This window comes from Exiguobacterium sp. BRG2 (assembly GCF_031844245.1).
In the GTDB taxonomy this organism is placed as follows: Bacteria; Bacillota; Bacilli; order Exiguobacteriales; family Exiguobacteriaceae; genus Exiguobacterium_A.
The window spans coordinates 230,687-280,157 of record NZ_JAUZUW010000004.1 but is presented as its reverse complement, the minus strand read 5'-3'; the positions used below and the strand labels follow the sequence as shown (position 1 = coordinate 280,157).

The 49,471-nt window shown below is 45.1% G+C and carries 54 protein-coding genes (1 of these 54 only partly in view); 31 read left to right on the top strand and 23 right to left on the bottom strand.

Annotated features, from left to right (window positions below; genetic code table 11):
* Nucleotides 1-9: 9 nt before the first annotated feature.
* The 4 genes from Q9R23_RS08015 to Q9R23_RS08000 form a co-directional block, all read right to left on the bottom strand.
* Complete coding sequence (locus tag Q9R23_RS08015) at nt 10-1,014, bottom strand: FecCD family ABC transporter permease (RefSeq protein ID WP_214853170.1); 1,005 nt, start codon at nt 1,012-1,014, stop codon at nt 10-12.
* On the bottom strand, nt 1,014-2,015 hold the full coding sequence (locus tag Q9R23_RS08010) for a FecCD family ABC transporter permease (protein ID WP_311246790.1): 1,002 nt from the start codon (nt 2,013-2,015) through the stop codon (nt 1,014-1,016). The genes Q9R23_RS08015 and Q9R23_RS08010 overlap by 1 nt, the downstream gene beginning before the upstream one ends.
* A gap of 78 nt (nt 2,016-2,093) precedes the next feature.
* Nucleotides 2,094-3,005 (bottom strand): iron-hydroxamate ABC transporter substrate-binding protein, encoded by a 912-nt coding sequence (locus tag Q9R23_RS08005; RefSeq protein ID WP_311246789.1) that lies wholly within the window; start codon nt 3,003-3,005, stop codon nt 2,094-2,096.
* A gap of 3 nt (nt 3,006-3,008) precedes the next feature.
* Nucleotides 3,009-3,800 carry an ABC transporter ATP-binding protein gene (locus tag Q9R23_RS08000; protein ID WP_214852023.1) on the bottom strand — a complete coding sequence of 264 codons (792 nt, stop codon included), beginning with the start codon at nt 3,798-3,800 and terminating at the stop codon, nt 3,009-3,011.
* A 185-nt stretch (nt 3,801-3,985) separates the two neighbouring features.
* On the opposite strand from Q9R23_RS08000, the gene Q9R23_RS07995 reads away from it, so the two are divergent.
* The 4 genes from Q9R23_RS07995 to Q9R23_RS07980 all read left to right on the top strand — a co-directional run bounded on the left by Q9R23_RS07995 (nt 3,986) and on the right by Q9R23_RS07980 (nt 7,304).
* Nucleotides 3,986-5,044 carry an NAD(P)/FAD-dependent oxidoreductase gene (locus tag Q9R23_RS07995; RefSeq protein WP_023469593.1) on the top strand — a complete coding sequence of 353 codons (1,059 nt, stop codon included), beginning with the start codon at nt 3,986-3,988 and terminating at the stop codon, nt 5,042-5,044.
* 180 nt (nt 5,045-5,224) lie between these two features.
* A complete protein-coding gene (locus tag Q9R23_RS07990; RefSeq protein ID WP_311246788.1) occupies nt 5,225-6,520 on the top strand; it encodes a cation:dicarboxylate symporter family transporter in 1,296 nt (431 codons plus the stop codon).
* 181 nt (nt 6,521-6,701) lie between these two features.
* Nucleotides 6,702-6,989 (top strand): hypothetical protein, encoded by a 288-nt coding sequence (locus Q9R23_RS07985; RefSeq protein WP_290756304.1) that lies wholly within the window; start codon nt 6,702-6,704, stop codon nt 6,987-6,989.
* Between the two features lie 18 nt (nt 6,990-7,007).
* The gene (locus tag Q9R23_RS07980) at nt 7,008-7,304 is read left to right on the top strand and encodes a DUF2089 family protein (RefSeq protein ID WP_214852030.1); all 297 of its coding nucleotides are present in this window, start codon (nt 7,008-7,010) and stop codon (nt 7,302-7,304) included.
* A gap of 41 nt (nt 7,305-7,345) precedes the next feature.
* Here Q9R23_RS07980 and Q9R23_RS07975 read toward each other — a convergent pair whose 3' ends face one another.
* Nucleotides 7,346-7,579, bottom strand: coding sequence for a DUF4305 domain-containing protein (locus tag Q9R23_RS07975; RefSeq protein WP_214852032.1), 234 nt, complete (start codon nt 7,577-7,579; stop codon nt 7,346-7,348).
* A 21-nt stretch (nt 7,580-7,600) separates the two neighbouring features.
* Nucleotides 7,601-8,293, bottom strand: coding sequence for a CPBP family intramembrane glutamic endopeptidase (locus Q9R23_RS07970; protein WP_058713945.1), 693 nt, complete (start codon nt 8,291-8,293; stop codon nt 7,601-7,603).
* A gap of 219 nt (nt 8,294-8,512) precedes the next feature.
* Between Q9R23_RS07970 and groES the strand changes: the two genes are divergently transcribed.
* From groES to Q9R23_RS07920, 10 genes are all read left to right on the top strand, one after another.
* Entirely contained in the window at nt 8,513-8,797 is a 285-nt protein-coding gene (gene groES, locus Q9R23_RS07965) for a co-chaperone GroES (protein WP_023469587.1), read from the top strand.
* Between the two features lie 33 nt (nt 8,798-8,830).
* Nucleotides 8,831-10,471 (top strand): chaperonin GroEL, encoded by a 1,641-nt coding sequence (gene groL / locus Q9R23_RS07960; RefSeq protein WP_023469586.1) that lies wholly within the window; start codon nt 8,831-8,833, stop codon nt 10,469-10,471.
* 588 nt (nt 10,472-11,059) lie between these two features.
* Nucleotides 11,060-11,689 carry a nucleotide-binding protein gene (locus Q9R23_RS07955; protein WP_311246787.1) on the top strand — a complete coding sequence of 210 codons (630 nt, stop codon included), beginning with the start codon at nt 11,060-11,062 and terminating at the stop codon, nt 11,687-11,689.
* Nucleotides 11,689-12,480 carry a hypothetical protein gene (locus Q9R23_RS07950; RefSeq protein WP_311246786.1) on the top strand — a complete coding sequence of 264 codons (792 nt, stop codon included), beginning with the start codon at nt 11,689-11,691 and terminating at the stop codon, nt 12,478-12,480. Before Q9R23_RS07955 ends, Q9R23_RS07950 begins: the two co-directional genes overlap by 1 nt.
* 5 nt (nt 12,481-12,485) lie before the next feature.
* Entirely contained in the window at nt 12,486-13,037 is a 552-nt protein-coding gene (locus Q9R23_RS07945; RefSeq protein WP_311246785.1) for a hypothetical protein, read from the top strand.
* A gap of 762 nt (nt 13,038-13,799) precedes the next feature.
* Complete coding sequence (locus Q9R23_RS07940; protein ID WP_311246784.1) at nt 13,800-14,780, top strand: SMEK domain-containing protein; 981 nt, start codon at nt 13,800-13,802, stop codon at nt 14,778-14,780.
* Nucleotides 14,758-15,003, top strand: a complete 246-nt coding sequence (locus tag Q9R23_RS07935; protein ID WP_311246783.1) for a hypothetical protein — start codon at nt 14,758-14,760, stop codon at nt 15,001-15,003. Before Q9R23_RS07940 ends, Q9R23_RS07935 begins: the two co-directional genes overlap by 23 nt.
* Entirely contained in the window at nt 14,979-16,736 is a 1,758-nt protein-coding gene (locus tag Q9R23_RS07930; RefSeq protein WP_311246782.1) for a DUF2326 domain-containing protein, read from the top strand. Before Q9R23_RS07935 ends, Q9R23_RS07930 begins: the two co-directional genes overlap by 25 nt.
* Before the next feature lie 191 nt (nt 16,737-16,927).
* Entirely contained in the window at nt 16,928-17,548 is a 621-nt protein-coding gene (locus Q9R23_RS07925; RefSeq protein ID WP_311246781.1) for a LysE/ArgO family amino acid transporter, read from the top strand.
* A gap of 190 nt (nt 17,549-17,738) precedes the next feature.
* Nucleotides 17,739-18,809, top strand: coding sequence for a type I restriction enzyme HsdR N-terminal domain-containing protein (locus tag Q9R23_RS07920; protein ID WP_311246780.1), 1,071 nt, complete (start codon nt 17,739-17,741; stop codon nt 18,807-18,809).
* 303 nt (nt 18,810-19,112) lie between these two features.
* On the opposite strand, the gene Q9R23_RS07915 is transcribed toward Q9R23_RS07920, so the two are convergent.
* On the bottom strand, nt 19,113-20,903 hold the full coding sequence (locus Q9R23_RS07915) for an LTA synthase family protein (RefSeq protein WP_311246779.1): 1,791 nt from the start codon (nt 20,901-20,903) through the stop codon (nt 19,113-19,115).
* Nucleotides 20,904-21,201: 298 nt separating this feature from the next.
* Between Q9R23_RS07915 and wrbA the strand changes: the two genes are divergently transcribed.
* Nucleotides 21,202-21,804, top strand: coding sequence for an NAD(P)H:quinone oxidoreductase (gene wrbA, locus Q9R23_RS07910; protein WP_035410786.1), 603 nt, complete (start codon nt 21,202-21,204; stop codon nt 21,802-21,804).
* 61 nt (nt 21,805-21,865) lie between these two features.
* On the opposite strand, the gene Q9R23_RS07905 is transcribed toward wrbA, so the two are convergent.
* Nucleotides 21,866-24,298, bottom strand: coding sequence for a HAMP domain-containing sensor histidine kinase (locus Q9R23_RS07905; RefSeq protein WP_311246778.1), 2,433 nt, complete (start codon nt 24,296-24,298; stop codon nt 21,866-21,868).
* Nucleotides 24,299-24,512: 214 nt separating this feature from the next.
* Nucleotides 24,513-25,526, bottom strand: coding sequence for a zinc-binding alcohol dehydrogenase family protein (locus Q9R23_RS07900; protein WP_214853173.1), 1,014 nt, complete (start codon nt 25,524-25,526; stop codon nt 24,513-24,515).
* A 189-nt stretch (nt 25,527-25,715) separates the two neighbouring features.
* Between Q9R23_RS07900 and Q9R23_RS07895 the strand changes: the two genes are divergently transcribed.
* Both Q9R23_RS07895 and Q9R23_RS07890 read left to right on the top strand, forming a co-directional pair.
* Nucleotides 25,716-26,156 (top strand): hypothetical protein, encoded by a 441-nt coding sequence (locus Q9R23_RS07895; RefSeq protein WP_214852056.1) that lies wholly within the window; start codon nt 25,716-25,718, stop codon nt 26,154-26,156.
* Nucleotides 26,153-26,521, top strand: a complete 369-nt coding sequence (locus Q9R23_RS07890; RefSeq protein ID WP_214852057.1) for a VOC family protein — start codon at nt 26,153-26,155, stop codon at nt 26,519-26,521. Before Q9R23_RS07895 ends, Q9R23_RS07890 begins: the two co-directional genes overlap by 4 nt.
* A 52-nt stretch (nt 26,522-26,573) precedes the next feature.
* On the opposite strand, the gene Q9R23_RS07885 is transcribed toward Q9R23_RS07890, so the two are convergent.
* The 4 genes from Q9R23_RS07885 to Q9R23_RS07870 all read right to left on the bottom strand — a co-directional run bounded on the left by Q9R23_RS07885 (nt 26,574) and on the right by Q9R23_RS07870 (nt 29,656).
* Nucleotides 26,574-27,086: a PCYCGC domain-containing protein gene (locus Q9R23_RS07885; RefSeq protein ID WP_214852058.1), complete on the bottom strand. Its 513-nt coding sequence runs from the start codon at nt 27,084-27,086 to the stop codon at nt 26,574-26,576.
* A 76-nt stretch (nt 27,087-27,162) separates the two neighbouring features.
* A complete protein-coding gene (locus Q9R23_RS07880) occupies nt 27,163-28,080 on the bottom strand; it encodes a metal ABC transporter substrate-binding protein (protein WP_214852059.1) in 918 nt (305 codons plus the stop codon).
* Nucleotides 28,077-28,922, bottom strand: a complete 846-nt coding sequence (locus tag Q9R23_RS07875; RefSeq protein WP_214852060.1) for a metal ABC transporter permease — start codon at nt 28,920-28,922, stop codon at nt 28,077-28,079. The genes Q9R23_RS07880 and Q9R23_RS07875 overlap by 4 nt, the downstream gene beginning before the upstream one ends.
* Nucleotides 28,919-29,656, bottom strand: coding sequence for a metal ABC transporter ATP-binding protein (locus tag Q9R23_RS07870; protein ID WP_214852061.1), 738 nt, complete (start codon nt 29,654-29,656; stop codon nt 28,919-28,921). The genes Q9R23_RS07875 and Q9R23_RS07870 overlap by 4 nt, the downstream gene beginning before the upstream one ends.
* Before the next feature lie 231 nt (nt 29,657-29,887).
* Here Q9R23_RS07870 and mgtE point away from each other — a divergent pair, with 231 nt between their 5' ends.
* Nucleotides 29,888-31,240, top strand: coding sequence for a magnesium transporter (gene mgtE, locus Q9R23_RS07865; protein ID WP_035410763.1), 1,353 nt, complete (start codon nt 29,888-29,890; stop codon nt 31,238-31,240).
* A gap of 56 nt (nt 31,241-31,296) precedes the next feature.
* Here the strand turns inward: mgtE and Q9R23_RS07860 are convergent, their stop codons facing one another.
* The 3 genes from Q9R23_RS07860 to Q9R23_RS07850 all read right to left on the bottom strand — a co-directional run bounded on the left by Q9R23_RS07860 (nt 31,297) and on the right by Q9R23_RS07850 (nt 33,505).
* The gene (locus Q9R23_RS07860) at nt 31,297-31,947 is read right to left on the bottom strand and encodes a hypothetical protein (protein ID WP_311246777.1); all 651 of its coding nucleotides are present in this window, start codon (nt 31,945-31,947) and stop codon (nt 31,297-31,299) included.
* 13 nt (nt 31,948-31,960) lie between these two features.
* Nucleotides 31,961-32,290, bottom strand: a complete 330-nt coding sequence (locus Q9R23_RS07855) for a potassium channel family protein (RefSeq protein WP_214852064.1) — start codon at nt 32,288-32,290, stop codon at nt 31,961-31,963.
* 381 nt (nt 32,291-32,671) lie between these two features.
* Nucleotides 32,672-33,505, bottom strand: a complete 834-nt coding sequence (locus Q9R23_RS07850) for an SDR family oxidoreductase (protein WP_311246776.1) — start codon at nt 33,503-33,505, stop codon at nt 32,672-32,674.
* A gap of 127 nt (nt 33,506-33,632) precedes the next feature.
* Between Q9R23_RS07850 and Q9R23_RS07845 the strand changes: the two genes are divergently transcribed.
* The 4 genes from Q9R23_RS07845 (at nt 33,633) to Q9R23_RS07830 (ending at nt 36,231) form a co-directional block, all read left to right on the top strand.
* The gene (locus Q9R23_RS07845; protein ID WP_311246775.1) at nt 33,633-34,388 is read left to right on the top strand and encodes a DeoR/GlpR family DNA-binding transcription regulator; all 756 of its coding nucleotides are present in this window, start codon (nt 33,633-33,635) and stop codon (nt 34,386-34,388) included.
* Nucleotides 34,385-35,434, top strand: coding sequence for a Gfo/Idh/MocA family oxidoreductase (locus tag Q9R23_RS07840; RefSeq protein ID WP_311246774.1), 1,050 nt, complete (start codon nt 34,385-34,387; stop codon nt 35,432-35,434). Before Q9R23_RS07845 ends, Q9R23_RS07840 begins: the two co-directional genes overlap by 4 nt.
* Nucleotides 35,422-35,892, top strand: a complete 471-nt coding sequence (locus Q9R23_RS07835; protein WP_035410746.1) for a heme-degrading domain-containing protein — start codon at nt 35,422-35,424, stop codon at nt 35,890-35,892. The genes Q9R23_RS07840 and Q9R23_RS07835 overlap by 13 nt, the downstream gene beginning before the upstream one ends.
* Nucleotides 35,893-35,988: 96 nt before the next feature.
* Nucleotides 35,989-36,231, top strand: a complete 243-nt coding sequence (locus Q9R23_RS07830; protein WP_311246773.1) for a DUF6440 family protein — start codon at nt 35,989-35,991, stop codon at nt 36,229-36,231.
* A gap of 254 nt (nt 36,232-36,485) precedes the next feature.
* On the opposite strand, the gene Q9R23_RS07825 is transcribed toward Q9R23_RS07830, so the two are convergent.
* From Q9R23_RS07825 to Q9R23_RS07810, 4 genes are all read right to left on the bottom strand, one after another.
* Nucleotides 36,486-36,965: a DMT family transporter gene (locus Q9R23_RS07825; RefSeq protein WP_311246772.1), complete on the bottom strand. Its 480-nt coding sequence runs from the start codon at nt 36,963-36,965 to the stop codon at nt 36,486-36,488.
* 12 nt (nt 36,966-36,977) lie between these two features.
* Complete coding sequence (locus tag Q9R23_RS07820; RefSeq protein ID WP_035410744.1) at nt 36,978-37,406, bottom strand: DMT family transporter; 429 nt, start codon at nt 37,404-37,406, stop codon at nt 36,978-36,980.
* A 65-nt stretch (nt 37,407-37,471) separates the two neighbouring features.
* Entirely contained in the window at nt 37,472-37,789 is a 318-nt protein-coding gene (locus Q9R23_RS07815; RefSeq protein WP_035410742.1) for an ArsR/SmtB family transcription factor, read from the bottom strand.
* A gap of 45 nt (nt 37,790-37,834) precedes the next feature.
* Entirely contained in the window at nt 37,835-38,278 is a 444-nt protein-coding gene (locus tag Q9R23_RS07810; RefSeq protein WP_056064132.1) for a GNAT family N-acetyltransferase, read from the bottom strand.
* A gap of 170 nt (nt 38,279-38,448) precedes the next feature.
* Between Q9R23_RS07810 and rpoE the strand changes: the two genes are divergently transcribed.
* Together rpoE and Q9R23_RS07800 are read left to right on the top strand one after the other, a co-directional pair.
* Nucleotides 38,449-38,973, top strand: a complete 525-nt coding sequence (gene rpoE / locus Q9R23_RS07805; RefSeq protein ID WP_023469562.1) for a DNA-directed RNA polymerase subunit delta — start codon at nt 38,449-38,451, stop codon at nt 38,971-38,973.
* Between the two features lie 268 nt (nt 38,974-39,241).
* Complete coding sequence (locus Q9R23_RS07800; RefSeq protein WP_047394418.1) at nt 39,242-40,837, top strand: CTP synthase; 1,596 nt, start codon at nt 39,242-39,244, stop codon at nt 40,835-40,837.
* Between the two features lie 104 nt (nt 40,838-40,941).
* Here Q9R23_RS07800 and Q9R23_RS07795 read toward each other — a convergent pair whose 3' ends face one another.
* Nucleotides 40,942-41,448 carry a DUF2529 family protein gene (locus Q9R23_RS07795; RefSeq protein WP_251137775.1) on the bottom strand — a complete coding sequence of 169 codons (507 nt, stop codon included), beginning with the start codon at nt 41,446-41,448 and terminating at the stop codon, nt 40,942-40,944.
* Nucleotides 41,449-41,545: 97 nt separating this feature from the next.
* On the opposite strand from Q9R23_RS07795, the gene Q9R23_RS07790 reads away from it, so the two are divergent.
* The 5 genes from Q9R23_RS07790 to glpX all read left to right on the top strand — a co-directional run bounded on the left by Q9R23_RS07790 (nt 41,546) and on the right by glpX (nt 45,983).
* Nucleotides 41,546-41,920: a response regulator gene (locus Q9R23_RS07790; protein ID WP_214852070.1), complete on the top strand. Its 375-nt coding sequence runs from the start codon at nt 41,546-41,548 to the stop codon at nt 41,918-41,920.
* A gap of 132 nt (nt 41,921-42,052) precedes the next feature.
* Entirely contained in the window at nt 42,053-42,907 is an 855-nt protein-coding gene (gene fba, locus Q9R23_RS07785) for a class II fructose-1,6-bisphosphate aldolase (RefSeq protein WP_058704156.1), read from the top strand.
* A gap of 154 nt (nt 42,908-43,061) precedes the next feature.
* The gene (fsa, locus tag Q9R23_RS07780) at nt 43,062-43,709 is read left to right on the top strand and encodes a fructose-6-phosphate aldolase (RefSeq protein ID WP_023469552.1); all 648 of its coding nucleotides are present in this window, start codon (nt 43,062-43,064) and stop codon (nt 43,707-43,709) included.
* Nucleotides 43,710-43,737: 28 nt separating this feature from the next.
* Complete coding sequence (gene murA / locus Q9R23_RS07775) at nt 43,738-44,985, top strand: UDP-N-acetylglucosamine 1-carboxyvinyltransferase (RefSeq protein ID WP_214852073.1); 1,248 nt, start codon at nt 43,738-43,740, stop codon at nt 44,983-44,985.
* 32 nt (nt 44,986-45,017) lie between these two features.
* The gene (gene glpX / locus Q9R23_RS07770; RefSeq protein WP_035410722.1) at nt 45,018-45,983 is read left to right on the top strand and encodes a class II fructose-bisphosphatase; all 966 of its coding nucleotides are present in this window, start codon (nt 45,018-45,020) and stop codon (nt 45,981-45,983) included.
* Between the two features lie 702 nt (nt 45,984-46,685).
* Here glpX and Q9R23_RS07765 read toward each other — a convergent pair.
* Nucleotides 46,686-47,363: a C40 family peptidase gene (locus Q9R23_RS07765; protein WP_214728403.1), complete on the bottom strand. Its 678-nt coding sequence runs from the start codon at nt 47,361-47,363 to the stop codon at nt 46,686-46,688.
* Between the two features lie 355 nt (nt 47,364-47,718).
* Between Q9R23_RS07765 and rho the strand changes: the two genes are divergently transcribed.
* Both rho and Q9R23_RS07755 read left to right on the top strand, forming a co-directional pair.
* Entirely contained in the window at nt 47,719-49,092 is a 1,374-nt protein-coding gene (gene rho, locus Q9R23_RS07760) for a transcription termination factor Rho (RefSeq protein WP_056064138.1), read from the top strand.
* Between the two features lie 91 nt (nt 49,093-49,183).
* Nucleotides 49,184-49,429, top strand: a complete 246-nt coding sequence (locus Q9R23_RS07755) for a type B 50S ribosomal protein L31 (RefSeq protein ID WP_023469546.1) — start codon at nt 49,184-49,186, stop codon at nt 49,427-49,429.
* 35 nt (nt 49,430-49,464) lie between these two features.
* Here Q9R23_RS07755 and Q9R23_RS07750 read toward each other — a convergent pair whose 3' ends face one another.
* Nucleotides 49,465-49,471, bottom strand: the 3' end of a protein-coding gene (locus Q9R23_RS07750) for a DedA family protein (protein WP_311246771.1). The gene runs 644 nt beyond the window's last position; only the last 7 of its 651 coding nucleotides appear in the window; its start codon lies beyond the right edge, outside the window — the gene reads right to left on this strand; it ends in the stop codon at nt 49,465-49,467.

Below are 49,471 nucleotides of genomic sequence, written 5' to 3'. Positions count from 1 at the left end.
GATTTTTGATTATTTCTTCAACAAGAGATAGATAAAATAAGGTGCTCCGATCAAGGCGACGACGATCCCAGCTGGCACGCCGTCCGGTCCCGCAATGTTGCGTCCGATCGTATCAGCGAACGCAAGCAACCATCCGCCGAGCAAGAGGGCAATCGGCAAGAAGAACTGATGCCGTGGTCCAACGAGCGCGCGGGCGATATGTGGCGCCATCAGACCGATGAAGGAAATCCCACCCGTGACGGAGACGGCAGCAGCGGCGAGTGCGACGGCTGTCAACAAGAGTTGGATCCGTTCTTTTTCAAGCGCGATGCCAACACCGATTGCGACCGGTTCATTCAAGGCAAGGAGATTGAGTTTATTCGCCTTATAGAACGTCAGCGGAATCAAGACGAGTAACCACGGTAAGAGTGAGTAGACGAAGATCCAGTCCGTCCCCCAGATGTTACCAGCGAGCCACTTAGCGATGAAGTCGACCTTTTCACGACGCGTCGACGAAATCAGGATGACCATGATTCCGGAGAGCGCCATCGAGAAGCCAACACCAGTCAAAATCAAGCGAATCGGTTGCAGTCCTTGCACACGGTCGTATGAGAATAGATAAATCGCCGTCGCGGTCACGAGCGCACCGAGGAAGGCGGCAATCGGTAACAAGTAAATGAACGATCCGACATCGACCGGGAAATACAGGAAAAACAAGGCGACGGCGACACCAGCTCCGGTATTGATGCCGATGATACCAGGATCAGCGAGTTCATTGCGCGTGATCCCTTGGAGGATCGAACCGGATAAAGCGAGTGCCATTCCTGCCATGACGGTGATGAGCAGTCGTGGTAAGCGGAGCGAATAGAGGACGAACTCCTCTTTGAATGAGCCGTTTCCAAGTAACGTCGGCAACAAACGATCATAGGATAGGGAAGCAGGTCCGAGACCGATGCTGACGACGAGTGTTGCGATCAATAGTGCCAGTAACGTCCAAAACGTCAGTTGCTGGCGGCGACGTAAACGAGATTCCATCATGAGAAAGCACACCCTCCTTTCCGAACGATCAAGAGGAAGAATGGTAGCCCGAGCATTGAGACGATCGCGATGACCGGCGTCTCATACGGTGCGTATAGTGTCCGACCGATCGTATCGGCAAGTAACATGAACGTCGCACCAAAGATCGCGGTCATCGGCAGAATGAACCGATAGTCCGTTCCGACGATCGCGCGGACGATATGTGGAATCATCAGCCCGATGAACGCCATGTTACCGACGAGTGCAACAGCAGCACCTGCAAGCAGAATGACGACAACATAAAGTACTGCTTTGATCCGCTGGATGTTTTGCCCGAGTCCGAGCGCGACTTCTTCCGATAGACTGAGAATCGTCAATTGTCGGGAGAAGATGAAGGCAATCACAATCCCGATCGCGATGACCGGAGTGATGACTTGCAGTTGTCCCCATGTCGACCCGACGAGTCCACCGGACGTCCATTGTGAGACATCTTGAGCGATCTTGAAGTAGATGCCGATGCCTTCCGCAATCGCATACAGAAAGGCTGAGATCGCGGAACCGGCAAGGACAATCCGGAGTGGCGAAAAACCACCTTTTTTCGAAGCACCGATTCCAAAGACAAGTGCTGCCCCAAGTGCTGCACCGACGAAACACGCAATCATGATACCGAAGTACTCAATTTTCGGAAACAGGACGATGACGAGTGCAAGTGCTGCGTTCGCACCCGCCGTCAGACCAAGTAGACCAGGATCGGCGAGGGGATTGCGTGTCATCGCCTGCATGATGGCACCAGAGACACCGAGTGCCGCTCCGACGAGGATTGCTGCTAATTCCCGTGGCAGGCGGATTTCCTGGACAATTTTTGCTTTTTCATTCAACGGTCCGAACGTCAAGGCGTTCCAGACTTCGCGGATCGTCGTATCGGCAGCGCCGAACGTCATCGCGATCCAGAACATCCCGAAAAAGAGGACAAGACCGAGTGTGATTTTTATGCCGAACGGAATTCGACCAGCTGACATGAATGTCGCCTCCATTTCTGATTCAGGGAGTGAGCCGCAAAAAAAGGAAGGGATCCCGCAGGTTCCCTCCCTTATTTATTATGCACCAAGGAAACTTTTCTTGAAGAACTCGAGTTGACGTTCGAGTGTGAGAGGATCATTGAAGTAAAATTCCTTCGAATCGACTTCGAAGACATGATCGTTTTTGACGGCTGGAATGTTTTTAAACGTATCCGTTTTCGTGAATGAGTTGTCCGCTTCTGCGCTCTTGCTGAAGACGAGGTAGTCGCCTGCATATTCAGGGAGGACTTCTGGTGACAACGCATAGTAACCATCTTTTAATGCCATCTTCGTGACTTTATCCGGCATTTTTAATTTCATTTCTTGATAGAGAATCTCTGTTCCACGACCCCAGTTGTTGCCGAAGACGTAGAGTTGTTTATCGAAACTTTCGATGACAGAAACAGTAGCATCTTCACCGATTTTTGCTTTGATGTCTTTACCGGCAGCAGCGGCACGTGTTTTGAAGTCTTTGACCCAATCGCGTGCTTCCTGTTCTTTGTTGAGCAATTTACCGATTTCGATATGTTGCGTCAAGTAGTCGACTTTTCCGTATGTGTACGTGACCGTCGGAGCGATTTTTTTGATTTTGTCGAGGTTTTTCGTTGTCGAGTAGCCGATGATCAAGTCAGGATCGAGTTCGATGATTTTTTCAACGTTCTCTTCCGAAACTTCCGTGACATCTTTTAGTTTATCGAACTTCGGATTCGCTTTTGACCACGAATCAACACCAACGACAGGAACGCCGAGTGCCATGACGTTGCCGGCAAAACCAGCGAGGACGACGACTCGTTTTGGATGAGCTGGAACTTTAATGTTTCCATTTTCTGATTTATATGTGATCGTTTCGTTTTTCGAACTAGATGCTGCGTCGTCTTTTTTCTCTGTATTGCCACACGCTGCGATGACGAGCGTGAGAATGAGTAGAACCGGTACAAGTAGTTTCTTCATGATTTAATCTCCCTTGATTAAGTTGTAGGTGATACACATCGGCTTGTTCGTCCGCGGATCGCGTCCGATTTCAGCATCGATATGGAATACTTCTTGTAAGACATCTTTTGCGATGACTTCCTCACACGTTCCGGCTTTGACGACTTCGCCGTTTTTCATGGCGATAATATAGTCGGCGAAGCGTGCCGCTTGATTCAAGTCATGCAGGACCATGACGATCGTCCGTCCTTCGGTCCGGTTGAGATATTCGAGCAGTTCGAGCACCTCGAGTTGGTGGGCGAGATCAAGATAAGTCGTCGGTTCATCGAGAAAGATGATATCTGTCTCTTGAGCGAGTGCCATCGCAATCCAGACCCGTTGACGTTGACCACCGGACAGCGCATCGACTGGACGATGTTTGAACGCCATCGTGTCCGTTGCTTCGAGTGCCCAATCGATGATCTCATAATCGTGTTTCGTCAAGCGTCCGAATCCTTTTTGGTACGGGAAACGACCGTATGAGACGAGCTCTGCGACCGTCAGACCACTTGCGCTCTCTGGAGTTTGTGGCAGAATAGCCATTTTCCGGGCAAGCAGCTTCGTGCTTTCCTTGGCGATATCGAGACCATCGAGCAACGCACGTCCCGATTGATGGGGAATGATCCGTGTCATCGCTTTCAGCAAAGTTGATTTGCCGCATCCGTTCGCCCCAATGATCGTTGTGATTTGACGATCGGGAATTTGGACGGACAAATCTTTGACGATGGGACGATCACCGTAGCCGATATTGATTTCTTCTGTTGCTAGACGTACCATACGCGACGACTCCTTCGTTGTTCTCTCCATTTTTCAATGATAATGATTATCACTATCGTCTCATTAACCATACCAGTCTCATAAAAACGCTGTCAACATTTTTTCTTGTGTTCAAGAGATGTTCACGTTATCATGAGAGAGTGAGAATGATAATCAATAACAATCAAGGATGAGGAGTGAGTGAGATGAGGGAACAGGAGTTGTTCGACGTAACGATCATCGGTGGAGGACCAGCAGGGTTATATTCGACGTTCTATAGTGGTCTTCGAGGTATGAAGACGAAATTGATCGAGTATCAAGCAGAACTCGGAGGAAAATTGCACGTCTATCCGGAAAAGATGATCTGGGACGTCGGCGGACAGCCACCGATCACTGGTGAAAAACTCATGGCTCAACTCGTCGAACAAGGACTGACATTTCAACCGACCGTTCAATTGAATGAAAAGATCATCTCGATCGCAAAAGACGTCTTCGGCAACTTCGTCTTAGAAGCAGAATCGGGTCGGATCCATTATTCGAAGACGGTCATCGTCGCGGTAGGCGGCGGCATCCTCAATCCACAAAAATTAAAAGTCGAAGGTGCAGAACGCTTTGAAGTGTCGAACTTGAACTATACGGTCAAATCGATTGAACGCTTTAAAGGAAAGACCGTCATCGTCTCAGGTGGTGGAAACTCGGCGATCGACTGGGCGAACGAGCTCGAACCGGTCGCAAAAAAAGTCTACGTCACGTATCGCCGGGATTGTTTCTCGGGGCACGAGGCGCAAGTCGACCAGCTCGTCAAAAGTTCTGCTGTCTGTCTCCTTAATACGACGATTCACAAGCTGATCGCAAGTCCTGATCATCAACGGATCGCATCGGTCGAATTGATCGACTGTCAAACAGAGGAAATCGTTGAGATTCCAATTGATGAAGTCATCATCAATCACGGCTACGAGCAGGACGCGGCACTGCTTGACGCCTGTGATCTCGATATCGCACGGGTCGATGACTTCTATATCGCGGGGAACGCGGCGAGCGAGTCGAGTGTACCGGGACTATATGCTGCCGGAGATATTCTTTCACACGACGGGAAGGTCCATTTGATCTCAGGTGCCTTTCAAGATGCGGCGAATGCCGTCAACCGGGCAAAACGCTTCATTGAGCCGGAAGCGCCAAAAGTGGCGATGGTCTCGTCACATAACGAAGTCTTTAAAAAACGCAATCGTGCGTTGATTGAGGAACGCGTCAATCAACAATCTTGAATAATGTTTAAACGTCCAAAATGCTTGGAAACAAGCGGATTTTGGACGTTTTTTTGTATGAATTTCATTTTTGTGCTATAACAGAACGATTTGACAACGTACTGTATTTAGGACAAAATTCTACTTATGTTCCACTACATGTAGGATACAAGTAAGACGGATGTAATAAGGAGGAAGGGTATGACAACTACGAAACGTAAGCCAATTGGCCTTGCCTGGCAAATTTTAATCGGCTTGATTCTCGGGATCACAGTCGGTGGTGTATTTTATGGGAATCCCCATGTCGCGGAGTGGCTTAAGCCAATCGGTGACATCTTTATCCGGATGATGAAAATGATCGTCGTTCCGATCGTCTTTACGACGATCGTTCTCGGTGTCTCATCGGTCGGTAGTCCGAAAAGTCTCGGACGTCTCGGCGTCAAGACACTCGGTTACTTCACGATCGTAACGATGATCGCGATTTTCACGGGGCTGTTCGCAGCCAATCTCGTTGAACCGGGTGCTGGTATTAACATGTCGACACTTGATAAAACGGACATCTCGACGTATGTCGAAACGGAAGAGACGACACAAGATGCAGGACTCGTCGACAAAATCGTCAACATCGTCCCGACGAACATCTTGGACGCGATGGTCCGCGGTGATATGCTTGCCATCATTTTCTTCTCGGTCTTATTCGGACTCGGTGTCGGTTTTGCAGGAGAGAAGGGCCAACCGGTCGTTCGTTTCTTTGAAGGCGTCGCAGCAGCGATGTTCAATCTCGTTAACATCGTCATGAAATTCGCGCCGATCGGTGTCTTCGCCTTGATCGGTGTCACGGTCTCGACGTTCGGGATTGAATCGCTCGGTTCATTGTTTAAACTGATTGCGACGTTATACGTCACAGCGCTTCTCTTCATGGTGATCGTCTTCGGCGGCATCATGAAGTGGGTTGGTGTTCGGGTCTCAGACTTCGTCCGCGTCTTCAAGGATGAATTGCTCTTGACGTATTCGACAGCCTCTTCAGAAACGGTTCTTCCACGGATTATGGAAAAACTCGAGAAGATGGGCGTGCCGAAATCAATCGTCAGCTTCGTCGTACCGACGGGTTATTCGTTTAACCTTGATGGATCTGCGCTGTATCAAGCGCTCGCAGCCTTGTTCATCGCACAAATGTACGGGATTGATCTCTCGATCGGAACACAGCTGACGCTTGTCTTCGTCTTGATGCTGACATCAAAAGGGATGGCTGCCGTTCCTGGCGTCTCCTTCGTCGTGTTGCTCGCAACACTCGGTACAGTCGGTATCCCGGCAGAAGGACTTGCCTTCATCGCGGGGATTGACCGAATCATGGATATGATGCGCTCGGTCGTCAACGTCACAGGAAACACGCTCGCTTCACTCGTCATCGCGAAGTGGGAAGGTGTCCTTGACGAAGACCAACTCGAGACGTTCATGTCGACAGAAAATAAGAAAGACGACATCCGCAGTGCGTGATTGTCGTAAGTATGGGGAAGGACTGAATCGTCAGTCCTTCTTTTTTTCGTCCAAGAAAATAGATTAAATTCGATTGTTTTTAAAGAAAACCTTTTATTTTTGATTATAGTTAAAATTATATTGAATATTATTTATTTTATAGTTAATATTATTTATATAATCACAGGGGAGAGGCGATAGGATGGAAACGGTAGGAATCGTCATTGGTATTGTCACAGTCTGTATCGTACAATTTTACTTAGCGCGGCGCAGAAGAGTCTTTAGTTTCATCATTCCAGCGATCATCATTGGTCTCGGAATTTACTGGTATTTCGGAACAGGACCACACACGTCGGATCGTGAGTCATTGATCCGAATCGGTACATGTGTTGGATTGTCTATGATGATCTCAATGGCTGAGATGGGTGTCGACTCGCGCCGTAAGCAACTGAAGCGTGAAAAAGATCGAATGGAGATTCAAGATTTGTAAGAGAAGTGAGGGAATACGATGGAACGACAAGACGTGCCCGCTTGGGTACTGGCACTCGAACAGGAACATCTCGAGTTCATCCGGAAGTTCGTCTTGAGCTCCGGTTCGTTGAAGGATATGGCAGCTGCCTATCAAGTATCCTATCCGACTGTCCGGGCGAAGTTGAACCAGTTGATTGAGCGGATTGATTCGGTGCAACAGGAAGATGTCGAATTCATCAATATGATCAAGAACTTGGTCTTAGATGAACGGTTGAGTCTTGATGTGGCGAAAACGATCATCGATTCTTACCGCAAGGGTCAAGCGAAAGAATAAGCCAAAAAACGAGATTCCCGCCTGACGGAAATCTCGTTTTTTTATTGTTTATCGTTCTTTTTATCCTGTTCCTTCTTGATCATCTTCTTTGCTGCTGAGCGGAAGCGGAAGATCAAGTAAAGACGATAGAAGTCGATTGCGGCGAACAAGGTCAGGAGGATCGTCCAGAAGTTGAAGACCGTTCCTGCCTCGACTGAGTTGTTGTAGGCAAGAAACATGAAAAGAACACCAAAGATGGCATAGAACAATGCCATGAAGTTCGAGCTTTGACGCATGAAAACACGACCTTTCGTAAATTAAGACATCGCGTAGATGGCAAGTACGACGATTCCGTTGTTAAAGACATGAATGGCGATCGGAGCAAGAATCCGGCGCGTCTTGACGAAGACGAGTGAGAAGACGAAACTCATCGCGACATAGATCAAAAATTTGTTGTCTTGGTGGATCAGGGCGAATAAGCCACCCGTCAGGATGAAGCTAAAGAAGAAACCGAGCTTCGATGAGAGATTGCCGAACATGATGTGCCGGAACAAGAACTCTTCCATGATCGGTCCAAGCAAGACGACCATGACTTGCAGGAGTGGGATGACTTGAATCGCTTGAATGATTTGATCCGTATTTTGCGATTTCGCGACATTTTCGATCCCGCCTGCCATCCAGGCATCGATCAAATTGACGCTGATCAAGAGTGCATACAAAAGCGCAATCCCGATTCCGATCCATTTTAGTGTATCCATCGGATCGGTTTGACGTCCTTCTGCCTTCCATTTCTGCCAATCAGGACGCAGACAGTAGTAGGAGACGATGACGGCGACCGTGAAGCCGATCGCGAGCCACCAACCGGCGACGTCAGCAATGACGTTCTTCGGAAGGAAATACTGGAACGAACCCGGAACCAATTGGACGATCAGATAGATGATGATCGGGATGACGTGACGCTTTTGCCACTTCTCCGCCATCAGAAAAGGCAGACTGATTGGATTTTTCATCGTACAGGACACAACTCCTTTGTAATGAAGGTACTGTCCCGATTGTAACAAACAAACGGTCTTGGCGCACGATTGACGATGATTCAAAGGTGTCGATTTCGGGAAAACGGATAAAGGTTCAGGCTTGAATTCAGGAGAGAAAGCGTATAAGATAAAAATATGTTAGCACTCAACGAAAGTGAGTGCTAAAAACAATCATTTTCAAGGAGGATGTTTCGCATGTTAAAACCACTTGGTGATCGCATCGTGATCGAAGTCGTTAAAAAAGAAGAAACAACACTCGGAGGAATCGTTCTTCCTGGGTCAGCGAAAGAAAAACCACAAGAGGGTAAAGTCGTCGCTGTCGGTACTGGCCGTGTGACAGAGCAAGGCGTACGTGTACCACTTGAAGTGAGTGTCGGAGATCACGTCATCTATGCACAATATGCCGGTTCGGAAGTCAAAGTCGACGGCAATGAATACTTAATTTTACGCGAAAGCGATATTTTGGCAGTAGCCGAGTAATTCAGTCAATCATCTATAAGGGGGATTTCAGTCATGGCAAAAGACATTTTATTCAGTGAAGAAGCACGTCGGGCAATGCTCCGCGGGGTCGACGCATTAGCGGATGCAGTCAAAGTCACGATCGGACCAAAAGGACGCAACGTCGTCCTCGAGCGAAAGTTCGGTTCACCACTCATCACGAATGATGGCGTGACGATCGCGAAAGAAATCGAACTCGAAGATCACTTCGAGAACATGGGTGCAAAACTCGTCGCAGAAGTTGCCTCAAAAACGAATGAAATCGCAGGGGATGGTACGACAACAGCGACAGTCCTCGCACAAGCGATGATTCGGGAAGGTCTCAAAAACGTCACAGCGGGCGCAAACCCGATGGTCATCCGTAAAGGAATCGAAAAAGCAGTCCGTCGTGCTGTCGAAGAGTTGCACACGATTGCAAAACCAATTGAAGGTAAAGAAGCGATCGCCCAAGTCGCAGCGATCTCAGCAGCGGACGAAGAAGTTGGTCAATTGATCGCAGAAGCAATGGAACGTGTCGGTCAAGATGGTGTCATCACGATCGAAGAATCACGTGGCTTCACGACAGAACTCGACGTCGTTGAAGGAATGCAGTTCGACCGTGGTTACGCGTCACCATACATGATCACGGATTCAGACAAGATGGAAGCGGTCCTTGAAAACCCGTACATCCTTGTCACGGACAAAAAAATCTCGAACATCCAAGAGATTCTTCCAGTCCTCGAGCAAGTCGTTCAGCAAAACAAACCACTCCTCATCATCGCAGAAGACGTCGAAGGCGAAGCACTTGCGACCCTCGTCGTCAATAAACTCCGTGGTACGTTCAACGCGGTAGCAGTCAAAGCACCAGGCTTTGGTGATCGCCGGAAAGCGATGCTTGAGGACATCTCGATCGTCACAGGCGCAGAGTTGATCACAGAAGACCTCGGTCTTGATCTGAAAGAAACACAAATCACGCAACTCGGTCGTGCGTCGAAGGTCGTCGTCTCAAAAGACAACACGACGATCGTCGAAGGACATGGACACGGAGATTCGATCGAAGCACGCGTCGGTACGATCCGTGCACAAATCGAAGAGACGACAAGCGACTTCGATCGCGAGAAATTACAAGAGCGTCTTGCGAAACTCGCAGGTGGCGTAGCGGTCGTCAAAGTCGGAGCAGCAACCGAGACTGAGCTCAAAGAACGTAAGCTCCGGATTGAAGATGCACTCAACGCGACACGCGCAGCAGTCGAAGAAGGCATCGTAGCAGGTGGGGGAACAGCTCTCATTCACGTCACGAAAGCTGTCGAATCGATTCTGTCGGTCTCAACAGGCGATGAAGCAACAGGTGTCAACATCGTTCTTCGTGCACTTGAAGCACCACTTCGTCAAATTGCGGAAAACGCAGGTCAAGAAGGCTCAGTCATCGTCGAGCGTCTCAAGCATGAAGCACCAGGAATGGGCTACAATGCGGCGACAGACGAGTATGTCGACATGATCGAGACAGGAATCGTCGACCCAGCGAAGGTAACGCGTTCAGCACTTCAAAACGCGGCGTCCGTTTCAGCGATGTTCTTGACGACGGAAGCTGTCATCGCCGATAAACCAGAACCAGCTGGATCTGCTCCTGCAATGCCTGATATGGGCGGCATGGGTGGAATGGGCGGAATGATGTAAATATTTTCTCTTGAAAATGCGCTAACTTTGATAAGTCAAAGTTAGCGCATTTATTTTGGGGGTAAAAAATAAAAAATCATAATTAAAAATAGATAGTGAATATATTAATAGATTATCTTGGAGTGAAAATATATATTTAGGAAAATAGTTTTCAAGATATTATTAACAAATTAAATAAATATATCGCTTAATTAAATTAATTTAATCTCTTGAGTATGAGTGTAAATTAAATATACTTAATTTTTTGATAAAATAACATTTAAGTACTAAATAACTAAACTGTTACTTTTTAAACTAAGAGAATAGCATTTTATATTTATTTAAGTGTAAAGGGATATAAATCTATCTTATAGAAATAGTTATTAGATAAAGGTTAAAAGAGACTTTAGATGTTTGTAATTATAAGATTTAAAGAAAACTACAATACAAATATTGAATCAAGATATAAAGCATTATCATATAAATCGTAAGTTAAGTTCAATCATTAAAAAAACCATCTTTATTATGAAATAAAAAAACAAAAAAAACTTTTTTTAGTTTTTTTAAAATAATTGGGAATTAAATCTATTTTTATAAATGGAGGTTAATATGATAAAAATTTTAATAAATGCACCTAAAGGTGGAGTTGGAAAAACAACTATAGCTACAAATATTGCACTTTATTTAGCTCAAAGTAGTAAAAAAGTTTGGGCATTAGATTTAGCGCAAGGAGAGCAAATGACAATTGCCTTAAGTAATACACCAGAATTTGACTCAAGACAAACGATTAATAAAATTGAAACAAGTGAGCTTGAGTCTATACCTAAAAACTTTCCAGGAGCAAGTCAGTTTGATTTTTTAGTTGCAGATACTGATGACTATTTAGAAATTATAAAAGATTTGGCAAATCATGGTGCAACTAATGGATGGAGAGTGATTGTGCCTATAGTAGACGAGTATAATGGACTAGAGAGAATTCCTAAAGAGATAGGCGGTCTGTTTATCACAAGTATGTTTAAAGGTACAGGCTTTAACTTAACATTAAAGATGGTTCCAAATAAGATAGAAGATACTGAATCTATTCATAACATTATTACTAAATTAGAGGAACACGGAATCGAAAGTTTTATAAGTAAGAATTTTATATCATATTGTGAAGCCGAACCTCCATACTATATACAAGACGAGGATTTTAATAATGAAATAGAAGACTTATTAAAAGAAGTTGGGGTGATATAGTGTCAAAACTAATATCAGGTCTAAAAAATAATTTAAATTTTGATAAAAAAGTCGATATATACGTACCTTTAGAATTAAAAAATGATTTTAGAATAAAAGATCTTAAAAAAAGATATGGTACTTCTAGTTTTGATACGATAATTAAAAATGCAATATTATTTTATGTTTATTTGAATTTAGATTTTGACAAAGAATTATTTGAGCAAATAAAGTATAACCAAGTTGTAACTCAATTTTTTAAAAACCAAGAAAATTTTGAAGAAACGATAACGTTTAAAAAATTTAAAGAAAGTTTTTTAGAAATAAAAGTATTGAATTGGCATATGATTTTTTGCTTGAGCAATTTATTTAAATATACTAATCAAATAGATATCAATAATAGTTATGAAATTTATGATAAAATTATTGATTTTAATTATGTTTCAGAGATACCAAGAATTCATAATAAAAAAGAGTATATGTTTAAAGCAAATATACTCAGAAAAAACGACTTTAAAAAATTAAAAATTTTACACGGTACTTCTAATATGTCTAGTACCTTAAAGAAATGTATATTGTTTTATGCCTATACTATGCTCAATAAAAAAACAGATTTTCAAAGAAAAAGAAACTATGTAGATCATTATGAAAATAAAAAACTAGAATCAGATAGCGAAAAAAAGTATTTAATTGAATTACCAATTTGGGTAGAAGAATTTATAGATTTGGAATTAGATAATTATAAAGACATTTCAGATATTTTAATTTTCAATGTGCAAATCTATCACAATTTATTTCCTGAACAGAGGTGAAAACGATGGCTAAATTACATCGAGAATTAGCAGAGTCTTTATTAACATGTACTACAGCTGAAAAAGAGGAGATAGGGAACAAAATTGTAATTGCACTTGGAGGGGACATTACTAAGTATGCTACTGGTTTACCGAAGAGACGAGGAAATTCAGACGGTGGAATTGATGGAAGAGTACCTATTAGAATAGAAGTTGATAACGAGCATAGAAGAGGAAATAGAACGCTTTACAGCGACACAATAAAAATAGAAACTAATGCAGCTTTTTGTATAAAAATTGAGAGTAGTTCTTTTGATCGTTATGAATTAAATTCATTTATTGGTGATATGGACAGAGAAAGAATTTTTGATGGAATAATTATTAGTGTACGTCCCCTTTCTAGTGATGCAAAAGTAGAATTTGAAAGACATAACAGAGAGGGAGCATTAAAAATTAGACATATACTTGTTGAAGATTTGTTAGCTGGACAAATTGATTTAAACTTTGAATTAGTGAGTGGTAATTCTTTTCGAGATAGCTTTTTCAATGCGTTAAAAACCTATTTAAATGACATTTAACATTTTTTTAAGGTTAGAATAAGAGTTTTAATAGTACAATAATATCCAAATTTTGTTTGAATTTTGATGGAAAAATAGTTTTTTTGGGGTCATAATAAGTTTGAGAAAGTTATTTTATCACTTATAAATTTTATTAGGTGAGAAACTAAAGTTTTGATAATTAAAAATCGTATTTAATAATTTTTTTATGTTTAATAAGTACAAGCATCTAAAAAATTTAATTTTTTAGATGCTTGTACTTATTTTTAAAATTAAATAAGTAATAAACTAATATAGACATAGCATCTCAAAAAATAGTTTTAAATTATAAGGCTTAAATATATCTATGATATAAATGTTGAATGGTGCGATGTGGATATAATAATTAAATAATGGCATTTTTAAAATATTAAAACGGCTTATTCAAGGATTTGAAGAAAGTATAGGGGATAATCACACGAGGAGTAAGAACTTAGAATTTTAAAAATGAAATAATACATTCTAAGAATTTTTAGTAAAAGTTAAAGGAGAAAGAAACTAGTATAATGTCCTAACTATAAAATGACTTCTATATTCAATGCAAAAGAGATCCATTTCAGGTGGTACTGTTTAAATATATTGGACAGCTTTTGGTAATTTGAATGAGAGATTATTGTATCCTGGGCTAGCTAGAATTGAAGATTCATGAAGGAAAGACTATTTCCGATATTTCAAAATTAAGAAAGTTTCCTCACTCTATAATCTATGCTGAATATAAAAATTAAACGAACATAAGGGGAAGTCATGAATAAAGAATTATACCTAAAGTTAATTACTGATTCACTGGGAACGCTATCTCATCAAATTGAATATAGAAATTCTGTCAACTTATATGATATTAATATAATTTCCGAAGACTTTTTTAGGGATTTTTTGAATTTAGTTTATGGATACAATTTAATAAATTTAAATACTATAGAAAAAAATGCTTCTGCTATTGATTTGGGTGATATAACAAAAAAGATAGCGATACAAGTTACTTCAGATAACTCAAGTACTAAAATTGACAGTACGATAGAAAAATTTATAGAAAAGAAGCTATACGATAAATATGATAGATTATTAATTTTAATTATTACACGTAAAAAAAAGTACAGAAAGGAATTTGAAACAAAAAAGTTCTTTTCATTTAACAGAGAAAAAGACATTTTAGATAACAAAGATATATTGCAATACATAAAGGACAAAGATACTTCTAGTTTAACTGCCATAGCTGAATTTTTAGAAAAAGAGTTAAGTACGAGAGTAAATGAATCTATGAGAAAACAAGCGACAGAGATAGATACTATTATCGAACTAATCGAGTATCTGTCTAATAATAGGGGGATAAAAAGAGATAATAAAGGCAATTCGCCTGACCCAGAGCATAAAATAAATAAAAGGTTTGAAAAATACGCAGAATTTTTAAAAGATCTTTACAAAGGGTTAGTAACTATTTATGGTGCTGCAGTCGAACAGGCATTTGAGACACTTGGATTGGACGATATAAAAACACTAGTAATTGGTATGTATTTAAAAGATATTAGTGATCGATTTTTAGAAGAAGCTAAAGGTAACCCTAAATTAGCCTTAGAAAACTTAACAAATTATTTTGAAGATAAACTGAGCGGGACAGGAAAAAAATATGATAAAATGGCCATCAAATTTTTCTTAATATCTCAAACGATAGCATGTAATGTGTTCCCTAATGGAGGTTATAAAGATGAGCCAGTTAGTACTTGGTGAAGGAAATATTAAATCTTCAACAATTTATATTGGATTCCTCATATTAAAAGAGCTTAAAAAAAGCAAAAATCAAAAGTTATCTATTTATAAAATATCTGAAGTATTAAGTAAAAATGGAATTAAAAATAGCAGACAATTAATTTTTGGTCTCACATTCTTATACTCATTAGGGATTATTAAATTTGAGGAGCCATATATATGCATAGAAGAGTTAATAGAATAAAAATAAATAAGCTTTATTCAGATCCAGAAGTGTTTAATCCTATAATTTTTCATGATGGAGTAAATATCATTTTAGGTGAGAAATCAGATTCTAAAACAGTAAGGGGAAGAAAAACCAATGGTGTTGGAAAGTCACTATCAATTGAATTCTTAAATTTTTGTTTGCTAAAAAAATATAAAGATAGCCGTGTAAGCTTAATACCTGACAATATATTAGGATCTTCTGTTAATCTTATGCTGGATATTGAAATAGGACAAACAAAATTGACTCTAATCAGAAACAAACAAAATCAAGAGAAGCCATCAATTAAGAAAAATAGTAAATTAATAAATTTCGAAAATCTCGATGATGCTCAAGCTTTTCTAAAAGATTTAACTTTTATTGATTTAAAATCAGAACCAGTCCCTTCGTTTAGGTCACTTATATCACCATTGATTAGAGATGAGAGATCAGAATTTAAAGATATATTAGAATGTTTTGATGTTTCGAAAAAAATTCTGATTGATCTTACACCGCATTTATACTTTTTAGATATTTCCCTTGATGTATATAAAAAAACTAATGAAACAGTTAAAAAAATTGAAGAAAAAAAAACAATTGCAAAAAATACGAAGAAAGAAGTAACTGATGGTAATCAAAAGAAAATTAGTGAAGTGAAAGCAGAATTAAACTCACTTGATGACGAACTATCTAAAATTAATGAGGCTATAGAAAGTTTTAAAAGTAACGAAGCATTCAATACAATTGAAAAAGATCTTATACAGTTGGAAGATTTGTTAGACACGCTTAGGAAGAAGCAGAAAGCTATAAAATATGAGTACAATAAGATTAAAACGTTACCTAAGCCTGAAAGAATTGACAATAATGAAATAGAAATACTATATAATCAATTTAAAAAGGGACTCGGAGAAGTAGTAGTAAGGTCATTAGAAGAAGCTATTATATTTAAATCAAAGGTTGGAGAGTTTCAAAATACGCTGGTAAACCAAAGAGCATTAGAACTACAAGAAGAGTTAAATGAAATTACTGAGGAAATCAGAAACTTAGATGATAAGTACTCAGAAAAATTAAGGGTTTTTGATCAAAAAGGAGTGTTAAAAAACTTAAAAGTTAGTTTAAAAATTTACGACCAAAAAAACACTGAATTCGCAAAACTTAAAGCTTTATATAATGAGTATGAGAGCGCAATAAAAGATAAAAAAACATTAATGCTAAAAAAATCAAATGAAATTTTAGAATTAGATGATTTGATAGAAAGTAATAGTAACTTACTTGATAGTTTTTTATCTACACTACTTAATGTTCACGATTTTATTATGGGGAATAAAGAGTGTTCTTTTACAGTCGAAACTGTAAATAAAAATACTACAAAAAAAATTATTGAAATTGAAATGAGAATTTTTGATGATGGAAGCCATAGTGTTGATCGAACCAAAGTGTTTATTTATGATATGGCCCTTTTGTTTAATGAATATACGAGGAAAAGACATCCTAGTTTTTTGATTCACGATAACATTTTTGATGTAGATCAGGATACCCTTGTTCAGAGTTTAAATTTTCTTGCTGACCGAGAAACTAAACACTTGGATTTTCAGTATATTATAACTCTTAATAGAGACAAAATCGAAAATGAAGAAAAACTTAATATTATTAATTTGGATATTGAGTCTCATAAAGTGGCGAGTTTTACAAAAGAAACAAAATTTTTACACCGAGACTACCAAGAAAAATAATATATATTTTAAAAACTTTTTCTAATATTTTATTTGCGGAATTATGCGAGACATGTCATCTGTAAGTACTGAATCCTAATAAATAGGGTTCGGTACTTTTTATTTACGATAGTATACTTAATAATTGGAAGAATTACATAAGCGCCACTCATCAGTTTAGAGATAAAGATAATGAAAAAGGAGACGTAAAAGTGAATGAAATATTAAAAGGTATAGTAACCTCAGGTACGCTCATTGTCGCAATCGGTGCTCAAAACGCGTTCGTCCTTAAACAAGGTTTGTTAAAAAATAATATTTTCTGGGTAGTTATAGTATGTTTCTTATGTGATGTATTATTGATGTGCACAGGTGTACTAGGGGTCGGTACCGTAATCAAGAATAATACGTTTGCAAATGTTGTTCTTGCGATTATCGGAGGACTGTTTCTACTCTTATATGGATTCAAATCTTTTCGAAGTGCGTTTTCATCGTCAAGTGCAATCGATATTTCAATCGATGCTAAAATCATTCCCATTCATAAAACAATTTTAGTTACATTAGCAATTACACTTTTAAATCCACATGTGTATTTAGATACAGTCGTCGTGATAGGTGGAATAGCTGGAACTTTGACATTTGATCAAAAAGTTAATTTCTTGATCGGAGCGCTGATTGCCTCGTTTGTCTGGTTTTTCGGCTTAGGATACGGAGCGAGATGGTTAATTCCTATCTTTAAAAAACCAAAGGCTTGGAAAATATTAGATTTTGGAATAGGATGTTTGATGTTTTGGCTTTCGTATCAATTGATTGTTTTTGCACTAGAAGAAATTTAAAAAGTGAAGCCCATTATTTCTTTTAGTGTTTTTAAAGAAATTTTATGAGCTTTAAAGCTATTATTATCCAATCAAAATATGCAAAGGAATATGAAAAATAATGAAAATAAAAAAATACAGAAATAAGCGGGGGACACTAATTTACTGTCCGTGCCGAAAAATGTTTTTGCACCATACACCAGAAGAGGAGGTGCGGCAAAAAATTCTAGCAATTTTAATTAATGAGATCGGTATACCGACTGATTCAATTGACACAGAGTATCCGCTTAGTAAGTTTAATGTGGAGTTTAAAACAAGAGCAGATATAATCATATGGCAAATGGACTGTCTGGGAAATAAAAAACCCCTGTTGGTTTTAGAAGTGAAAGCAACAAATATTCCGCTTACAGATCATGCATTAAATCAGGTTAGAGCTTATAACCAAACAATTCAAGCTAAATATATTGGTATTACAAACGGTATTTTAACCTATCTTTTTGAAGAGAAGAATGGAGAATTGTTACCACTTGCTGAAGATTTTTATTCGTTTCAGCAACTTGTCGACGGAAAAGTAACGTATATTTCATATCAAAAAATGAGAAGACTCTCTTATGATTTAATTACAGACGAACATTATTTAAAACTTTTATGGAATGAAGGTTATATCGGTGAAGGGACGCCTATAAAATTACATCCATTCATTGCAGAACTTCGAAATTATTTACTGACAGGTCAAATAACTGTTCAAGATCAGCCTATTTCGATTGTTGAAGATCTTGGATGTGGCTATTTTTCATTTGGGAATGCGGCTGGAGGAGCATTCCCAGGATATTATCGCAGTTTAATTCTGAAAGATTTAAATCGACAGCATAAAATTTATCGTATAACGATTATAGGAACAGATAAGACACAAAATGATCCCACGTTCGGTAACAGAAGTGGAAATACAATGATGAATGTGGCAATTGAAGATATGGGTACAGGTTCTTTCGTTTTGCAATTGAACATTGATAGGTTTTTTTCTTATGAAACAGAAAATGATGTCTATCATGTTTTTCATAACGGTCGAAGAAACGGCTACAAAAACAGTGAAGTCATTGCCCAAGTTGAAAAACATGCTCCTCATTTAATCCAAGAAGGTAAGATTTATTTAGGTTCGCTACCAGCAAACAGGACACTTACGAAAGAAGATGCCTCCACTTTTATAAGTAATTTAATTCTGTATGCCAATGTACGTGAGAAGCTTCGAAAAAAGCGGAAGAAAAAAGCAGCTAAGTATTAAGAAATTTTTAAGATAGGAAGTTAATATACACTTTTGTTACAAGTGCTCTTATAAAAAATCGAATTTGTAGACAATCGATTAGTTTTACTATTTATAAAATTCCGAGCTTGGTTTTACATCTGGAAAATAAGAGCTGTGGAAGAAGGAATAATATTTTACGGAGCGAACAAAAATTAATAAAGTCATGAGTGTAAATTAATTCTTGACTCGTGCAAAGAACTAGATTAATGAACAAGTCTGACTTCTCACGAGACGTGAAGAAGATCAGGCTTGTTCATTTTAAGAAAATTAGACATGATGTGATTACTTCAGCTCATTCTCTTCAATAATTTTATCCGAAAGCTTTAGTTGCGCACTAACCTCCTTCACCTGACTTCGACAGAATTTCATCTCGACTTTCTTTTCCGTCGATACATCGTAACAAGTGCCTTCGCCTGATGCTTTCGTCAAATCTGCTTCATAGTAATAGTCCTGATAGCGGAACGAACCATCGCGAAAGCCCGTCAGATTCGGTTTATCGTCGATGAGGGATTGCCCCATCATATAGGATGTCTTGAGATTCAACAGATCAATGATCGTTGGTGCGATATCAATTTGTCCGCCATTCTTTTTCATGACCCGACCGGTTTGTTGGTCGGGTTTTTTGATGAAGAGTGGAATGCGTCGTTCGAGTTCGAAAGCTGCTACTGGAGACGAGACATCTGCTTTTTTGCGCATCTCACTGCCTTCATTAACGAGTCCACTATCGTGATCGCCATAAAAGATGACGAGGGACTGGTCCCAAAGATCGCGTTGTTTCAACTCGTCGATCATCTTCCCGATACCGGTATCGACGTAATGGACAGTCTGGTAATACCGTTTCAACATTGGATCCTCATATCCGGACAGATCAAGCGTCTGATCTTCCTTGTCGATCTCATACGGTGTATGACTCGTCAACGCGACTAAAAACGAGAAGAATGGTTCTTGCAGCGTCTCCATGTGATCAATCGATTCGAGGAAGAACTGCTGATCGTTCAGCGCCATGCCGATCTTTTTTTCTTTTGAATAATCATTTTGGCTGAAGAAGTGCTTAAAACCGATGTTCTTGTAAACATCGTCACGATTCCAGAAACCTTTTTCGTAAGCGTGCATTGCTGCCGTATCGTATCCGTTCTTCTCAAGTAACGCAGGGAGCGGCTCGAATTCATTCGTCGGATATTGCGTATAAACGGAACCTGATTTCAACGGGTAAAGCGATGTGTTCGTGATGAACTCAGCGTCCGAAGTTCGTCCTTCATGTGTCTGGTGGTAAAACGACGAGAAGTAGAGCGATTCCTTTTTCAACTGATTCAGGTTCGGCGTTACTTCTTCGCCATTAATGGTCTGGTCGATAACAGAAGCCTGGAACGACTCGAGTTGCACCAAAATGATGTTCGGTGTCTTTTTCGCACCGGTTGGATTCGTCTGCTCCTTTTGGTTGATGCGCTGTTGCTCCTGAGCCGTCAATCCGTCGCTTGGTCGCCCGGTCACGCCTTTGAAAGCGTCCCACCCGTGATAACCCCAAAAGCCGAACAGGTAGTAGTCACGCATATCGGAGATCGCTGCCGTCGGTTGACGATCTTCTGTTAGCGTCCGGTACGTCAGCAGTGAAGCAGACAAAATAATGCCACTGACTGCAAGGAGTCCAGCTGTCCGGCGTCGTGTTTGCGCTGTCGTTACTTCCGGTCGTTTGCGGAAGACAAAGAGCAGTACCATGAAAATCAAACTATCAGCGAACAAGAGGAAGTCTTGCGGTACGATCAAGGCAGTGAAGCCGCTACTGACGTCACTCATCTGCGTCATCTGTGAGAGGAGCGAGACGGAGAGGAAGTCCTCGAAGTAACGGTAGTACCACATGTCGGAAGCTAGCAGAAAACTGTGCGCCAGCAGTAGACCGAGCCAGACCCAGCGGCGTTTATTCCACGGAATCAGTAACGTCCAGCTCGATAGGATCAGCATGCCAGCAAGATTCATCAGTGTTAAATGAAGCGAAAGGTCGGTTTTTGTAAAATAACTAAATAGCATGAACTTCAGCATGCCAAGTAACAGATAAAGGGTGTAGCGAATCGCCATGGTCAGTACTCCTTACGTGTGTCGTCAATCGGTCTTTACCCTAAACGGCAAATCGAGGAACGCATAGATGTGGGAAGTATACAATCTGAAGGTGAAATGGCGATTGTTTCTGAATCAGGCAAAAATAGAAATCTTACCAAGACAGGAAGTCATGTTCGCTCGTTTCACGAATTAATCGAGGAATTGGTTTGAATTTCCTCTTGAATTCAAACAATTGACGTTAATTTGCGCGGAAAGCGGGAATAGAAAGCGTGTACGTCCATCGTCCGTCACTGTCTTTTAAAAAAGAAGCGAAGTCATGTCAAACGTGAAACTAGCGGTCATCTATTACAGCGCAACCGGAACGAACCATCAACTTGCCTCATGGGCAAAAGAAGCGGGAGAAGCAGCAGGGGCGGAAGTCCGTCTTGCGAAAATCAAGGAGACAGCCCCAGCAGAAGCGATCGCTTCGAACCCATTGTGGCAAAAGCATGCGGAAGCCACACGTGATATCGAAGAAGCGACACCGGATCTACTCGACTGGGCAGATGCGATTATCTTTAGCGTCCCGACACGTTACGGTCATGTCCCAGGACAATTCCAACAGTTCCTCGACACGACAGGCGGACTGTGGGCACAAGGCAAACTCGTCAATAAAGTCGTCAGTGCGATGTCGTCGGCACAGAATCCGCATGGCGGTCAGGAAGCGACTGTTCTCGCAGTTTATACGACGATGTTCCACTGGGGTGCAATCGTTGCGGCACCAGGTTATTCGGATCCTGTCTTGTTCGCAGCGGGCGGAAATCCATATGGTACATCGGTCACTGTCGACCAAGACGGTAACATGGTCGAATCGGTCGAACCAGCCGTGCGCCATCAAGCGAAACGGACGGTTGAAGTGGCAAGCCGTCTTAACTCATAACATTACCTAATTCAAAAAGCGCCGGAATGCTGATTCACATTCTGGCGCTTTTTCGTATGCATCATGTGTTTTGTGTTAACGGAAGTTCGACTGTGAACGTCGAGCCTTGTCCTTCGATCGACTCGACATGGATTTCTCCATCATGTCCACGCGCAATTTCGCGACAGATCGAGAGCCCAAGACCAGTACCGCCGATTTGACGGGTGTCCGAATTGTCAACACGATAGAATTTTTGGAACAGGTTACTCATCGCAGAAGCTGGGATCCCGATGCCCTCATCTTGAATCGCGACCGTGACACGTGACGCGTGTCGCGTCAGTTGAATATCGATCGTTCCACCAGCTGGTGAGTATTTGATCGCATTGTTGATCAGGTTACTGAATAATTGGCGAATCTTCTTCGCATCCCCTTCGACGATCAATGGTTCGACGTTTCGGAATATTTCAATCGCGTGGGAAGAAGACGACAGACTATGCAACTGTTTCAAATCCCGAATCATCGCGACGATATCGAACGGTGCCATCTCATATTCCTGACGGTTTGCTTCCATCCGTTGCAAGTCGAGGAAGTCATTGATCAACAGCGAGAGACGTTCTGTTTCCGAATGGACCGCTTCGAGATACTTCTTCTGCCGTTTCGGTGGTAGGTCACGCTGAATCATCAGCTCAGTAAAGCCATAGATCGACGAGAGTGGTGTCCGCAGTTCGTGTGAGATCGTCGAGACGAGTTCGTTTTTGATCCGGTCAATCTCGACTTCATTCGTCACGTCACGTAAGACGAGTAGAATCCCGCGGAACTGTCCACCATAATGAATGCTCTCGGAGTACGTCTTGATGAAGCGTCGCTCGTGATCGATCGAGAAGGTGATTCCTTCACCGATTTCTCGTTTCACGAACGTCTTTTTCAAGTAACGTTCGAATTCCGGTAGTTGGTCGACGCGATGCTTGAGTTGAACGACAGACGGAGTGATGTTCATCAGCCCATTCTCATCGAGACTGTCATCAACCGGATGGTCGAACAGATCGAGTAATGGTCGGTTGATCAACTGGATGTCACCTTCTGGTTCGATATAGACGATCGATTCACGGATCGAGTTCAACAGTCGCGCTGTTTTTTCCCGTTCGCGTTCAATCTCGTCGAACGTCCGCATCCGTAGGAGTGACAACGCTAGCTGACGCGCGAAGGCAGCGAGTTCTTCCTGCTCGTAACGATCAAACCGATCCTGATTACGGGACAAGAAGATATAGGCGATGATCTCATTTTGACTCGGATCAAGAACTGGTGTGACAGCGCGCGCGACTTCATCTTCGAACTGCGTATGCGGTCGTTTATCTTGTCGCGACTCACGCAATAACGGCTCAATCGTTGGCATCCAATCCTCGACTGTGAGCGGTGTCTGTGGATAAAAGACGATATCGATGACTTTCGTACCATCTTTGAAAATCAAGGCACCTTGCGTCGCATTCGTGATTTCAACCATCTTTTGAATGACGGCAGGATAGGCACTGATGCTATCACGCGACGCTAGTGTCTCCGTCAATTGATTACGTAGCCGTAAATGGGACTCGTTCCGTTGCGTCAGTTTCAACGCATCTTCGAGAGTGACGTTCGTCGACATCAATTGGTGTTTGTTTTCAATCAAGGCTGTCGCCATCTGATGGAACGATTTACTCAATTCACCGATCTCGTCAGCACGGTTCAGCGGAATCAACGGTAACGTATGCTCACCACTTGCAAGGAGCTTGCTCTCCTTGCTAAGAAGATGGATCTGTCGCGTCGTCCGTTCGATGAACGGGCGGACGATCAGCAAGATGACGAGGAACAACACGATCAGGTTGACGAGCCAAATCCACTCAGCGTACTTCGTCTGCGTGACAAGCTGTTCTTTTGCACTGAGTTCTTTCGCGCGGAGACTACTCCGGTAGTTCGTGAACGTACTCTCCATCGTGTTGACACTTTTACGCATCGTTTCACTGTTCGAGGCATTCATCTTGAACTTCCGATTCGGGTCCTGAGGTACTTGTGGCATCATCGCTTTTAGACTCGGCATCTGCAGGAAACGCTCGTCAATCGTGCCCGATTGCTTTGCTTGGACGTATTTAATCAAGCTCGGCATGACGAAATTGGTATAAGAATTATAGAGCGACCGGATATCAGACGCATAGATTTGATCCGCCTTGTAGAGACGATTCTTTTCAAACCAAGCCGTCTGTTGTTCGAGTGATGCCTTCTTTTCATCAATCACGTCGAGCACGGCGTCATCTCCGAAGACGATATAGCCCCGCATCTCGTATTGAAGGGACTGCCAATCGTCCCACAGTTTCGTCGCTCGATCTTCACGCATGCTGATCGCATCGAGCTCTTGTTTCGCATCCATGACTTGATGGTTCGTATAAAAATAAGCAGCCAGGGAAGAGATCGATAGTGTAATAAGAATGAGATAAAATGACGACATGATCTGTCGACTGATCTTTTGATTGAACCATTTTCGCATATGGATTATGGATGCTCCTTTGTACATGTGAGTCGAGGGTCGATTAGATGTATGACATTGGAATATTTGTTACCGTAATCGTACATTTTTTAGACGGATAAATATAGTCATAATACTTAAAATATCTTCAAAGTAAGAGATTCACGTTCACAAGAAAATAAAGAACGACAAAAAAGCAGGACGAGAGCCTAGTCTCATCCTGCTTCGATACCTATTAATGATGTTCAACGACAATCTTTCCAATCGTTTTTCCACTTTCGACGAGACGGTGTGCTTCTTTTAGATTGTCGGCGTTCATGCCGATCAATGTCTGCTTGACCGTCGTCTCGAGCGTATGCTCTTCGATCCATGCTGCGACTTGCGTCAGAATCTCATGTTGACGAATCATATCATCTGTCATAAACAGTGGACGGGTGAACATGAATTCCCAGACGAACGTCGCACTCTTTTGTTGGAGCGCACTTAAATCGAGTTTTTGATCAGTCTCGACGATGCTACAGATTTTCCCTTGCGGTGCGATCACATCGACCATCGTCTCGAAATGTTGGTCCGTCGCATTGAGACAGAAGATATAGTCAACGTATTTGTAGCCGAGGGCTTCCAGCTGAGGACGGAATGCGTCGTGGTGATTGATCGTATGATGTGCACCGTGTTCCTTCGCCCAATCAATCGTCTCGTCACGCGACGCCGTTCCGATGACGGTCAGCCCAGCGTGATTCGCGAGTTGTGTCGCGATTGAACCGACACCACCAGCAGCTCCGATGATGAGGATCGTCTTCTCGAGATTCGACTTAGCATCAAACGTCAATCCAAGACGATCGGTCAATGCTTCGTAAGCTGTCAGCGTCGTCAACGGGAGAGCAGCCGCTTCACTGAACGTCAACCGTTCCGGCTTTTTGGCGACGATTCGTTCATCGACGAGTTGGAAGTCGCTGTTTGACCCTGGGCGCTGAATCGCACCGGCGTAATAGACTTCATCACCGACTTGGAAGAGGGAGGCATCATCGCCAACTTCAACGACGACTCCGGCTGCATCATAGCCGATCACTTTCGGAGCGTCTTCATCTTTTCCGTGAGCGCGGACTTTCGTATCGACCGGATTAACGGAGACAGCTTTGATCTCAACTAGTAGATCGTGCCCCGTTGCTTCCGGGCGTGGTAGTTCTAAATCAATCAGACTTTCGTGTTCCGTCAGTGGTAAGTGTCGGTGAAAACCGACAGCGGACATATTCGACATCGACAATCATCCTTTCCAGATATGAATCGTTTCTCTCCATCTGTTCCACGCGCGTTCCGTCTTAAAACCAGTTGCGAAACTTTGAAAACGGATTCCCCTTCTGTCGTCAACGGAAGAACCTTGGATAGCTATGGTAGCATATGAGAGTAGCTATCCATTTTCGAGAAGGAGCGATTTTATATGTATGACGTCATCTCTCTACCGGCAGGACCGACTCAGGTTACCATTGAACGTTTCCTCGTCCATGCGCATCCGCACCCCCGTCCGTATCGACCCGCACGTTTGATTGCCTTACGTCAAAGTGGTGGTGTCATGCATCGACTGTATCGTACGGAGCGGGAAATCGTGCTCTTTCCGCACGAGGCGCTCGCCCCGCAAGTCGAGCGTCTCTCGTGCTCGCAACAGGAGCGTGTTCTAGCGTATATCGAGGAACGGCGCGCGAGCTTCGGTTTTGATGAAGGGGAGGAATACAAATTTTACTTACTCGAAGTGGCATACGAACTCCGTCATCTGCCACGAACGGATCGACCGATTCGCGCACATACGTACTATCAACTGGATGAACTGTTGTCGGGTCGACCGCTCGTCTTGCGAGCAAAACAGACGGAGGAGATGAAATGAAACGTATTCAACAGATTGGAATTCCAGTGAAGGATATTAAGCGTAGTACAGCATTTTATCGGGATGTTTTGCAATTATTGGTCTTATTTGAACTTGAGACGATGGTTTTCTTTCAGTGTGGCGATATTCGATTGATGTTGACTTTACCAGAGACAGAGGCATTCGATCATCCGAGTTCCGTCTTGTATTTTGAAGTCGATTCGCTGCCAGCAGAATATAAGCGGATGCAAAAGCAAGGTGTTGTTTTTCTCGGGGAACCCCACATGATTACGCGTTCCGAGACAGAAGAGACATGGATGGCGTTCTTTAAAGATTCGGAACAGAATACGATGGCGTTGACGGCACAAGTCGCCGTGATCATCTAAACGAAATAGCCTGCTTCTGATCACATGGTTCGTGAAAAGAAGCAGGCTATTTTTAAAGTGCTGGCGTTGGCGTCGGTGTGACACCGGTCTTCGCGTAAGTTTGATCGATTGCAGTCCGAATTTCCTTGACTGAGCTACCTTTTTGATAAGCGACGATCGACTGTGCCGCGATATCGAGACACGTACCACACGTAATGCCGTGCGTCGTCCAGGTCGTTGACGTAGCGTTCTGTTCTTCGATGAAGCAGTCATAGTTGCTCGTATGACCCGCAGATTCACCACAACCGCAATAACATGGCATCTTCTTCAATAAATCGGGATGTTTAGCGACGGAGCGATAGATTGTTTGAATCGATTGATCCTGCTCATCGAGAAAAGCAGGTAACGTGTCCGGTCCCGCGGTCTTCTCGAGTTGATCATCGGCACCGTGACTGGCATGGTCAGCGTGATCTTCGTGATTCGTGTGTTCTGTTTTTGGAGTATCCGTCTGTTCAGCCGTCCCGCATGCAGCGAGCAACAGGCTGAGACTAAGTGGAAGTCCAAAACGATACAGTCGTCTTTGCATAGTCGGCCTCTCTTTCATTGTCTTACCTTCATTATAAGGAAAGTAAAACGATGAAAGCATGACGATTTATTGACGCTTATTTCGTGAGTGCTTGTGTGATCGTCTTGATGTTCGCTTGCATCATACTGTAGTACGTGTCGCCGTCTTTACCCGGTGCTCCGAGCGAGTCGGTGAAAAGTGTGCCAGCGATCGGAACGCCGGTCTCACGAGAGACAGTCTCCATACTCCGCCGGTCGACGCTTGTTTCGACGAATAGGACAGGGATGTCTTGCTCCTTGATCGTATCGACGATCCGGCGGACTTGTGCCGGCGTTCCTTGATTATCCGAGTTGATCTCCCAAATATAATCCGCTTTGACGTCATAGGCAGTTCCGAAGTATTTGAAGGCACCTTCACTCGTGACGAGGTGACGTTCTGCTTTCGGAATGTCGGCAAACTGCTTTTTCGCTTCCTGATCAAGCGTCTGCAGTTGTTTGATGTAAGCCTCGGCATTTTTCTCGTAGTCCGCTTTGTGCTTCGGATCTTCCTTGATCAATGCCTGCTTGACGTTTTCGACGTATTGAATGCCGTTACTCACATCGAGCCACGCATGCGGATCGGTTTCTGATTCCTTGCCTTTCGTCGTCAGGTACTTTGGTTCGACGCCTTGACTTAAACGATAGACTGGCGCGTCAGACGCATCTTTACTGGTCGTTGCCCGAAGTTTGTCGAACCAAGCACCGCCGGCTTCAAGATTCAGACCGTTATAGAAAACGACATCCGCATCCGCCATCGCTTGTACGTCTGCCGGAAGTGGATCATACTCATGCGGATTTGCCCCAATCTTAACCATGCTGTGAACATCGACGTGTTCACGACCAACTTCGCGGGCGAGATCAGCGAGGATTGAATACGTCGCAACGACCTTCAGCTTTCCGTTATCTTCTGCTGGTGTCGAACAAGCAGCAAGCAAGACTGTGCTGAGGAGGACGAACAGGAAAAATTTTAATTTCATACAGTAGACTCCTTTCGTTTCCGGTGACGCATCAGACCGTGACGTGGTGAAAAGATGAAGACGAGTGCGAACAGCGTCGTCGCGACGAGGACGATCGATGCACCAGAGGATAAATTGTAGGTGAAGCTGAAATACAGTCCGACGATGGCGGACAGCGTACCGAAGCCTGCTGCTAGGAACAGCATCCGCGAGAGACGGTTCGTCAGTAAATACGCTGTCGCAGCTGGTGTGATCAGCATCGCAACGACGAGGATGATGCCGACCGTCTGAAGGGAAGCGACGGTGACGAGTGTCAGCAATGTCATCAATCCATAGTGAATCCAGCGTGTCGATAGTCCATAGGCTTGCGCCATTGTCGGGTCAAAGGAACTGATCAGCAACTCTTTGTAGAACAAGAAGATTCCCCCGAGGACGACCAATCCGATGATGACGGTCATCCACATATCGCTCGGACGGACCGCGAGGACGTTGCCGAACAAAATGTGATAGAGATCGCTACTGCTGCGCAAGAACGAAATCAAGATGATCCCGAGGGCGAAGGCGGACGTGAAGAGGATGCCGATCGCTGTGTCGTTCTTGATGCGACTGTTTTGGCTGACGAAGCCGATTCCAAGTGCCGTCACGAGACCTGTGACGATGGCACCGATCAAGAAGTTGATCCCGAGTAGATAAGAAATCGCGACACCAGGTAAAACGGCGTGCGAGATCGCATCACCCATTAACGACATCCCGCGTAAGATGATGAAACAGCCGATCACACCGCAGATGATGCCGACCATGACGGCGGTGATCATCGCTTTTTGTAAGAAATCATACTGAAATAATGCCTCGATGAACGTCATCCTTGTCCCTCCTTACGTCGTTCGAATAGCGGTAAGCCATACGCTGGTTCGAGCCACTCCGGCGTCAAGATATCAGACGGAGGACCGACAGCGATTAGTCGTTTGTTCAACAGCATCAACGTGTCGAAGTAGTCCTCTGCTTTATGCAGATCATGGTGGACGACGACAATCGTCCGCCCTTCGGCTCGGAGTGTCCGTAAGAGTTCGATGATCATCTGCTCACTGGCGACATCGATACCGACGAACGGTTCGTCCAGCAACAGTAGTTCTGCTTCTTGGGCAAGGGCACGCGCCAGAAAGACCCGTTGTTGTTGTCCACCTGACAGTTCACCGATTTGCCGTTTGGCATGATCGGCCATATCGACGCGCTCAAGGCAATGTATCGCGAACTGCTTTTGTTCCTTTGATGGACGTCTGAACAGATCGAGCTTCGGATAACACCCCATCAGTACGACATCTTGGACACGCACAGGAAAATCCCAATCGATCGCGCTACGCTGAGGTACATAGGCGACACGAGACCGGACAGCTTCGAGTGGTTGATCGAGTACGCGTAACTGCTCGATCCGAGCGGGAATCAGACCGAGGATGGCTTTTAAGAAAGTGGATTTACCGGCACCATTCGGTCCGATGATACCAATCAGCGAAGCGACCGGAAGACGGACGGATACATCGGCGAGTGCATGTGTATCAAAATAGGAGACCGTGAGACGGTTAACATCAAGGGCGTACATGAATGCTCACTCCTTTGGTTTTGTGGTGTAGAGAAGGAAAGTTTCCTTATGGCAAAAAACAGCTTAAAATTTTTTGATCATTCATTACTAGAGAAAGATTCGGTCTGCTAATAATGTTTCCTTAAGGCAAACTTTAAAGCCGTAAGAAACAGTTGTCAACTGTTTTTCGATATCGATCGCGAATCAACTCGTGCTAAGATGAAAAGGCAGAATCGTATGGGGGTGAGGAGATTGCGTCAGACAGCAGAACAACAATGGAAGTGGCTATTGCTCGATGCGCTTGCGAAGGAAAAGCGAGAGCAAGCACAGCAAGTCATCGAAGAAGTCTATCCGTATGACATCGCGCAAGTATATGAAGAATTAGGAGAAGACGATCAGGCACGACTCCTCGATTATCTCGATCACGAACGATTGGCAGATGTGCTTGAGGAGCTCGAAGGAGAGCAACGTCTTGCCGTCTTGCGTCGTTTAGACGTCGAGCGCGCCGGGCATGTCCTCGATTTAATGGAAAACGATGATGTCGCGGATTTACTGGAGGAACTGGGACCAGAAGAAACTGACCGTTTGCTTGGTAGCATGCGGACAGACGAGGCACTGATCGTCCGCAATCTCTTGACGTATCCACCGGAGACGGCAGGGCGTTTGATGACGAACCGGTTCATCTGGGTGGGAGAGGATTTCACGGTCGGTGAGACGGTCGAGAAGATGCGTGACTACATCGAATACTCGGAGACGATCAATTACGTGTACGTCGTCAATCAACTCAGTGAACTCGTCGGTGTCATCTCATACCGGGACGTCATCTTAGCTGAAAATACGGAACGAATCAGCGATGTCATGGAGACGAAGGTGATTCGGGTCGCAGCAGAGACCGATCAGGAAGAGGTCGCGCAATTGTTCGAACGCTACGATCTCGTTTCGCTACCGGTCGTCGAAGGCGATGTTCTCGTCGGATTGATCACGGTCGATGATGCACTCGATGTCTTACGGGAAGAAGCGAATGAAGACATCGAGAAACTCTCAGCATCCGGTAAATCAATTGATTTCGAGACGAAGCCGTGGATTGCTGCAACCCGGCGCTTGCCATGGCTCGTCTTGTTACTGTTCATCGGGCTCGTCTCCGGATCGATCATCAGTCAGTTCGAAGAGACGCTTTCAAAAGTTGTCGCGCTCGCCTTTTTCATGCCAATGATTGCTGGGATGACCGGAAATACCGGTACCCAATCGCTCGCGGTCGTCGTCCGTGGATTGATCACGCGTGAAGTCGATAAGCGGGTCGCGACGCGATTAATCCTACGAGAACTTTGGGTTGGTTTGATCATTGGTGTCATTTGTGGCGTCTTGATTGCTATCATTGCGTACGTCTGGCAAGGAAGTGCCGTCTTAGGTCTTGTCGTCGGCAGCTCACTCGTCATCACGCTGATTTTTGGAACACTGGCTGGAACGATCATTCCGCTCATCTTACATCGCTTAAAGATCGACCCGGCGATTGCGTCCGGACCGCTGATCACGACGTTAAACGATATCTTGTCGCTCCTCGTCTACTTCGGGATCGCGACCGCGTTCATCAGTCGCTTGATGTAAAAAAACCGAACCGATTCGCCTTCTCTTCAAGAGAAAGGGAATTGGTTCGGTTTTTTTTATGCATTCTCATGCGTCGTGCGAATCCAGACCGCCAGTGGACCGACGTCGTCAAAGCCTGCTTCGAGCGCCGTGATCAGGTGATCACCGTATTCGTATCCGACGAGCGGTTGACCGGGGAAGTGTGCGGAGCACAAGCGTGCGATATCATCCCATAAGCGTTCATCAAGATAGTCGGAACTAACGTACATCAATCCGGTCGTCGTTTGGTTCGAGTAGGCGATGCAACTTGCCTGTTGTGCTTCGCAATAGAAAAAGCGGACGTCCGGATGTTGCCATAACGATTCCGGTAACTCCGGTGTCGCTTGGATTGCTTGGAAGCGAGCAAACTGCGTGGCATCCGTGACGACAGACCAATCGACGGGAAGAGCGCGACGATCGAGTATGGCGGGACGGGTCATCCATTCCGCTGTGAACAGGTGACTGAGACCAGCGCTTGAGAAATCATAGCTCGCCGTACAGTCCTTGATGCTGTACACGTCGGTTGCATTAATTCGCTGATGAGGAAGGCGAACCATCAGTTCCGGATAATAACTTGGAACGCTTCCTTTAGCGAGCCAGGTCGATTCGGTTTCTGTCACCTGGCATCCGACTTGTTCACAAACAAGGCGACACCAATCGAAATTGTTTTGGATGGCAGATTGACGCATATTTGATTCCCCCTTAATCCTCTTCCGGTTGTTTAATCAAAACGTATGACAAGGTAGCAATTAACGTCAAGAACAACCCGCAGCCGATCGTGATATACGCCATCGTGAAGACCTTACCGAGCGTCGTCGTCGGGATGAATGTCGGATGCCCGACCGTACTCAGTGTCGTGATGCAAAAGTAAAGCGCATCGATGACCGAAAGGTTTTCTTCCGTACTATAGAAGATCGTCCCAGAGACGATTGTCAACAAACAAAGAATCAGTAGTCCGCGGAAGTAAGACAAGTGAAAGGCGCGGCGCAATCCCTTGAACAGGCGTGAAAAAATCGTCAGTACAGATATCATCGAATCTCTCCTTTAAGATCGGTGCGTCAAGTCCATCGTATCATGAATAAGATAATCATTCTTTCCGGCATGTTTGACACCATCTATCACCTGATCAACCTGTAAGTTCAAGCGAAGAGGCATTTTTCTTGAATGGAGGAAGAACATCCCATAAGTAAGCGAACGTGAATAAGCTAAGCAGTTAGTGTTGCGGATGTGATGGAGTGCGTAAAAATATATCAATCGACATATAGAACATGATGAAGGTCGGAATCAGATAGACGATCGTAAAAAGAAACAAGGATGGCATGCGTTCCGCTCTTCGAGATGATTTTTAGATAGATAGTCTCAGTATAGTGGGCGCAGATTGCTTAGGCGGATTGAAATTTTAAAAAAGGGGAATCAGTCGAGATTCAATGTCAGCCGTCGTATTTTAGCGACACCTTCGAGTCCTGACGGATCATGATGCGTCTTATGGGCGACGAAATGTTCATCGGCTTCCGTCGTCCGGATTCGTAACGGACGTTCGTCGCGGTGGACGACCTCGAAGATCACCTCAGCCAGAGCTTCTGCCGATTGGCGGTCGGCATGCCGCGTTCGGTACGTCTGCAAATAAGCCGTGATGATCGGTTTGAAGTCGTCTTCGTGTAAGCCACCCGTCCGTTCGAGTTGATCGAGAACATTTGCGGTAAAGTTCGTCTCGACGGCGGCTGGTTCAATCAGGGTGACGTCGATGTTGAAGTACGGTTTATAGTAGGTCGCAAGACTTTCGAACAGTCCTTCAATCGCAAACTTACTGGCACAATACAGTTCATTCATCGGTTGACCGACGAGACCACTGACGCTTGAAGTCGCGAGTAAGTGACTACCTTCCGGTGCTTGTTTGAGTAAGGGGAGGCAGGCTTCAATCGTTCGGATGACACCGAAGACATTCGTTTCGAAGAGTTGCTTGATTTCATAACTTGTCGCTTGACCGAGTGCGCGCAGTAAACCATGACCGGCGTTGCAGAGTACAACGTCTAGGTGATCGACCTCTTGTTCGATTTGCCGGATGGCTGCCTTCACGCTTGTTTCATCTGTGACATCGAGCGACAAGAAGGTGAGCGTCGGTAACGACACAGTCATCTCACCCGGACTCCGAACACCAGCGTAGACAGACCAGCCGGTTTCCGCAAACCGCTGCGCCGTCGCCAGACCGATACCGGAAGAAGCACCCGTGATCAATATCGTTTGCATATCAATTCCTCCGTTCTGAAAGTAGTTGTCTTCTATTATTTACCCGAATTATCGTCGAATTATTTGCAATAAAATTGCATATAGTAATGAAAAAACTTAATATAAAGAAAAAAGGAGGTAGGAATCGATGGGGCAAATCGAACGGTTGCAACAGATGCGGGAATGGATCAAGACGAGTCCTGAAATTTCGCTGGATCAACTGATGCAGGAGTATCAGATTTCACGAGATACCGCACGTCGTGACGTCATCGTCCTCGAACAAGAAGGGGAGATCATTCGTGTTAAGAATGGATTAGTCCGTGCTGGTGGGACGCTTGCATATGAACAGCGGACAGAGAAACCGGAAAAACGGCGGATCGGACAGCGCGCGGCGCGTCACGTCCAAGCGAATGATCGCTTATTGCTCGACGCTGCAACGACGGTATCTGAGATGGCACGGGCACTTCCACCGTATTCACTACAGGTCATCACGAACTCACTCGATATCGCCGATCACGTCGGAGCGCGGAGGGATATTGAGCTGTACGTTACGGGAGGACGTTTTGACCGGCATGCACGGAGCTTGAGTGGAATCAAGACGGCAGACGACATCCTGAATTATCAAGTCGATTGTGTTTTTCTTGGAGCATGTGGGTTGACGGAAGAAGGACTTTTTGCGGAACAACTCGAAGAAGCGGTCGTAAAGAAAGCGATGATTCGAAGTGCGACCCGTGTCATCGTCCTCGCAGACCATACGAAGTTCAATAAACGCTTTTTGCATAAGGTCTGCGATTGGGAGCAAATCGATGTGCTCGTCACCGATCAAGTACCAGATGCAACGTGGCAAGAACGACTAGATCATTATCATGTCGATCTCGACGTGACAGAGGAGGAAACAACATGAACCCGATTCAAACGACGCTCGTCGGATTCGGTTTTTCAGCGGTGACGTTTCACGTTCCGTTCTTACAGGCATTACCGGCATTTGAAGTGACGCAAGTCGTCTCGAGTCGACCGGAGCAGGTGGCACAACATTTCAGTGAGGCGACAGTCGTCGCGACACTCGCTGAAGCTTTGCAAGATGAGAATACGGAACTTGTCGTCATCACGACACCAACGGCACTGCATTTCGAAATGGCAAAACAAGCGATCGAAGCAAAAAAGCACGTCTTACTCGAAAAGCCGGCCGTCGTGACGATCGAAGAAGCACTGGCGCTGCAAACGTTAGCAAAACAACACGGGGTGCAGGTCGCCGTCTATCAAAACCGTCGCTTTGACGGAGACTTCCTGACACTTGAACAATTGATGGAGATGAACGAAATTGGGGACTGGCAAGTCATTGAGTCACGCTTTGATCGCTATCGCCCGGTTGTTCGGGAGCGCTGGCGGGAACAAGCGGGTGATGGTGCCGGCATCCTGTTTGATCTCGGCTCACACTTACTCGATCAAGCACTTGCCTTGTTTGGAGAACCGGATGCTCTGACGGGCGATGTTTACCTGCAACGTGACGGTGCTGTTGTCGATGACGGTTTCCATGTCACGCTACATTACGGTACGCGACGTGTCATTCTTCGCTCGGCATCCTTCATCCAAGGACCAGCACCGCGTTTTGAGTTCCATGCGACACGCGGCAGTTACATCAAATACGGAATGGATCCACAAGAAGGACGGCTTGCGAAAGGTTATGCTGTCGATGGACAGCTCGGCGAAGATGAAGTGGACTCCTATGGCTATCTCCAGATCGCCGATCAGCCAGTTGAGCGCCTCGCGACACTTCCAGGCAGTTATGCGACGTTTTACGAACAGTTGGCGGAAGGACTTCGCGGTGGACGGGTACCTGTCGATTTACGCGACGCTGAAAAAACAATGCGCTTGATTGAAGCAGTGCGCATCAGCAGTGATGAAGGGCGACGCCTCTTACGAAAGGAATGGGATGCATGGAAGAATTGAAAGTGCTGCTTGCGGAAGAGGAAGAACTCGTTCTGACGTCACTGACGAATACGGAAGCGATCGGGATGGGACATGAGTTGATCGGACGGGCGATGAAGAAAAACTTGTCGATTGCCGTTGAAATCAAACGGAATGGGCAGCGTTTATATTACGCGGCGCTCGATGGTACGGCACCGGATCAAGAAGAGTGGATTCGCCGGAAATCGAACGTCGTCTTGCGACATGGCTATAGCTCGCTGTACATGCGTCGGTATAATGAGAGCAAACATCGCTCGTATCATACGATGTATGCTGTTTCTCCAGCCGATTATGTCGATGCCGGTGGGTCGTTCCCGATCCGGATCGAAGGAGTCGGTGTCGTTGGTACGATCACCGTTTCCGGTCTATCGCAGGAAGCAGACCATCGTCTTGCGACGGAAGCGTTGCGTTTACTTAAGAGACAACAGCTGGAACAGTGATATAGATTCATTCGATGTTCCATTCGCTTTCCTTGGGCGAGACACAAACTGGTCTCGGCTGCCAAAGACAGCCGATCCGGGTCTTGTGTGTCTCTGATGAATCGTGCTTTTTTCTGTAAGAGTCGTGTGGAAGTCGGAAAGAACGAGAGGTCATATGAAACAATGAGTAAAAGATTCATACTTAAATCAAAACAGCATCTAAGTGGTGGTATTATCAAAATTGTCGTAGATACGGAAACAGGTGTAAATTACTTAATGACAAGTGGGATTGGCTTGAACGGAATGACACCGTTGTTAGACAAGGACGGTAAAGTCGTTATTGATAAGCCAATCGACTGAAAAAAGTGCAATTTTTTCTAGTATAAGTATCGCATCTACGAGGTCTCACTTATTCTGCTTTTCCTGAAGGAGTCTTCGTCTTGCACGTTCAACAACGAATCGTTCGACACGAAAAAACCGAAATGTTGAAGTAAATTCACTTCAGCATTTCGGTTTTTTCTGTTTCCTTGATGAATTCCGAGAAGTGGTAGGACTCCGTTGTTCACACGATTGCTACAGGAAAAAAGCGCGTGAACAAATCGTGAGGACAATCGTCACGATGCAATTGAATCAGATGAAGCCGACACGTCTTTGCGTGTGTTCCCGCGATAGACGAAGTAAAGCGCAGCAAGCATCGCAAGCAAACCAAGCAGACGTTTTCCGTCGAGCGGGACGACGACGCCACCGAACGCACCGATGTGGTCGATGACCATACCTGCTGCGAGTTGACCGATGACGGTCGCGATACTAGCTGCCGTGACACCAATCTGCGGAACGGCAAGAATCGTCAGGAATAGATAACTGACGCCGAACAGGACAGCACTTAGTTGCCAACGAGGTGCTTCAAGCAAAAGCAAGACGTTTCCTTGTCCGAAGAAGAGGATGGCTAAAGCGAGAATCAGCATCCCCGTGAAGAAGGTCAGAAACGTACTTTCAAGGGCACCAGCCTTTTGACTGAAGGCACCGTTGATGGACAACTGTGCGCTCAGCATGACGCCACCGAGTAATGTAAAACCAAGTAATAAAATATTCACGAGCGAACCTCCTTAAAAGATAAGAAATAGGGCGACGAGCATCAGAGCAGAAGCCATTAGCTTGTCGCGATTGATCGGACGTTTCGGACTACCAAGCCAACCGTTATGTTCGATGACCATACTAGCGACCATTTGACCGAGAATGACACTGATCATGGCGAGACCGACACCGACGAGCGGGATGCTGATGATCAGGATCGTCAAGTAGATGCTACCGAGTAGACCACCGAGCAAGGTCCATTTCGGTGCGCGGAATGTATAGCCGAGTGAACCCCTTCCGAAGAAGAGGACGATCAATCCGATGATGATCGTACCGGCGAAGAAATTATAAAAGCTACTTTCGAGTTTTCCGACGAAGTTCCCGAGCTCACCATAGATTGCTCCTTCGACACTTAAAGCGATACCCGCAAGTAACGCGAGTGCGTAATACACGATTTTCAACAGAATTCATCCTTTCACGAATCTAAATATCGAGAAATGTCGATATGTAAGGCGAGGAGAACGGATCAAAGTTCTCCTTTGAGGTACGCTGCAAGCTCCTGGATTTTTTCTTCATTTCGCCGGTAATACGTCCATTTGCCGTGACGTTCGGATTCGAGCAATCCGACTTTTTGCAACATCGTAAGATATTGGGAGACGGTCGATTGAGATAAGTTCGCCTTCTCTTGGATATCTCCGACGCAAATGCCTCCCTTGTCCGACAAATTCGTCGCGAGATGGGCCGTCGGCTTATTGAAATGAGTCTCGGGATCCTTGAGCCAGCGTAAGATATCAAGACGTACCTCGTTCGATAATGCCTTGAATAGATCCACTTGATTTGTCATACGCTTAAACTAATCGATGATTCTCGATATGTCAATTCAAGACACTTATGGTTGAACGAATGCATGCTTGAGAAGGCGATGTGTCACTTTAGTTGCTGTATACGGCTCAAAACCGAATCGTTCATAAAAGGTACTGGCATCGTCCGTATAGAGCCAGAGCTCGGAATACGTCAAAAGTGCTTCCGGGATGATTTTCTCAAGTAGTTGCGTACCAACACCGTGGTGTCGTATTTCTGGTAAGACATAGACATGACGAATCCGACCGACGTCGTTCGTGCCGGTTTGTTTCATATACCCCCCGCACGCGATGACGTGTCCGGAAAGAGATAAAGCGACGAACAATGCCTCACCATCCTCTTGGAACGTTTCATTTCGCCGTTCGCGTAGCATCCGTTCGATGAAGGGATAGCCTTCCTGTGTACTCTTTGATAAGATTGGTAACCAGTTGAAGGCATCAAAATCGTTGACCCGTTCGATTGTCATCTCCATCTGTCATTCCTCCTTCTTCTCTCTTGGATATTCCTTTTTCGGGAGCGGGAAAAACACGAATCGAGAATCAATTCGAGCTTTTTTTTAATAGAGACTGGATTTTTAAAAGCTGTTTTGCGTATAATGAGAAGTAATGGATTGAACGCAAATGAAAGGAAGTGGCCGTCACAATGAGCCTCAGCCGTTTAAGTAAAGAAGAGATTACTGATCTTTCGCTGATCGAATTCGTCAATGAAATGTTGCAAGAAGCTGGCGAACAGCCAATCACGTTCGATGACATCACGTCAGAAATCGAAAAGTACCATACGTTTACAGATGAAGAAGACAAGTTCGAGAAACTTGCTCAACTCTATACAGACATGAACATCGACGGAAACTTCGTCAACGTCGGAGCGAACCGTTGGTCACTCCGCGCTTGGTATCCGTTTGATAAGTCGGATGAGGATCTCGTCATCGAAGCGCGTCAACGTGGAGAACTCGATGAGTTTGAAGAAGAGTTCAACTATGATGCAGAAGAAGATGAGTTCGAGACGATCGAAGACGATCTCGATACATTCGCGAAGACAGCGGACTATGATTCAGCTGACGACAGCGAAGACGATGATACGTTCAAAAAAGTCGCAGCCATCGATGATCTCGATGACGATCTCGACGAAGAAGACTTAGAAGACTTCGAAGAAGAAGAGGAAGTCTAAGCACGATCAACTACAACTGTACAGCTGCTATTTCCCTATAGAAATGGCAGTTTTTTCGTTGACGGCTGACGAACGAGCGCGAAATTTTTTCTCTGAAAAATTAGGCTTGACGAAGTTTTCCGAATGACGTAAGTTAGTCATGGGCTTCTTTAAGCAACGTGCTTATTTCAGCAAAAGTGTCTCCTAATTATGGGGGCACTTTTGCTTTTTTGTTTTTACCACCTCTGTTTTGTTGAGATGTGAATTAGAGAAGGGAGCAATATTTAACATGACAAAGTATATTTTCGTAACAGGTGGCGTCGTATCGTCACTCGGTAAAGGGATCACCGCTGCATCGCTCGCTCGTCTCTTGAAAAACCGTGGTCTTAACGTCACGATCCAAAAATTTGACCCATACATCAACATCGACCCGGGTACAATGAGCCCTTACCAACACGGGGAAGTTTTCGTCACAGATGATGGCGCAGAGACGGACCTTGACCTTGGTCACTACGAGCGCTTCATCGACATCAACTTGAGCCAGAACGCGAACGTCACGTCTGGACGTATCTATTCGACGATCCTCAAGAAGGAACGCCGTGGCGACTACAACGGTGGAACGGTTCAAGTCATTCCGCACATCACGAACGAAATCAAAGACCGTGTCTTCCGTGCTGGAAAAGAAACGGGCGCAGACGTCGTCATCACGGAGATTGGTGGAACAGTAGGGGATATTGAGTCGCTTCCGTTCATCGAAGCTATTCGCCAAGTGAAAAACGATATCGGAAAAGAAAACGTCATGTACGTCCACTGTACGCTTGTTCCGTATCTTGCAGCAGCAGGTGAGCTCAAGACGAAACCGACACAACACAGTGTCAAAGAACTCCGTAGCTATGGTATCCAGCCAGACATCATCGTCTTACGTGCAGAGCACCCAGTCCCACAAGAGATGAAAGATAAAATCGCTCTCTTCTGTGACACACGTCCGGAAGCAGTCATCGAAGCACAAGATGCATCGACGCTCTACGAAGTACCGCTCAACTTGCAACGTCAAGGCATGGACCAACTCGTCTGTGACTACTTCAAGTTCGACACACCAGTTGCTGACATGACGGCTTGGAAACAACTCGTCCACACAGTGACGCACCTCGAGAAGACGACGAAGATTGCACTCGTCGGGAAATACGTCGAATTGCGTGATGCGTACATCTCAGTTGCAGAAGCACTGAAACACGCTGGATTCGCCTTCAACAGTGATATCGAAATCGACTGGATCAACGCAGAAGACGTGACGCGCGAAAACGTCAACGAATTGCTCGGTTCAGCAGACGGAATCCTCGTTCCGGGTGGATTTGGAGAACGCGGAATCGAAGGGAAAATCGAAGCGACACGTTTTGCACGTGAAAACAACGTACCGTTCTTCGGTATCTGTCTCGGTATGCAACTCGCGACAGTTGAATTCGCACGTAACGTCCTCAATCTTGAAGGCGCACACTCAGCGGAAATCGACCCAGCGACACCATACCCGATCATTGACTTGTTGCCGGAACAAAAAGACATCGAGGATCTCGGTGGTACACTCCGTCTCGGACTTTACCCATGTAAACTCGAAGATGGAACGAAAGCACGTGCCGCGTATTCAAGCGAGCTCGTCTACGAACGTCACCGTCACCGTTATGAGTTCGGTAACGAATTCCGTGAGCAGTTCGAAGCAAACGGCATGGTCTTCTCAGGTACGAGCCCAGACGGTCGTCTCGTTGAGATCATCGAGATTCCAGAACACAAATGGTTCGTCGCGTGTCAGTTCCACCCAGAATTGATCTCACGTCCAGAACGTCCACAAGCACTCTTCCATGACTTCATCCAAGCTTCACTTGGTGAATGAAAGGAAAGATAATCAAAGACGCGGTAACCTTCAGCATCATTGAAGGTCACCGCGTCTTTTTTTGATTGATTAAATTAAGAACTACATATTATAGAAGAAAAACGTCAATTCCACTCTTCTGTCATCTCTTGTAGTTGCGTCAAGATATGTGTCAAGAGGAACGCGCAAAGGGCAAGACTCGGCAGTCCGTGACGTGAACCGTCCTCTGCCGGAAGCAATCCTTTATTAAACTTCAATGCGAGCGGTGCAATCGAACGCTCGAGCGTTTCTGTCACGTCACTGAGTGTGACGATCGCATAAGGCGTATGCCATGCGTCATAGCGGGCAAGAGAAGCGAGAAGGTCGGAGCGTTCCGTATCTGGCGTAAAGATTAAGACGCGATCGACAGCGTGCAGTGTCTTTCGATCCTTGATTTTCGTAACCCGTTTCATCTGATCCGGACCTTCTGAGAGCATTGGATAGAGTCCTTCACATTCACCGTAAGCGTCGACATAGACCGTACCTTCCCCGACGAGCGCCTGTGCGAGCAGACGGACGACATCGAATAGTTCGTCTTCCTGTTTTGCGAGTGTTTGCAATTTTCCGTTGAATTGTGTAGCTAAGATTTTCATCAATTTTCTTCATCCTTTCTATGTTTCTCTCAAGGACAGTATAAAGTAAGTTTTGCTTTAGTGTAGAATGGAAATAACTAGAGGGGGAGTGGCAGAGATGAAAGGCAGATTGTTGATCGTCGAGGATGAGCCGGGAATCCGGAATTTGCTTGCACAGTTGTTCCGGGCAGAAGGGTATGAAACGGACGTCGCCGTCGATGGAGAGGAAGCGATCGTCTACTTACAAGGAGCGGCATATGATTTGCTGTTGATGGATGTCAACATGCCGGGGCGGACCGGGATCGAGGTTTTACGTCATCAGGACCGGATCGGACGACGTGTCCGGACGATTTTAATGACGGCACTCGGTGAAAAAGAAGCGATGGAAGAAGCGAAACGATTAGGGGTCGTCGCCTTCTTCGGGAAGCCATTTGACATCTTCGAATTAAAAAAAGAAGTGACTGTGCAAATTTCTCACGATGTAAGCGGTTAATCCTTCACGTCGCCGTCACAAACCAAAAAACCAAGCGAAATGCTGTACGTTCCGATGAATCAGTATGTTATAATCAGTCTGAAATTGCACGAGTTCGTGTAAGCAGCGATCAAAACAGAGGAGGATGTCATTATGCCATTAGTATCTATGACAGACATGTTAAACAAAGCTCTCGAAGGTAAGTATGCAGTAGGTCAATTCAACATCAACAACCTCGAGTGGACACAAGCGATTCTCGGTGCGGCTCAAGAAGAGCAGTCACCAGTTATCCTTGGAGTATCTGAAGGTGCAGCACGCCACATGGGCGGATTCTACACTGTCGTGAAAATGGTTGAAGGTCTCGTACACGACATGAAAATAACAGTTCCAGTCGCAATCCACCTCGACCACGGTTCGAGCGTTGAAAAATGTAAAGAAGCGATCGACGCTGGATTTACATCTGTCATGATCGATGATTCGCACAGCCCGATCGACACAAACATCGAAACAACAAAAGCAGTCGTTGAATACGCTCACGCTAAAGGCGTTTCAGTAGAAGCGGAAGTTGGTACAGTTGGTGGACAAGAAGACGACGTCATCGGTGATGTCATGTACGCGAAACTTGACGAGTGTGTACGCATCGTCAAAGAAACAGGAATCGACACGCTTGCGCCTGCACTCGGTTCTGTTCACGGACCATACAAAGGTGAACCAAACCTCGGATTCAAAGAGATGGAAGAAATCCGTGACGCTACAAACCTCCCACTCGTTCTTCACGGTGGAACTGGAATTCCGACACACGATATCGAAAAAGCGATCTCACTCGGAACTTCAAAAATCAACGTTAACACAGAGAACCAAATCTCATTCGCGAAAGTCGTTCGTGAAGTGTTAGCTGAGAAACCAGAAGCATATGACCCACGCGTATTCATCGCACCAGGTCGTGAAGCAATCAAACAAACTGTCATCGGTAAGATGCGTGAGTTCGGTTCAAGCAACAAAGCTTAATCGACTCCTCTTTAAAGTGCGGTAGACTTCGGTCTACCGTGCTTTTTTCATATCATATGAACGTGTATTCGATGGAAAATAGTAGGACTTCTCGTGAAAAAAACCTATAATAGAGTCGTAAGCGATTTCAAGGGATGAAAGGGGAACGAGAAAGATGAGATTTTTCATTGACACAGCAAACGTAGAGGACATCAAGAAAGCACATAAAATGGGGATTTTAGATGGTGTCACGACGAATCCATCGCTCGTCGCTAAGGAGGGCGTCGATTTCCATACAAGACTTCGTGAAATCTGTGAAATCGTCGGAGATGTCTCTGTCAGCGCTGAAGTCATCGCGCTTGATGCAGAAGGAATGATTCGCGAAGGGAAGGAACTTGCCCAGATCGCACCGAACATTACGGTTAAGGTTCCGATGACTCCGGCCGGACTCGAAGCGGTCGCAGCACTTTCAAAAGAGAAGATCACGACGAACGTCACATTGATCTTCAATCCGAACCAAGCATTACTCGCAGCCCGTGCTGGTGCGACATACGTATCACCATTCCTCGGTCGTCTAGATGACATCGGTCAAGATGGAATGGGGCTCGTCGAGACGATTGCTCAAATTTTCGTCGTACATGATATTCCGACACAAATCATTGCGGCATCGGTCCGGAATCCGGTTCACGTGACGAATGCTGCTCTTGCGGGCGCAGACATCGCGACGATTCCATTCTCGGTCATCGAGTCACTCACACACCACCCACTCACGACGCAAGGAATTGAAAAGTTCCTCGCGGACTGGGAAAAAACGCAGCAATAATCGTAGCGAAGAGAAAGGTTGATGGAACGTGGACATTTTGCATATCGTAGGGCAACAACGCCTAGAAGGAACCGTATCAATCAGTGGTTCGAAGCAAAGCGCCATTCCGTGTCTTGCTGCAGCTCTACTGACGGATCAGACGGTCGTTCTAGAAGGCGTGCCGGAAATTGGCGACGTCGCGACAATGATCGAGATTTTAGAGACGCTCGGCACGGTCGTGACACGTCAAGGCGATATGGTGACGATTGATCCAAGTCGGGTTGAATCGATGCCGTTAACTGGTGCGGAGACGCGCAAGTTACGCGGATCGATCTACCTCATGAGCGTTCTGGCGGCCAGATTCAAACAAGGAGTCGTCGGTCTGCCGGGGGGTTATGACATCGGACCACGACCGATTGATTTACACATCAAAGCACTGGAGCGTCTCGGTGTTTCCGTACGTAACGAGCAGGGCGTCCATTACATGCGCGTCGACCGTCTCGTCGGAAACCGAATCTATCTCGATCTTCCGTCATTCGGAGCGACGATCAGTGCTTTACTCGTCGCTGTCTTCGCTGAAGGAACGACTGTCATCGAAAACGCTGCCTATGATCCAGAAGTCATCGACGTCAGTACGATGCTGACGAACATGGGAGCAAATGTCAAAGGGGCAGGAACGGATGAGATTCGAATCAAAGGTGTCTCACGCCTGAGTGGTTGCCGGCATACCTTGATTCCAGACCGGATGGAAGCAGGAACGTTTTTGACGATGGGCGCGGCACTTGGGCGCGTCACCGTCGATAACGTCATTCCGCTCCATCTCGAGAGCGTTATCCAAAAACTCGAGCGGTATGGTGCGTTGATCGAAGTAACAGATGATTCCGTCACGGCGACATTTCATGAGGCGAAGCCGGTCGATATTCGTGTCTTCCACTACGGTGGATTCCCAAGCGATCTACAACCTGTCATCTCGGCAGCGTTGTTGCAAGCGAAAGGAGCGAGTATCGTTGTCGATAAGTTGTACCCGCAACGTTTCCGACATGTACAGGAGTTGCGGCGCTTAAACGCCCGAATCACGCATGAAGACGCTTCGATCATCATTCGTGGTGGCGAATCCTTACTCGGTACGGAAATCGAGGCACCAGATCCACGCGGTGGCGCAGCACTTGTCTTGGCGGGACTTCTCGCTTCAGGGGAGACGACATTGCACCACGCGGAAGTGCTTGACCAGAGTTACGAACGATTTGATCAGAAGTTGAAGGAACTAGGCGCCCTCGTATGGCGTGAAACGATTTGACCGATTTGTAACAAGGGAGAGGGGACATACACATGGAGAGAAGTCTATCAATGGAACTTGTACGCGTCACGGAGGCGGCAGCACTTGCCTCTGCACGCTGGATGGGAAAAGGATTGAAGAATGAAGCGGATGATGCGGCAACAAGCGCGATGCGTGATGTCTTCGATACGATTCCGATGAAAGGAACCGTCGTCATCGGGGAAGGCGAGATGGATGAAGCACCGATGCTTTACATTGGAGAAAAGCTAGGAAATGGGTATGGACCACGACTTGACGTCGCTGTCGATCCGCTCGAAGGAACGAATATCGTCGCAAAAGGAACATGGGGCGCACTTGCTGTCCTCGCTGTTGCAGATGCGGGAGATTTACTCCATGCACCGGACATGTACATGGATAAGATTGCAGTTGGTCCGGAAGCAGCAGGACACATCAGTCTGGATGCGACGATTGAAGAAAACATCGCAGCAGTCGCAAAAGCGAAGAACAAGGAAATCGAAGACGTCGTCGTCTCGATCCTTGATCGCGAACGTCATGAAGAAATCATTCAACGGATTCGGGCAACAGGGGCACGGATTCGCTTGATTGGTGACGGTGACGTTGCTGGTGCGATCAATACGGCGTTCCCGCATACAGGGATTGATATCTTGCTTGGTTCAGGTGGCGCACCGGAAGGCGTTCTTGCTGCCGTTGCCTTAAAGTGTCTCGGTGGAGAGCTCCAAGGGCGCTTGTTACCAGCAGACGATGCCGAGATTGAACGTTGTAAGAAGATGGGCATCGAAGATCCATCGAAGATTCTCATGATGGACGATCTCGTCGCAGGAGACGACTGTATCTTTGCTGCGACAGGGGTCACGGACAGTGAGTTGATGAAAGGTGTCCAGTTCACGGCACAAGGCGGTCAGACACACTCTGTCGTCATGCGTGCGAAATCAGGAACGGTTCGTTTCGTTGAAGGCATTCACTCGTTTAAGAAAAAACCGAAGCTTGTCATTAAGTAAAAGAGAAGGACTCATACGTGAGGACTTGATCGATAAAAAAAGAGGCTGACTCAAAAAAAGAATGACGCGTCTTTTCACGCCCTTTCCTCAGGCGAGACACAAGCCAGTTTTCCTGCTTCATTCAAGCAGGAAATCGGGTCTTGTTTGTCTCTGACAGCGCATAATGCGCTTTTTCCTGTAGGAGTGGCGCGAAACGCGTCATTCTTTTTGTTAAAAGATAAGGGTGGCAGATCATCATTCTGCCACCCTTATCTTTGTAGAGACTGACTTTTGAGTCAGCTCCTTTTTGCTATGTTTCTAGGAATCAAGACGTTCATCCTCAATTCCTAGAGGAAAAGGAAATGTGCTAACGTTTCCGTCAGGATAAGGTAAGGCCCGGCATCTCGCAAATTTATGCGGAATGCTGCGGCTTAGACCCCACCTGAGGAAAGTGAAGATATAAACGTTTGCCGCTTCGTTAATTCGTATGGGAAGATTGCAGCACCTCCGAATCGCTCGACATGAAACTTCGTTTTGAAGAGCATTGCCTCACGTTTGACGAGCAGGACGTGATCTCCTGATCGTGCATGAAGATAAGCGAATTCACGACTAAGACCTCTTGAAGCACCTATGATGAAGACATGTATCCTATTTCCTTCTTATGAATTGAATAAGATGAAAAAAAGCGATCGAGCCAATGCTCAACCGCTTTGAGATGATGAATTATAGGTAAGATCCGGCGCCGACAAGGCGTGAACCCCAGTACCCTGATTTGAAGCTTGAGTATTTAACGCCACCTGTTTCTGAGTTAACCATGCTTGACTTGCTTGTTGCGATCCCGACGTGTTGAATGCCGCTACCATGTGAGAAGAAGACAAGATCTCCTGGTTGTACGCTTGAAACGCGGACTTTCTTAGAAGAAGAATATTGTGAAGAAGACGTACGTGGCAATGTTTTACCAGCCGCTTTCTTGTAAACGTAGCTTGTGAAACCAGAGCAGTCGAATCCACGAGTCGTTGTTCCGCCCCATACGTATGGTGTACCTTTATGTTTTGCTGCTTCGTTCAGGATTTTCGTCCGTTTAGAAGATGTGCTTGTTGATTTTTTAGCGCTTGAAGATGATTTGTATGTCTTTGTGTATTGTGAGAAGACATAACGTGTTTTACCGCCGTATGAGATTTTTGTCCAGCTGCCTGATTTGCCTTTGTATGTAAAGACTTGACCAGCGTTGACTTTCCCGACGATGCTTGCTTTCGTAGAAGGAGCTGTCCGAACACGAAGACCGTTGTCCGTGATCTTGACTTTCGTGACTGTTGCTGCTTCAACTTTACCTGTACCCACTGATGTAAAACCTGAAACCACTAAGGCTGCTGTCGCGATCGATGCTAGAAAACGTTTCATGTTAAGAATTCCTCCGTTTTAATGTAGTGTGTTGCGTCCGTAAGTTATATGATGAAATCATTAAGTGTGTAATTAAGCAGTGAACCTTACAACTGTGTAAGAATTTTGTCTGCAGGAATATCTTAGCATGTGCGCCCTTAAAAACGTTTTTTCAGTTAGAAGACAAAATAGATGCTTTTGTAACATAACTGAAATAATATCCTTGAATATTACAAAGTAAGAAACGCAAAGGATTGTTGACGACGAATTTAAAAAAATATGATACCTTTAGTTCACGAAAGAAATTACATACCTCCTGATGTATGTATGGAAGTATGCTGAATGCAGTTGAATTTATAAAGAATAGGTGAAAAACATGCCAACAACTGATAAAAAAGATAAACCTGAACGTTCCTATACTTTGGCTCAATTGAGCCAGCTGACATTAAAAGAATTATATGAAATCGCAAAGACGAAGAATGTCCCGCAATATCGGGAAGCCCGTAAGCGTGAGTTGATGTTCAAGATTCTAAAAGCACAGGCGGAATCAACAGGTCTTTATTTCCTCGAAGGGGTACTTGAAGTCATCCCTGGTAATCCACAAATGCAAAACGATGGTGGCTTCGGCTTCCTTCGCCCTATCAATTATTCCCAATCCTCTGAAGATATCTATATCGCCGCTTCTCAAATCCGACGCTTCAATCTACGTAATGGTGATGTCGTCACAGGTAAAGTACGCCCACCGAAGGAAAACGAACGTTTCCAAGGGTTACTTAGTGTGGAAGCCGTCAACGGCGAAGCACCGGATACAGCGCGTAACCGTTTGTTCTTCCCGGCGCTGACACCGATCTATCCGGATCGTTTAATGCGTCTTGAGACAGAGCCGCGTCATTTATCGGTTCGTGTCATGGATATGATTGCACCAGTTGGGTTTGGACAACGCGGTTTGATCGTCGCACCACCAAAAGCAGGGAAGACGTCACTCCTCAAAGAAATCGCGAACTCGATTCAAGAGAATCATCCGGATGTCGAGCTGATCATTCTATTGATCGATGAGCGACCAGAGGAAGTAACTGACATCGAGCGTTCAGTTCCGGGAGCAGACGTCGTCAGTTCAACGTTCGACGAAACACCGGACAACCATGTGCGGATTTCTGAACTTGTCCTTGAACGGGCGATGCGACTTGTCGAACATAAAAAAGATGTCGTCATCTTGATGGATTCGATCACGCGTTTGACTCGTGCGTATAACTTAACAGTGCCGCAAAGCGGACGGACGCTTTCAGGGGGGATTGACCCAGCAGCGTTCCACAAACCAAAACGGTTCTTTGGTGCGGCGCGAAACATCGAACATGGTGGCAGTTTGACGATTCTTGCGACGGCACTCGTCGAGACGGGATCCCGCATGGATGACGTCATCTATGAGGAATTCAAAGGAACAGGAAACATGGAGCTACATCTCGATCGTAAGCTGTCGGAACGCCGAATATTCCCGGCAATCGACATTCGCAAATCAGGTACGCGGAAGGAAGAACTCTTGCTTCCGAAAGAGCAACTCGATGCGCTCTGGACGATTCGTCGGACGATGAACGAGTCGAACGAGTTCGTCGATACGTTCCTGCGTAAGATTCGCGACACGAAAAATAATGAAGAATTTTTTGCTGAACTTGAGAAAGAAAAGAAGAAGACGGTCCGACGTGCACCTGCTAAACCGCGTACCGTCAAGAAGGAAGCAACGACGGAAAAATAACTATTGCGACGCGTAAAAAAATCGTTTAGTATAGGAAGGTAACTTACTCTGGCTCAGCAAATGGACCAGGGCGGAAGGAGAGAAATCAACCATGAAACAAGGAATTCACCCTAACTACAACAAAGTAGTATTTATGGATTCAACGACTGAGTACAAATTCTTAAGCGGTTCTACTCGTTCTTCGAACGAAACGATCACTTGGGAAGATGGTAACGAGTACCCACTCATCCGTGTGGATGTGTCTTCAGACTCGCACCCATTCTATACAGGTCGTCAAAAGTTCAACGCGGCAGATGGTCGTGTCGATCGCTTCAACAAAAAATACGGCCGCAAGTAATTACTTGCCGGTTCTTAAAAAGCAGCCTGCCTCCATTACGGA

Bases quoted from the DNA above. Each gene is read 5' to 3' on its own strand.
- Q9R23_RS08005 (WP_311246789.1), bottom strand. From the start codon at position 3,005: ATGAAGAAACTACTTGTACCGGTTCTACTCATTCTCACGCTCGTCATC.
- Q9R23_RS07940 (WP_311246784.1), top strand. From the start codon at position 13,800: ATGAATAAAGAATTATACCTAAAGTTAATTACTGATTCACTGGGAACG.
- Q9R23_RS07995 (WP_023469593.1), top strand. From the start codon at position 3,986: ATGAGGGAACAGGAGTTGTTCGACGTAACGATCATCGGTGGAGGACCA.
- Q9R23_RS07810 (WP_056064132.1), bottom strand. From the start codon at position 38,278: ATGGAGATGACAATCGAACGGGTCAACGATTTTGATGCCTTCAACTGG.
- rho (WP_056064138.1), top strand. From the start codon at position 47,719: ATGCCAACAACTGATAAAAAAGATAAACCTGAACGTTCCTATACTTTG.
- Q9R23_RS07755 (WP_023469546.1), top strand. From the start codon at position 49,184: ATGAAACAAGGAATTCACCCTAACTACAACAAAGTAGTATTTATGGAT.
- wrbA (WP_035410786.1), top strand. From the start codon at position 21,202: ATGTCAAACGTGAAACTAGCGGTCATCTATTACAGCGCAACCGGAACG.
- fba (WP_058704156.1), top strand. From the start codon at position 42,053: ATGCCATTAGTATCTATGACAGACATGTTAAACAAAGCTCTCGAAGGT.
- Q9R23_RS07795 (WP_251137775.1), bottom strand. From the start codon at position 41,448: ATGAAAATCTTAGCTACACAATTCAACGGAAAATTGCAAACACTCGCA.
- Q9R23_RS07915 (WP_311246779.1), bottom strand. From the start codon at position 20,903: ATGGCGATTCGCTACACCCTTTATCTGTTACTTGGCATGCTGAAGTTC.
- Q9R23_RS07765 (WP_214728403.1), bottom strand. From the start codon at position 47,363: ATGAAACGTTTTCTAGCATCGATCGCGACAGCAGCCTTAGTGGTTTCA.
- Q9R23_RS07975 (WP_214852032.1), bottom strand. From the start codon at position 7,579: ATGCGTCAAAGCTCGAACTTCATGGCATTGTTCTATGCCATCTTTGGT.
- Q9R23_RS07800 (WP_047394418.1), top strand. From the start codon at position 39,242: ATGACAAAGTATATTTTCGTAACAGGTGGCGTCGTATCGTCACTCGGT.
- glpX (WP_035410722.1), top strand. From the start codon at position 45,018: ATGGAGAGAAGTCTATCAATGGAACTTGTACGCGTCACGGAGGCGGCA.
- Q9R23_RS07935 (WP_311246783.1), top strand. From the start codon at position 14,758: ATGAGCCAGTTAGTACTTGGTGAAGGAAATATTAAATCTTCAACAATT.
- Q9R23_RS07980 (WP_214852030.1), top strand. From the start codon at position 7,008: ATGGAACGACAAGACGTGCCCGCTTGGGTACTGGCACTCGAACAGGAA.
- Q9R23_RS07840 (WP_311246774.1), top strand. From the start codon at position 34,385: ATGAACCCGATTCAAACGACGCTCGTCGGATTCGGTTTTTCAGCGGTG.
- Q9R23_RS07830 (WP_311246773.1), top strand. From the start codon at position 35,989: ATGAATCGTGCTTTTTTCTGTAAGAGTCGTGTGGAAGTCGGAAAGAAC.
- Q9R23_RS07895 (WP_214852056.1), top strand. From the start codon at position 25,716: ATGTATGACGTCATCTCTCTACCGGCAGGACCGACTCAGGTTACCATT.
- Q9R23_RS07790 (WP_214852070.1), top strand. From the start codon at position 41,546: ATGAAAGGCAGATTGTTGATCGTCGAGGATGAGCCGGGAATCCGGAAT.
- Q9R23_RS07890 (WP_214852057.1), top strand. From the start codon at position 26,153: ATGAAACGTATTCAACAGATTGGAATTCCAGTGAAGGATATTAAGCGT.
- Q9R23_RS07855 (WP_214852064.1), bottom strand. From the start codon at position 32,290: ATGATATCTGTACTGACGATTTTTTCACGCCTGTTCAAGGGATTGCGC.
- Q9R23_RS07905 (WP_311246778.1), bottom strand. From the start codon at position 24,298: ATGCGAAAATGGTTCAATCAAAAGATCAGTCGACAGATCATGTCGTCA.
- Q9R23_RS07900 (WP_214853173.1), bottom strand. From the start codon at position 25,526: ATGTCCGCTGTCGGTTTTCACCGACACTTACCACTGACGGAACACGAA.
- Q9R23_RS07955 (WP_311246787.1), top strand. From the start codon at position 11,060: ATGATAAAAATTTTAATAAATGCACCTAAAGGTGGAGTTGGAAAAACA.
- Q9R23_RS07860 (WP_311246777.1), bottom strand. From the start codon at position 31,947: ATGCGTCAATCTGCCATCCAAAACAATTTCGATTGGTGTCGCCTTGTT.
- Q9R23_RS07850 (WP_311246776.1), bottom strand. From the start codon at position 33,505: ATGCAAACGATATTGATCACGGGTGCTTCTTCCGGTATCGGTCTGGCG.
- fsa (WP_023469552.1), top strand. From the start codon at position 43,062: ATGAGATTTTTCATTGACACAGCAAACGTAGAGGACATCAAGAAAGCA.
- groES (WP_023469587.1), top strand. From the start codon at position 8,513: ATGTTAAAACCACTTGGTGATCGCATCGTGATCGAAGTCGTTAAAAAA.
- Q9R23_RS07970 (WP_058713945.1), bottom strand. From the start codon at position 8,293: ATGAAAAATCCAATCAGTCTGCCTTTTCTGATGGCGGAGAAGTGGCAA.
- Q9R23_RS07885 (WP_214852058.1), bottom strand. From the start codon at position 27,086: ATGCAAAGACGACTGTATCGTTTTGGACTTCCACTTAGTCTCAGCCTG.
- Q9R23_RS07815 (WP_035410742.1), bottom strand. From the start codon at position 37,789: ATGACAAATCAAGTGGATCTATTCAAGGCATTATCGAACGAGGTACGT.
- Q9R23_RS07870 (WP_214852061.1), bottom strand. From the start codon at position 29,656: ATGTACGCCCTTGATGTTAACCGTCTCACGGTCTCCTATTTTGATACA.
- Q9R23_RS07835 (WP_035410746.1), top strand. From the start codon at position 35,422: ATGGAAGAATTGAAAGTGCTGCTTGCGGAAGAGGAAGAACTCGTTCTG.
- Q9R23_RS07990 (WP_311246788.1), top strand. From the start codon at position 5,225: ATGACAACTACGAAACGTAAGCCAATTGGCCTTGCCTGGCAAATTTTA.
- Q9R23_RS07845 (WP_311246775.1), top strand. From the start codon at position 33,633: ATGGGGCAAATCGAACGGTTGCAACAGATGCGGGAATGGATCAAGACG.
- Q9R23_RS07880 (WP_214852059.1), bottom strand. From the start codon at position 28,080: ATGAAATTAAAATTTTTCCTGTTCGTCCTCCTCAGCACAGTCTTGCTT.
- Q9R23_RS07930 (WP_311246782.1), top strand. From the start codon at position 14,979: ATGCATAGAAGAGTTAATAGAATAAAAATAAATAAGCTTTATTCAGAT.
- Q9R23_RS08000 (WP_214852023.1), bottom strand. From the start codon at position 3,800: ATGGTACGTCTAGCAACAGAAGAAATCAATATCGGCTACGGTGATCGT.
- Q9R23_RS07945 (WP_311246785.1), top strand. From the start codon at position 12,486: ATGGCTAAATTACATCGAGAATTAGCAGAGTCTTTATTAACATGTACT.
- Q9R23_RS07985 (WP_290756304.1), top strand. From the start codon at position 6,702: ATGGAAACGGTAGGAATCGTCATTGGTATTGTCACAGTCTGTATCGTA.
- rpoE (WP_023469562.1), top strand. From the start codon at position 38,449: ATGAGCCTCAGCCGTTTAAGTAAAGAAGAGATTACTGATCTTTCGCTG.
- Q9R23_RS08010 (WP_311246790.1), bottom strand. From the start codon at position 2,015: ATGTCAGCTGGTCGAATTCCGTTCGGCATAAAAATCACACTCGGTCTT.
- groL (WP_023469586.1), top strand. From the start codon at position 8,831: ATGGCAAAAGACATTTTATTCAGTGAAGAAGCACGTCGGGCAATGCTC.
- Q9R23_RS08015 (WP_214853170.1), bottom strand. From the start codon at position 1,014: ATGGAATCTCGTTTACGTCGCCGCCAGCAACTGACGTTTTGGACGTTA.
- Q9R23_RS07875 (WP_214852060.1), bottom strand. From the start codon at position 28,922: ATGACGTTCATCGAGGCATTATTTCAGTATGATTTCTTACAAAAAGCG.